At 68.9% G+C, this 57,671-nt stretch carries 52 protein-coding genes and 1 pseudogene (2 of these 53 running past the window's edge); 25 read left to right on the top strand and 28 right to left on the bottom strand.

Annotated elements, in window-relative coordinates; genetic code table 11:
- The 11 genes from OCQ_RS01095 to glf form a co-directional block, all read right to left on the bottom strand.
- Positions 1-1,550 carry the 5' portion of an acyl-CoA carboxylase subunit beta gene (locus OCQ_RS01095; protein ID WP_014378854.1) on the bottom strand. 16 nt of this gene lie to the left of the window's left edge, so the window shows 1,550 of its 1,566 coding nt (coding positions 1-1,550); its start codon is at positions 1,548-1,550; its stop codon lies off the left edge, out of view.
- An 8-nt stretch (positions 1,551-1,558) separates the two neighbouring features.
- On the bottom strand, positions 1,559-6,871 hold the full coding sequence (gene pks13, locus OCQ_RS01090; protein ID WP_009956781.1) for a polyketide synthase Pks13: 5,313 nt from the start codon (positions 6,869-6,871) through the stop codon (positions 1,559-1,561).
- Positions 6,872-6,882: 11 nt separating this feature from the next.
- Complete coding sequence (fadD32, locus tag OCQ_RS01085) at positions 6,883-8,781, bottom strand: long-chain-fatty-acid--AMP ligase FadD32 (protein WP_009956782.1); 1,899 nt, start codon at positions 8,779-8,781, stop codon at positions 6,883-6,885.
- Between the two features lie 307 nt (positions 8,782-9,088).
- Entirely contained in the window at positions 9,089-10,099 is a 1,011-nt protein-coding gene (culp6, locus tag OCQ_RS01080; protein ID WP_009956783.1) for a carboxylesterase Culp6, read from the bottom strand.
- A gap of 131 nt (positions 10,100-10,230) precedes the next feature.
- The gene (locus OCQ_RS01075) at positions 10,231-11,133 is read right to left on the bottom strand and encodes an esterase family protein (protein WP_008263024.1); all 903 of its coding nucleotides are present in this window, start codon (positions 11,131-11,133) and stop codon (positions 10,231-10,233) included.
- Positions 11,134-11,295: 162 nt separating this feature from the next.
- Positions 11,296-12,339: a diacylglycerol acyltransferase/mycolyltransferase Ag85A gene (ag85A, locus tag OCQ_RS01070; RefSeq protein WP_008263023.1), complete on the bottom strand. Its 1,044-nt coding sequence runs from the start codon at positions 12,337-12,339 to the stop codon at positions 11,296-11,298.
- Positions 12,340-12,730: 391 nt separating this feature from the next.
- Positions 12,731-14,701 (bottom strand): terminal beta-(1->2)-arabinofuranosyltransferase, encoded by a 1,971-nt coding sequence (gene aftB, locus OCQ_RS01065; RefSeq protein WP_269147568.1) that lies wholly within the window; start codon positions 14,699-14,701, stop codon positions 12,731-12,733.
- Positions 14,688-15,605, bottom strand: coding sequence for a decaprenyl-phosphate phosphoribosyltransferase (locus OCQ_RS01060; protein WP_008263021.1), 918 nt, complete (start codon positions 15,603-15,605; stop codon positions 14,688-14,690). Before OCQ_RS01060 ends, aftB begins: the two co-directional genes overlap by 14 nt.
- Entirely contained in the window at positions 15,602-16,150 is a 549-nt protein-coding gene (locus OCQ_RS01055) for a phosphatase PAP2 family protein (RefSeq protein ID WP_179960096.1), read from the bottom strand. The genes OCQ_RS01060 and OCQ_RS01055 overlap by 4 nt, the downstream gene beginning before the upstream one ends.
- The gene (locus OCQ_RS01050; RefSeq protein WP_008263006.1) at positions 16,143-18,029 is read right to left on the bottom strand and encodes a glycosyltransferase; all 1,887 of its coding nucleotides are present in this window, start codon (positions 18,027-18,029) and stop codon (positions 16,143-16,145) included. Before OCQ_RS01050 ends, OCQ_RS01055 begins: the two co-directional genes overlap by 8 nt.
- Positions 18,030-18,128: 99 nt before the next feature.
- The gene (gene glf / locus OCQ_RS01045; protein ID WP_008263005.1) at positions 18,129-19,319 is read right to left on the bottom strand and encodes a UDP-galactopyranose mutase; all 1,191 of its coding nucleotides are present in this window, start codon (positions 19,317-19,319) and stop codon (positions 18,129-18,131) included.
- Positions 19,320-19,594: 275 nt separating this feature from the next.
- Between glf and OCQ_RS01040 the strand changes: the two genes are divergently transcribed.
- Both OCQ_RS01040 and OCQ_RS01035 read left to right on the top strand, forming a co-directional pair.
- Entirely contained in the window at positions 19,595-20,626 is a 1,032-nt protein-coding gene (locus OCQ_RS01040; protein ID WP_179960095.1) for a PirG, read from the top strand.
- 132 nt (positions 20,627-20,758) lie between these two features.
- A complete protein-coding gene (locus OCQ_RS01035) occupies positions 20,759-22,405 on the top strand; it encodes an LGFP repeat-containing protein (protein ID WP_179293376.1) in 1,647 nt (548 codons plus the stop codon).
- Between the two features lie 6 nt (positions 22,406-22,411).
- On the opposite strand, the gene OCQ_RS01030 is transcribed toward OCQ_RS01035, so the two are convergent.
- From OCQ_RS01030 to OCQ_RS01015, 4 genes are read right to left on the bottom strand one after another with little or no spacing between them, the layout of a single operon-like run.
- Positions 22,412-23,224, bottom strand: a complete 813-nt coding sequence (locus OCQ_RS01030) for a Cof-type HAD-IIB family hydrolase (protein ID WP_008263000.1) — start codon at positions 23,222-23,224, stop codon at positions 22,412-22,414.
- Between the two features lie 19 nt (positions 23,225-23,243).
- Complete coding sequence (locus tag OCQ_RS01025; protein WP_014378849.1) at positions 23,244-24,029, bottom strand: lysophospholipid acyltransferase family protein; 786 nt, start codon at positions 24,027-24,029, stop codon at positions 23,244-23,246.
- A 14-nt stretch (positions 24,030-24,043) separates the two neighbouring features.
- Positions 24,044-24,811: a lysophospholipid acyltransferase family protein gene (locus OCQ_RS01020; protein ID WP_014378848.1), complete on the bottom strand. Its 768-nt coding sequence runs from the start codon at positions 24,809-24,811 to the stop codon at positions 24,044-24,046.
- 3 nt (positions 24,812-24,814) lie between these two features.
- The gene (locus OCQ_RS01015; RefSeq protein WP_026071075.1) at positions 24,815-25,585 is read right to left on the bottom strand and encodes a lysophospholipid acyltransferase family protein; all 771 of its coding nucleotides are present in this window, start codon (positions 25,583-25,585) and stop codon (positions 24,815-24,817) included.
- A gap of 131 nt (positions 25,586-25,716) precedes the next feature.
- Between OCQ_RS01015 and OCQ_RS01010 the strand changes: the two genes are divergently transcribed.
- On the top strand, positions 25,717-27,267 hold the full coding sequence (locus OCQ_RS01010) for an MBL fold metallo-hydrolase (protein ID WP_009956951.1): 1,551 nt from the start codon (positions 25,717-25,719) through the stop codon (positions 27,265-27,267).
- Entirely contained in the window at positions 27,264-27,614 is a 351-nt protein-coding gene (locus tag OCQ_RS01005; protein WP_009956952.1) for a hypothetical protein, read from the top strand. Before OCQ_RS01010 ends, OCQ_RS01005 begins: the two co-directional genes overlap by 4 nt.
- A gap of 98 nt (positions 27,615-27,712) precedes the next feature.
- On the opposite strand, the gene OCQ_RS01000 is transcribed toward OCQ_RS01005, so the two are convergent.
- Both OCQ_RS01000 and OCQ_RS00995 read right to left on the bottom strand, forming a co-directional pair.
- The gene (locus OCQ_RS01000) at positions 27,713-29,269 is read right to left on the bottom strand and encodes a phytoene desaturase family protein (RefSeq protein WP_014381612.1); all 1,557 of its coding nucleotides are present in this window, start codon (positions 29,267-29,269) and stop codon (positions 27,713-27,715) included.
- Positions 29,270-29,318: 49 nt separating this feature from the next.
- Complete coding sequence (locus tag OCQ_RS00995; protein ID WP_014381611.1) at positions 29,319-29,957, bottom strand: TetR/AcrR family transcriptional regulator; 639 nt, start codon at positions 29,955-29,957, stop codon at positions 29,319-29,321.
- Positions 29,958-30,045: 88 nt separating this feature from the next.
- On the opposite strand from OCQ_RS00995, the gene OCQ_RS00990 reads away from it, so the two are divergent.
- Complete coding sequence (locus OCQ_RS00990; RefSeq protein ID WP_008262978.1) at positions 30,046-30,543, top strand: DUF2834 domain-containing protein; 498 nt, start codon at positions 30,046-30,048, stop codon at positions 30,541-30,543.
- Here OCQ_RS00990 and OCQ_RS00985 read toward each other — a convergent pair.
- Entirely contained in the window at positions 30,540-31,109 is a 570-nt protein-coding gene (locus OCQ_RS00985; RefSeq protein ID WP_014941133.1) for a class I SAM-dependent methyltransferase, read from the bottom strand. The two genes, OCQ_RS00990 and OCQ_RS00985, sit on opposite strands and share 4 nt — an antisense overlap.
- A gap of 55 nt (positions 31,110-31,164) precedes the next feature.
- Between OCQ_RS00985 and OCQ_RS00980 the strand changes: the two genes are divergently transcribed.
- Positions 31,165-31,911, top strand: a complete 747-nt coding sequence (locus OCQ_RS00980; protein ID WP_014383635.1) for an AraC family transcriptional regulator — start codon at positions 31,165-31,167, stop codon at positions 31,909-31,911.
- On the opposite strand, the gene serS is transcribed toward OCQ_RS00980, so the two are convergent.
- Positions 31,912-33,171 carry a serine--tRNA ligase gene (gene serS / locus OCQ_RS00975; protein WP_008262975.1) on the bottom strand — a complete coding sequence of 420 codons (1,260 nt, stop codon included), beginning with the start codon at positions 33,169-33,171 and terminating at the stop codon, positions 31,912-31,914.
- A 112-nt stretch (positions 33,172-33,283) separates the two neighbouring features.
- Here serS and OCQ_RS00970 point away from each other — a divergent pair, with 112 nt between their 5' ends.
- From OCQ_RS00970 to OCQ_RS00960, 3 genes and pseudogenes are all read left to right on the top strand, one after another.
- Positions 33,284-34,657 carry a septum formation family protein gene (locus tag OCQ_RS00970; RefSeq protein WP_008262974.1) on the top strand — a complete coding sequence of 458 codons (1,374 nt, stop codon included), beginning with the start codon at positions 33,284-33,286 and terminating at the stop codon, positions 34,655-34,657.
- 4 nt (positions 34,658-34,661) lie between these two features.
- Positions 34,662-35,064, top strand: a pseudogene (locus OCQ_RS00965) (metallopeptidase family protein).
- A complete protein-coding gene (locus tag OCQ_RS00960) occupies positions 35,061-35,252 on the top strand; it encodes a hypothetical protein (RefSeq protein ID WP_008262971.1) in 192 nt (63 codons plus the stop codon). Before OCQ_RS00965 ends, OCQ_RS00960 begins: the two are co-directional and overlap by 4 nt.
- A gap of 8 nt (positions 35,253-35,260) precedes the next feature.
- Here the strand turns inward: OCQ_RS00960 and OCQ_RS00955 are convergent, their stop codons facing one another.
- Positions 35,261-35,947, bottom strand: coding sequence for a histidine phosphatase family protein (locus OCQ_RS00955; protein WP_008262970.1), 687 nt, complete (start codon positions 35,945-35,947; stop codon positions 35,261-35,263).
- Positions 35,944-36,894, bottom strand: a complete 951-nt coding sequence (pheA, locus tag OCQ_RS00950) for a prephenate dehydratase (RefSeq protein ID WP_014383632.1) — start codon at positions 36,892-36,894, stop codon at positions 35,944-35,946. The genes OCQ_RS00955 and pheA overlap by 4 nt, the downstream gene beginning before the upstream one ends.
- A gap of 90 nt (positions 36,895-36,984) precedes the next feature.
- Between pheA and OCQ_RS00945 the strand changes: the two genes are divergently transcribed.
- The gene (locus tag OCQ_RS00945; RefSeq protein WP_014381607.1) at positions 36,985-37,773 is read left to right on the top strand and encodes a DUF2470 domain-containing protein; all 789 of its coding nucleotides are present in this window, start codon (positions 36,985-36,987) and stop codon (positions 37,771-37,773) included.
- Between the two features lie 44 nt (positions 37,774-37,817).
- Positions 37,818-39,002 (top strand): LCP family protein, encoded by a 1,185-nt coding sequence (locus OCQ_RS00940; RefSeq protein WP_014383631.1) that lies wholly within the window; start codon positions 37,818-37,820, stop codon positions 39,000-39,002.
- A gap of 9 nt (positions 39,003-39,011) precedes the next feature.
- Here the strand turns inward: OCQ_RS00940 and OCQ_RS00935 are convergent, their stop codons facing one another.
- Together OCQ_RS00935 and OCQ_RS00930 are read right to left on the bottom strand one after the other, a co-directional pair.
- Positions 39,012-39,836, bottom strand: a complete 825-nt coding sequence (locus OCQ_RS00935; RefSeq protein ID WP_008262958.1) for a glycerophosphodiester phosphodiesterase — start codon at positions 39,834-39,836, stop codon at positions 39,012-39,014.
- A gap of 4 nt (positions 39,837-39,840) precedes the next feature.
- Positions 39,841-40,881: a DUF4328 domain-containing protein gene (locus OCQ_RS00930; RefSeq protein WP_041784746.1), complete on the bottom strand. Its 1,041-nt coding sequence runs from the start codon at positions 40,879-40,881 to the stop codon at positions 39,841-39,843.
- Between the two features lie 466 nt (positions 40,882-41,347).
- Here OCQ_RS00930 and OCQ_RS26760 point away from each other — a divergent pair, with 466 nt between their 5' ends.
- From OCQ_RS26760 to rraA, 9 genes are all read left to right on the top strand, one after another.
- Positions 41,348-41,503 (top strand): hypothetical protein, encoded by a 156-nt coding sequence (locus OCQ_RS26760; protein ID WP_008262955.1) that lies wholly within the window; start codon positions 41,348-41,350, stop codon positions 41,501-41,503.
- Between the two features lie 145 nt (positions 41,504-41,648).
- Entirely contained in the window at positions 41,649-42,272 is a 624-nt protein-coding gene (locus OCQ_RS00925; protein WP_007771867.1) for a superoxide dismutase, read from the top strand.
- Between the two features lie 196 nt (positions 42,273-42,468).
- Positions 42,469-43,002, top strand: a complete 534-nt coding sequence (locus tag OCQ_RS00920) for a hypothetical protein (RefSeq protein ID WP_008262953.1) — start codon at positions 42,469-42,471, stop codon at positions 43,000-43,002.
- A gap of 583 nt (positions 43,003-43,585) precedes the next feature.
- Positions 43,586-43,984 (top strand): secretion protein EspR, encoded by a 399-nt coding sequence (locus OCQ_RS00910; protein WP_008262950.1) that lies wholly within the window; start codon positions 43,586-43,588, stop codon positions 43,982-43,984.
- Between the two features lie 120 nt (positions 43,985-44,104).
- The gene (locus tag OCQ_RS00905; protein ID WP_014378840.1) at positions 44,105-44,761 is read left to right on the top strand and encodes a DUF6474 family protein; all 657 of its coding nucleotides are present in this window, start codon (positions 44,105-44,107) and stop codon (positions 44,759-44,761) included.
- A 28-nt stretch (positions 44,762-44,789) separates the two neighbouring features.
- Positions 44,790-45,458 (top strand): YcnI family copper-binding membrane protein, encoded by a 669-nt coding sequence (locus OCQ_RS00900; RefSeq protein WP_009955499.1) that lies wholly within the window; start codon positions 44,790-44,792, stop codon positions 45,456-45,458.
- Entirely contained in the window at positions 45,455-45,958 is a 504-nt protein-coding gene (locus OCQ_RS00895; protein ID WP_014383629.1) for a copper resistance CopC family protein, read from the top strand. Before OCQ_RS00900 ends, OCQ_RS00895 begins: the two co-directional genes overlap by 4 nt.
- 88 nt (positions 45,959-46,046) lie before the next feature.
- Positions 46,047-46,487, top strand: coding sequence for an Rv3852 family protein (locus tag OCQ_RS00890; protein WP_014383628.1), 441 nt, complete (start codon positions 46,047-46,049; stop codon positions 46,485-46,487).
- Positions 46,488-46,512: 25 nt separating this feature from the next.
- On the top strand, positions 46,513-46,998 hold the full coding sequence (gene rraA / locus OCQ_RS00885) for a ribonuclease E activity regulator RraA (protein WP_014383627.1): 486 nt from the start codon (positions 46,513-46,515) through the stop codon (positions 46,996-46,998).
- Here rraA and OCQ_RS00880 read toward each other — a convergent pair.
- Positions 46,995-48,464 (bottom strand): flavin-containing monooxygenase, encoded by a 1,470-nt coding sequence (locus OCQ_RS00880; RefSeq protein WP_008262936.1) that lies wholly within the window; start codon positions 48,462-48,464, stop codon positions 46,995-46,997. The two genes, rraA and OCQ_RS00880, sit on opposite strands and share 4 nt — an antisense overlap.
- Before the next feature lie 76 nt (positions 48,465-48,540).
- On the opposite strand from OCQ_RS00880, the gene OCQ_RS00875 reads away from it, so the two are divergent.
- From OCQ_RS00875 to OCQ_RS00860, 4 genes are all read left to right on the top strand, one after another.
- Positions 48,541-49,179 carry a TetR/AcrR family transcriptional regulator gene (locus OCQ_RS00875; protein ID WP_009955493.1) on the top strand — a complete coding sequence of 213 codons (639 nt, stop codon included), beginning with the start codon at positions 48,541-48,543 and terminating at the stop codon, positions 49,177-49,179.
- Between the two features lie 30 nt (positions 49,180-49,209).
- Positions 49,210-50,424 (top strand): DNA polymerase IV, encoded by a 1,215-nt coding sequence (gene dinB / locus OCQ_RS00870; RefSeq protein WP_014383626.1) that lies wholly within the window; start codon positions 49,210-49,212, stop codon positions 50,422-50,424.
- Positions 50,425-50,583: 159 nt separating this feature from the next.
- The gene (locus tag OCQ_RS00865; protein ID WP_041784742.1) at positions 50,584-51,339 is read left to right on the top strand and encodes a YoaK family protein; all 756 of its coding nucleotides are present in this window, start codon (positions 50,584-50,586) and stop codon (positions 51,337-51,339) included.
- A 147-nt stretch (positions 51,340-51,486) separates the two neighbouring features.
- Complete coding sequence (locus OCQ_RS00860; RefSeq protein ID WP_009956992.1) at positions 51,487-51,978, top strand: SpoIIAA family protein; 492 nt, start codon at positions 51,487-51,489, stop codon at positions 51,976-51,978.
- Between the two features lie 22 nt (positions 51,979-52,000).
- Here OCQ_RS00860 and OCQ_RS00855 read toward each other — a convergent pair whose 3' ends face one another.
- Complete coding sequence (locus tag OCQ_RS00855) at positions 52,001-53,008, bottom strand: PHP domain-containing protein (RefSeq protein ID WP_014383624.1); 1,008 nt, start codon at positions 53,006-53,008, stop codon at positions 52,001-52,003.
- Between the two features lie 31 nt (positions 53,009-53,039).
- Entirely contained in the window at positions 53,040-53,480 is a 441-nt protein-coding gene (locus tag OCQ_RS00850; protein WP_008262917.1) for a hypothetical protein, read from the bottom strand.
- A 51-nt stretch (positions 53,481-53,531) separates the two neighbouring features.
- Here OCQ_RS00850 and OCQ_RS00845 point away from each other — a divergent pair, with 51 nt between their 5' ends.
- Entirely contained in the window at positions 53,532-54,383 is an 852-nt protein-coding gene (locus tag OCQ_RS00845) for an LLM class F420-dependent oxidoreductase (protein ID WP_014383623.1), read from the top strand.
- Positions 54,384-54,777: 394 nt separating this feature from the next.
- On the opposite strand, the gene OCQ_RS00840 is transcribed toward OCQ_RS00845, so the two are convergent.
- Both OCQ_RS00840 and gltB read right to left on the bottom strand, forming a co-directional pair.
- On the bottom strand, positions 54,778-56,253 hold the full coding sequence (locus OCQ_RS00840) for a glutamate synthase subunit beta (protein ID WP_008262914.1): 1,476 nt from the start codon (positions 56,251-56,253) through the stop codon (positions 54,778-54,780).
- Positions 56,246-57,671 carry the final stretch of a glutamate synthase large subunit gene (gene gltB, locus OCQ_RS00835; RefSeq protein ID WP_008262912.1) on the bottom strand. The gene runs 3,158 nt beyond the window's last position, so 1,426 of the gene's 4,584 nt are visible here — the last part of the coding sequence; the start codon falls outside the window, past its right edge — the gene reads right to left on this strand; the stop codon is at positions 56,246-56,248. Before gltB ends, OCQ_RS00840 begins: the two co-directional genes overlap by 8 nt.

Raw genomic sequence — 57,671 nt, 5'->3', positions numbered from 1 at the left:
CCGTGCTTGCGGGCCGTGCGGAACCACAACTGCTTGTCCCGCAACAGCTTCATCGACTTGCGCAGCAGCAGCCTGGTCTGGTGCGGGTCGATGACCGCGTCGATGAAGCCGCGTTCGGCGGCGGTCCACGGGATCGCCATGTTGAGGTTGTAGCCCTCGATGAAGTCCTTCTTGATCTGCTGCGCCTCGGGGGTGGTCGGGTCGGGGAACCGCTTCATCAGCAGCTGCGCGGCCCCTTCGGCGCCGATCACCGCGATCCGCGCGGTGGGCCAGGCGAAGTTGAAGTCGGCGGTCAGCTGCCGCGAGCCCATCACCGCGTAGGCGCCGCCGTAGGACTTGCGCACGGTGATCGTCACCTTGGGCACGTCGGCCTCGACCACGGAGTAGAGGAATCGCCCGCCGCGCTTGATGATTCCCCGCTTCTCCTCCTCGGCGCCCGGGAGGAACCCGGGGGTGTCCACCACGAAAACCAGCGGGATGTTGAACGCGTCGCAGAACCGGATGAACCGCGCCGCCTTGTCGGAGGCCTCGTTGTCGATCGACCCGGACATGTACATGGGCTGGTTGGCGATCACGCCCACGGGGTGGCCGTCGACCCGGGCGTAGCCGGTGATGATGGCCGGCCCGTGCTGCGCGGCGACGTCGAGGAAGTCGCCGTCGTCGAAGATCCGCAGCAGGATCTCGTGCATGTCGTAGGCCATGTTGTCCGAGTCGGGCACGATCGAGTCGAGCTCGAGGTCGGTCGGGGTGATCTCCGGCTCCAGGCCGGGGTTGACCACCGGCGGCTTGCCGAAGGTGCTCGACGGCAGGAACGACAGGAAGTCGCGCACGTACTGAAACGCCTCGGCCTCGGAGTTCACCACCTGGTGGATGTTGCCGTAGCGGGCCTGCGCGTCGGAGCCACCCAGCTCGTCGAGGGTGACCTCCTCGCCGGTGACCTCGCGGATCACGTCGGGGCCGGTGACGAAGAAGTAGCCCTGGTCGCGCACCGAGACCAGCAGGTCGTCCTGGATCGGCGAATACACCGCTCCCCCAGCGCATTTGCCGAAGATCAGGGAGATCTGGGGCACCAGGCCGGACAGCGCCTCGTGCCGGCGGCCCAGCTCGGCGTACCACGCCAGCGAGGTGACCGCGTCCTGGATCCGGGCGCCACCGGAGTCCTGGATGCCGATGATCGGGCACCCGATCATCGCGCACCACTCCATCAACCGGGCGACCTTGCGGCCGAACATCTCGCCGACGGTGCCCTGGAAGACCGTCTGGTCGTGGGAGAACACCCCGACCGGGCGGCCGTCGATCATGGCGTGCCCGGTGACGCACCCGTCGCCGTAGAGCGCGTTCGGGTCGTTCGGCGTCTTGGCCAGCGCCCCGGTCTCCAGGAAGGTGCCCGGGTCGACCAGCGCGTGCACGCGGGCGCGGGCGCTGGGGATGCCCTTCTTGTCGCGCTTGGCGACGGCCTTCTCACCGCCGGGCTCCTGGGCCAGTTCCAGGCGGCGATGGAGCTCGGCCAGCTTCTCGGCGGTGGTGTGCTGGATGGGGGCCGGCGCCATCTCCGTCACTACTTGCCTACCTCACTTGTCTGGGTGCTTTCCGCGTCCACCTTATTCAGCACCTCGGTCAGGTGTGCGCCTACCTTGCCGATGATCGGCTCGTCGATGGCCTGGATGTGCTCGCCGCCGATGGGGACCACCTCCAGGTCCGCCACGTACTCACCCCAGCCGCCGTCGGGCTGGCGGATCGCATAGCGCGGCTCGAACTCGATGACGTCGTCGTGGTAGCGATCGGCCATGTAGAGGGTCACGTGGCCGTCGTAGGGCTCGATCACGACGGTCTCGAGCGCCCGGTTGTCCAGGTACGAGGTCCGCTGGTGCTCGACGATGCCGCCCGGGATCTGCACGCCGCTCTGCTGGACGATGTCGAGGACGAACTTGACCTGCCCCTCGTCGTCGAGCTCTTCGAGCTGCTCGTAGGGGATCGCGGGGATCTCGACGTTGAAGGTGCGCTCCGCGAATCTGGCGTAGCGGTCCCAGCGCTTGCGGGTCTCCTCCTTGGTCTGGGGGATCTCCTCGCCGGGGCGCACCGTGTCGATCATCCCGACGAACCGCACGTCGGCGCCGGCCCGCTTCAGCCCGATCGCGCACGCGTACGCCAGGGCGCCGCCGAGCGACCAGCCGGCCAGGATGAACGGCTTGCCGTCGTTCATCTCCAGCAGCTTGGGCACATACTGGGCGGCCCGCTCCTGGATGGTGCCCTCCACGCGCTCGAGCCCGTACATCGGGGTGCCCGCCGGCAGCCGGTTGAGCAGCGGCTCGTAGACCACGGTCGACCCGCCGGCCGGGTGGAACACGAACACCGGTATCTGCGAGTCGTTCTCCGGGGCCCGGATGGTGCGGACGAAGCCGTCGATCTGACCGGCCTCCAGGTACTGGCGGACCTTTTCGGCCAGCTCCTCAATGGTCTCCGACGTCAGCACGTCCTCGGCGGTGATCGTGCCGTCGGCACGCTCCGAGAGGCGCTGCGCCATCTTGGCCGCGGTGTCCTCGTCGAGCTTGGGCAGCGGGTTGAAGATGCCGCCCGGCGACTTGCCGGTGACGATCGCCCAGGTGGCGAAGGTGACCCGCTCGGCGGCGTCACGCGGGGGCACATCGGAATTGAGCGCCTTGGACACCGCTTCCTGGCTGAGCGCTCCCGCCAGGTTCGCCGTGGCGCCGTTGCCCGAAGGTCCCGACGGATCCGTCGGCGGCGGCGGAATCGGCGCGTCCGACGACGGCGGTGCCGGCTGGGTCTGCGGCTCGGCCTGCGGGTCGGGCGCCGGCGCGGTCACCGAGTCGACCGTCGCGCCGCTGAGCAACCGCGCCTGTTCCTGCGCGATCTCGTCGGCGGTCAGCGTCTTCTGGTGCTCGTGCAGCTGCTCGACCTCGTCGCGGTGCTCTACCGCGTACTGGATCAGCGTCTCGATGTTGTACAGGTTGGCGTCGCGCACCGCGGTCAACTGGATGGGCGGCAGGTCGAAGTCGTATTCGACGCGGTTCTTGATCCGCACCGCCATCAGCGAGTCCAGGCCGAGCTCGATCAGCGGCACCTCCCACGGCAGGTCCTCGGGCTCGTAGCCCATGGCCGCCGAGACGATCAGGCCCAGCCGCTCGCCGATGGTCTCGCCGGAGTCCGGCGACCACCTGCCGACGCTCGACGGCAGGTAGCGGTTGGTCAGGCTGTCCGACAGCGTCTCGGCGTCGGTCTCCTCGGCGGGGGCTTCCGCCACCGGCCCGTCGGTCACCGGGGCCGCAATCGCCGCGCCGGCGCCCACCGCGGTCGGCAGCGCGGCCACGCTCTGGCCGGCCCGCGACACCAGCGCGTCGTAGACCAGGGTGAAGGACTCGTCGATGCGGGCGTGCACCTGAACCGAGGCGCCACCCGGGTGCCGGGTCATGGTCGTCACCAACCGGGCGCCGGCGCCGGGCACCGCACGCTGCTCGGACGCCACCAACTGGGCATCCGAAAGCACCTGTGTCGCGGCCGATCTCACCAACGCGGCCAGGTCGGTCTCGCCGTTGCGCGGCGCGTACTCCCAGACGTGCCGGCCGTCCGGCAGTGCGACGTGGGTGCCGGGCATGATCACCGAGCCGTCGCCGGAGAAGTGCACGTCCAGCCAGTGCTCTTTGCGCTTGAACCTCGTCGGCGGGATGTTCGCGTAGTCCTCGGGGCCTTGCGCGCGGGTGAACAGCGTCCGGATGTCCAGCTCGTGGCCGTGCACGTAGAGCTGGGCCATCGCCGAGATCATCGACTCGACGTCGTCCTGCTTTTTGGCCAGCGTCGGAATCAGTTGGGCGTCATGCAAACCCGCGGCCGCGGTGGTCAAACCGATCTGCATCAGCGCCACCGGGTTGGGCGCCAGCTCCAGGAACGTGGTGTGGCCGCTGTCGACGGCGTTGCGCACGCCGTGGGTGAAGTAGACCGAATGCCGCATTCCCTTGACCCAGTAAGCGACGTCGTGGATCGGCTCGCCGCCGGGCTTGATGTAGCTGCCCTCGTGCACCGTCGAGAAGATCCCGACGGTGGGGCTCATCGGCTTGATGCCCTGCAGTTCCGCGGAGAACTCACCGAGCAGCGGATCCATCTGCGAGGTGTGGCCGGCGCCCTTGGTCTGCAGCTTTCGAGCGAAGCGACCCTCGGACTCGGCGCGGGCGACGATGGCGTCGATCTGCTCGGGCGGACCGCCGATCACGGTCTGGCTGGGCGCGGCGTAGACGCACACCTCCAGGCCGGGGAAGTCGGCGAACACCGTCTTGAGCTCGTCGGCGGAGTACTCGACGAGCGCCATGAACCGGATGTACTCGCCGAACAGCATGGCCTCGCCCTCACCCATCAGGTGCGAGCGCGAGGCGATCACGCGGGCGGCGTCGCGCAGCGACAGCCCGCCGGCGAAGTACGCCGACGCGGGCTCACCCAGCGACTGACCCACCACCGCAGCGGGTTTCGCGCCGTGATGCTTGAGCAGCTCGCCCAGCGCGATCTGGATGGCGAAGATGACGACGTTGGAGGTTTCGATGCCGTACTCGTGGGAGTCGTCGAGGATCAGCTCGAGCACCGAGTAGCCGCGCTCGTCCTGAATCAGCGCGTCGACCTTCTCGATCCACTCGGCGAAGACCGCGTTGCGCAGGTACAGGTTTTTGCCCATCTTGCGGTGCTGCGCACCGAAACCGGCCATCGCCCAGACCGGGCCGCTGGTCACCGGGCCGTCGACGCTGAACACGTTCGGCCGCTGCTTGCCCTCGGCGACCGCCCGCAGGCCCTTGACGGCCTCCTCGTGATCGTGGGCCAGCACCACCGCGCGCGAGCGGCCGTGGTTGCGCCGCGACAGCGCCCGGCCGATCGATTCCAGCGACGACGCCTGCCCCTCCGGGCTTTCCATCCAGTCCGCGAGCTCGGCGGCCGCGGCCTTCTTGCGCGAGGTCAAAAAGCCCGACACCGCGAGCGGGATCAGCGGCCTGGTCGGCTCCGCCTCCTCTTGCGCGGCAAGCTCTTCCAGCGCGATCGCCTTGAGGCGCAGCGCCTCTTCGGTCACGCCCGGCAGCTCGTAGTCTTCCTCTTCGTCCGGCGCCTCGGCGTCGGGGATGATGTTGCCGAAGTCATCGAACCGCAGCGAGTGGGCCTCGAGCGTGGGGGCCTCGGCGGCTGCGGCGGCCTCTGCTTGGGGGGCGGGCTCGGGCTCGCGCTCCACCACGTCGCGCGGCAAGACCTCGCGCACCACCAGGTGCGCGTTGGCCCCGCCGAAGCCAAAGCTGGACACCCCGGCCAGCGCGTAACCGCCGTAGCGCGGCCAATCAGTCGCGCTGTCAACGACTTTCAGGCGCATGCCGTCGAAGTCGATGTAGGGGCTGGGGCCGGCGAAGTTGATCGACGGCGGCAGCTTGTCGTGCTGCAGCGCCAGCACCACCTTGGCCAGGCTCGCCGCGCCGGCGGCCGACTCCAGGTGTCCCACATTGGTTTTCACCGCACCCAGCAGCGCAGGGCGGTCGGCGGGGCGGCCGCGGCCGACGATGCGGCCCAGCGCCTCGGCCTCGATCGGGTCACCCAGGACGGTGCCGGTGCCGTGCGCCTCGATGTAGTCCACGGTGCGCGGGTCGATCCCGGCGTCCTTGTAGGCCCGTCGCAACACCTCGGCCTGGGCGTCCTGGTTGGGGGCGATCAAGCCGTTGGAGCGGCCGTCGTGGTTGACCGCGCTGCCGGCGATCACGGCCAGGATCTGGTCGCCGTCGCGGCGGGCATCGTCGACCCGCTTGAGCACGAACATGCCGCCACCCTCGGAGCGGGTGTAGCCGTCGGCGTCCGACGAGAACGACTTGATCCGGCCGTCGGGGGAAAGCACCTGACCGATCTCGTCGAAACCGAGTGTGACCAACGGCGTCAGCAGCGCGTTGACGCCACCGGCGACCGCGACGTCGCACTCGCCGTTGCGCAGCGCCTGCACCGCCTGGTGCGTCGCCACCAGCGAGCTCGAGCAGGCGGTGTCCAGCGCGACCGACGGGCCGCGGAAGTCGTAGAAGTAGGACACCCGGTTGGCGATGATCGAGCTGGCGGTGCCGGTGATCGCGTACGGGTGGGCGACGGTCGGGTCGGAGACCGCCAGGAATTGGTAGTCGTTGTTGGAGAAGCCGACGTACACGCCGACGGCCTCGCCGCGCAGGCTCGACGCCGGGATGCGAGCGTGCTCGAGCGCCTCCCAGGTCAGCTCCAGCGCCATCCGCTGCTGCGGGTCGATGTTGTCGGCCTCGGTCTTGGCGACCGCGAAGAACTCCGAGTCGAAGCCCTTGATGTCCTTCAGGTAGCCGCCGCGGGTGCGGGCGGCGCCGACGCGCGCCGCGATGCGCGGTTCGTCGAGGAACTCCGACCAGCGGCCCTCGGGCAGGTCGGTGATGGCGTCGCGGCCCTCCATGAGCGCTTGCCAGGTTTCGTCGGGGCTGTTCATGTCGCCGGGTAGCCGGGTGGACAGCCCCACGATCGCGATGTCGACGCGCTCGGCCGGGCCGGTGCGGGTCCAGTCCATAGCGTCGTCGGCGGCGGTGTCTATTTCGGGCTCGCCCTCGACGATGCGGGTGGCCAGCGACTCGATCGTCGGATGCTGGAAGGCCACCGCGACCGACAGCGTGACTCCGGTCATGTCCTCGATGTCGGCGGCCATCGCCACCGCGTCGCGCGACGACAGGCCCAGCTCGACCATCGGCACCGACTCGTCGATGTCGTCCGGTGACCGGCCGACCGCCTTGCCCACCCAATTGCGCAGCCACTGGCGCATCTCGGGGACGGTCATGTCGGTCCCCTTGGCGGCGGGCGGGTGATCGGTGCTTTCGGGGTGCTCGGTGTCAGCCATGGTCCTGTAGCTCAGTCGGTGGAATTGGCGAACGCGGTCGGGGATCCGACGCCGCTTCGCAGACTGCCGTCGAGGTAGGCGGCGCGGCACGCGCGGTGCCCGATCTTGCCGCTGGAGGTCCGCGGGATCGTGCCCGACTGCACCAGCAGCAGGTCGCGGACCGTGACGCCGTGGCGCACGGCGATCGCCGCCCGGATGTCGTCGGCGATGGGCTGGTAGTCCAGCTTGTGCGAGCCCGCGGCCCGCTCGGCGACGATCACCAGCTGCTCGGAGCTGTCATCCGGGTCGTACTTGAGGCCGGTGTGCGGGTTGTCGAACACTTCCTTCGGCAGCTGGTTCGCCGGCACCGAGAAGGCGGCGACGTAGCCGGTGCGCAGCGCCTTGCTGGCTTCCTGCGCCGAGTACTCGAGGTCCTGCGGGTAGTGGTTGCGGCCGTCGATGATGACCAGGTCCTTGATGCGGCCCGCGATATAGAGGTGGCCCTTGTAGTAGGTGCCGTAGTCGCCGGTCTTGACCCACATGCCGTCGTCGGGGGCGCCCTCGGCGTGCGACTGGCTGATCCGCGACTTGAGGATGTTGCGGAAGATGTCGTTGGTCTCCTGCTCGCGGCCCCAGTAGCCGGTGCCCAGGTTGTTGCCGTGCAGCCAGATCTCGCCGATCTGACCGTCCGGCAGCTCGCTCGCCGTCTCGGGATCGACGATGACGGCCCACTCGTCGACACCGATGGTGCCGGCCGAGACCTGCGGAACGGCCTTCGGCGAATCGGCGGGCACCTCGACGAAGCGCTGCTTGTTCAGCTCGTCACGGTCGACGTGGATGACCGTGGGCGCCTGGTCCATCGGCGTGGTGGAGACGAACAGCGTCGCCTCGGCCAGGCCGTAGGACGGCTTGATCGCGGTCTCCCGCAGACCGTAGGGCGAAAACGCCTCGTAGAACTTGCGCATCGACGCCGGGGACACCGGTTCGCTGCCGTTGAGGATCGCCTTGACGTTGCTCAGGTCCAGCGGCGGCTCACCCTCCTTGGGCACCCCGCGTACCGCCGCGTGCTCGAAGGCGAAGTTCGGGGCGACGGTGAAGACCTCGCTGTCGGGAGCGTCCTCGGGCTTGCGCGCCATCTCGCGGATCCACCGGCCCGGCCGGCGTACGAAGGCGGCCGGCGTCATGAAGGTGAAGTTGTGGCCGAGCACCGGCGACAGCAGCGCCGTGATCAGCCCCATGTCGTGGAAGAACGGCAACCAGCTCAGCCCGCGGTCGCCCTCCTTGCCCTCCAGGCCGTTGAGCACCTGCAGCACGTTGGTGGGCAGGTTGAGGTGGGTGATCTGCACGCCCGTCGGGGTCCGGGTGGAGCCGGACGTGTACTGCAGGTAGGCGATGGTGTTCTCGTCGGCCTCGGGCGGCTCCCAGGTGGACGCGACCTCGTTGGGGACCGCGTCGACGGCGATGACGCGGGGCCGCTCCTTGGCCGAACGGGCGCGGATGAACTTGCGGACGCCTTCGGCGGCGTCGGTGGTGGTCAGGATCGTCGAGGGGGAGCAGTCGTCGAGGACGGCGTGCAGGCGGCCGACGTGACCCGGCTCGGCCGGGTCGAACAGCGGCACCGCGATCCGGCCGGCGTACAGCGCGCCGAAGAACGCGATGAGGTAGTCGAGGTTCTGCGGGCACAGCACGGCGATGCGGTCGCCCGGCTGGGTGACCTGCTGCAGGCGGGCGCCCACGGCCCGGTTGCGGGCGCTGAAGTCGCTCCACACGATGTCGCGGTACTCGCCGTCGCGTTCGGTGGAGAAGTCGACAAACCGGTAGGCGAGCTTGTCGCCACGCACCCGCGCCCACTTCTCAACGTGCTTGACCAAGTTCGTGTTGTCGGGGAACTTGATCTTTCCATTCACGATGAACGGGTTGTGGTACGCCATGCCGCTCTCCTGTCACACCTGTATCTAGGTCGGCTCCGCCGACGTTTGTTATCTCGGTCGGCTCCGCCGACGTCTCGGTCCTAGCTCTGGCCGGCTACCGCCGACCGTTACATGTCTACGCGCGGGCCAGAACGGCGGTCACGTGCCAGTCCCAGCCGGCATCGACCCCGACCCGGGTCCGCGACAAAGTCTGGTAGCTCTTAAATTCCTCTTAATGTTACGGGCCTGCCCACGGCAGACCAAATCACAAGGTACCGCTGATAGCCACCGGCAACCGCTACCTAAAGCCTGTGTCCCACCGCCCCGGTCATCCGTGTTTCGGTTGTGGCGCATTTGCAATCAGCCCGTGAGCCCAGTTCAACGTCCAGTCGGTCGCCGGGGCCCCGTCGACGCTCCAGCACTGGGTCGTCGCGTACAACGCGTGGACCGGTTGGGCGGCCCCGCCGGCCAACGTGTTCAGCGTGCTCGGCAGGTTGGCGATGCTGAAGGCCTCTTCCGGTGCGGCGCAGATGAGGTCGCCCGGGGCGCAGATCTCGTTGGTCCTGCCGTTGAGGTCACCGAAGCCGCCCGGGCGGGCGCCGGTCATGGTGAGACCCAGCCCGGACAAGATCGGCACCTCGTGCAGCGTGACCTCGGCGCCCTGGCCCGGCGGGTTGGGCCCGATGTCATTACCCACCCCGAGCTGACGACGCCCGTCGGCGATCAACGTCACACCCAGCACCAGGTCTTCGTCGACGGGCCCGCGGCCGTTGCCGATATCGCTGGCGATGTCGCCCATGATCACCGCGCCCTGCGAAAAGCCCATCAGCACATAGCTGGTCAGCGGGCACTTGGTGTTCATGTCGGTCATCGCCGCCACGGTGGCGCGGGTGCCTTCGGCGCGGCTGGCGTTGTAGGACATCTGCGTGTCGCCGCTCAGCGGATTGTGGAACTGAGCGGTGTACGGGGTGGTGTACGCCTGCACCCGCGACGCGGGGAAGTCCTGGGTGAGGCTCGCGGTCACCTTGTGCAGCAACGCGTTCGGGAACTGCAGCGGGTTGGCGGGGTCGTCCTGGGGGGCGGACTCCCACGTGCCGGGAACGTTGACCAGCAGCACGTCGGGACACGAGGCGTCCTGGGATGCGGGTCGCGGCTTGTGCGGGTGCGATGTCGTCGACGACGGCGGCAAGACCCCGGGCGGCACCGCGCTGGGCTGCGACTCGCGCCCGCGCAGCACGGTGACGACGGCCACGATGACCAACAGGACGACACCGGCGACCGAAAGGGCGGCAACCCAGGCGAGGGTGCGGCGACGCTTACGCCGGGCGCTGTTAGCCATGTTCTCCTGCCAGCAGAGTCGGTGGATTCGCAGCTCGGATCCGGGCAAGCGGCCCTCGCGACCCCTGCTGCACTCCTACACGGTACCGGCTCTGCGGCTAGGCGAATCCGGGCCGCGACCCGCCGCGGCTGCTAGCGGATGGCGCCGACGATGTCGCCCGACATGGCCCCCAGTTGCCCCGACCACGAGCCCCAGCCGTTGTCGCCGCCGCCCGGGAAGTCGAAGTGGCCGTTGTGCCCGCCGTTGCTGCGGTACTGCTGGTAGAACTCCCGGGAACTGCCCATCGCCGCGGACGCCTGGCCGATCATGGCCGCGTCGTCGCCGCCCATATTGGTCGGGCTGTAGACCCAGACCCGCGTGTTGTTCTGCGCCAGCAGCGCCGAGTGCACGTACGGGTCGTGCCACTTCCACCGGCCCAGCTGCGGCGCACCCCACATGCCGTTGCCGTCCACGCCGCCGAACTGCTGCAGCCCGGCCAGGATCGCGCCGTTGTAGTTGGTGCTCGACGGGTACAGGAAGCCCGACAGCGAGCCGGCGAAGCCGAAGCGGTCGGGGTGGAAGGCGGCCAGCGCCATCGCGCCGTAGCCGCCCTGGGAGGCGCCGACGGCGGCGTGGCCACCGGGCGCGAGGCCCTTGTTGGCGGCCAGCCAATCGGGCAGCTCGCTGGACAGGAACGTGTCCCACTGCTTGCTGCCGTCCTGCTCCCAGTTGGTGTACATGCTCCACGCGCCGCCGGCCGGGGCCACCACCGAGATGCCCTTGCCGCTCAGCGTGTTCATCGCGTTGCCGGCGGTGACCCAGTTGCTCACGTCGGGCGCCGCGTTGAAGGCGTCCAACAGGTACACCGCGTGCGGGCCGCCGGCGAGGAAGGCCACCGGGATGTCCCGGCCCATGGCCGCCGACGGAACCATCAGGCTTTCGTAGCCCGCGGCCCTGGCCTTGCCGACGGCCCCGACCGCCGGTGAGACAAAGGCCAGCCCGACCGCTAGCGCGGCCAGGCAGAACGCCCGAAGAAGCGCTGGCACACCCCGCACGACCGTCATGTCCACCCTCCATCGTCTAGTCGCTGAATGCACATTAGCCAGCGGGCCGGCCCCCGCGCTCGCCGGGTAGTGAAACACGTCACACGTGCCGCGAACGACTAACGGCGGAAACCCCGAAGGGTTCCCGCCGCGAGTCGTGGTGCTTGGCGTGTTTTAGGTGCCCTGGCCGGTTCCGTTACCGGCAGCCGAGGCCGTGGCCGGGCCCGCGCCCGGGGTGGCGCCCAGAACCGACTGCATGTCAGGCTTCATCGCCTGCAGCTGCGCGCCCCAGTAGGGCCAGTCGTGGGTGCCGTTGGCGTCGAAGTTCCAGAACGCGTTGTGGCCACCGGCGGCGTTGTAGGCGTCTTGGAACTTCAGGTTGCTGGTCCGCACGAAGCCCTCGAGGAACTTCGCGGGCAGGTTGTCGCCACCGAGGTCGGACGGCTTGCCGTTACCGCAGTACACCCAGATGCGGGTGTTGTTGGCGACGAGCTTGCCCACCTGAAGCGACGGGTCGTTGCGCGCCCAGGCCGGGTCTTCCTTCGGGCCCCACATGTCGGCGGCCTTGTAGCCACCGGCGTCACCCATGGCCAGACCGATCAGCGACGGGCCCATGCCCTGAGACGGGTCCAGCAGCGCCGACAGCGATCCGGCGTAGACGAACTGCTCGGGGTGGTAGGCGGCCAGGATCAGCGCCGACGATCCGGCCATCGACAGGCCGACGACGGCGCTGCCGGTCGGCTTGACCTGCCTCTGGCTCTGCAGGTACGCGGGGAGCTCGCTGGTCAGGAAGGTCTCCCACTTGTAGGTGGTGCAGCCGGCCTTGCCGCAGGCGGGCTTGTACCAGTCGGAGTAGAAGCTGGACTGGCCACCCACCGGCATGGCGACCGAGATGCCCGACTGGTTGTACCACTCGAACGCCGGGGTATTGATGTCCCAGCCGTTGAAGTCGTCCTGCGCACGCATGCCGTCGAGCAGGTACAGAGCCGGCGAGTTCGCGCCGCCGCTTTGGAACTGAACCTTGATGTCGCGGCCCATCCCGGCGGACGGAACCTGCAGGTACTCCACCGGCAGACCCGGGCGCGAGAAGGCACCGGCGGTCGCCGAGCCCCCGACGGCGCCAATCAGGCCCGTCAGCAGCGCCGCACTGGCGGCCCCCACCACGAGCCGGCGCGGCATACTCGCCACGGCGCCGCGCAATCTGTCGACAAGCGTCATCCTTGCTTCCTCATCCTTCTTGCGGCCTCCCGGCGCATTCGTCCGTTTGGGCGCTTTCCTGATTGGGTCGAACTGCCTGCGCGTACCCACTTGCACGGCTCCTCGTCGAACCGGTCGGCCCGCATCGTCACCGCGCGAAGCGCAGGAGTGCCCGTGTAGTCAACCACACCTTGCCCCATTCGTTCGCATCGAGGCGGGCCCCCGAACCGGCGAGCGGCCCACCTACCCAGCGGTTTTCATGTCAAACACGTGTAGAAAAGGCGAGTATTGCGCATGTGCTTGACCGCCATTGCCAGCTGGTGAGAGGCCAAATGTGATGTTGCTGCCATTTTTTCGTGACGGGCCGGCCGTAATCGTGGTGAAATCTGCCGAAATTTCTTCTGCGCAGCGCTTACTCGCGAGGCGGCGGGGGCGATTGTTCGGGTATCGGAAGCCCGCACCGCGCCAGCTCGTAGAGCGGGACCCGGTCGATGCGGTACTTGGTGAACTGGAAGGAGTGCAGCACGTTGGACAGGAACCGATGCGGGTTCATCGGCGCGCGCACCGAGCCGAGCACCGCCTGGGTGTCGGGGCATTTCAGCGCCGCGACCGCGTCGGCGACCCACTGCGCGTCCAGGTAGCCCGGGATTCCCGGGTACACCTTCACCCAGGGGCCGTCGGCGATCACCCAGTCCGGGAAGAGGTTCTTGTCATGCCCGATGCGGCCGTGCTTGAGCCGCTCGGTGTGTTGCGCCAGTGGATTCGCCAGCCCGATCTGGTCGATGACCCGGACGTCGAGCCCGACGTTCATGCCGACCATGCCGAGGTTGGTGAAAAACACCGCGTGCTGCGGCTTTTGCGGTTTGTCGCCCGGCGCGGGCTGGGCCTGCGGCACCAGGTCCCATTGGATGTAGTTGCCCGACGGCAGCAGCAGCGCGCCGTCGGGGGTGTCGTTCAGGGCCGTCAGGATGGCGGCCATCCGCGGGTAGCCCAGGTAGTCCGCGGCGGTCAGCGGATGTGCGTGACCGGTGGCCTGGGCGTAGAAGCGCCGTTCGTCGACGATGCCGGAGTACGTGACGTGGGTGGCGTCGTCGCCCATGCCGGGTGAATTCGCGGCCCACAGCGACCAGCCGGCCACCCCCAGCCACAGCGCGGCGGCCGCGCCGGCCACCCAGTTACCGGTCTCGCGCGAATAGTCCTGGCCGTCGGGGATGGCGACCGGGACGACGGCCACGGGGGCCAGCAGGCAGAACACGGGCGCCAGCAGCACCCGCGCGTGCATGAAGTCGCCGCCCTGCCGAATCCAGTACAGGGCCTGCAGCAGGCCGCTGATCAGGACCCACGCGACCACCGCCGGCGGGCTGTGCACGGCCCGGGCCACCCGCCCGTAGTCGGGCGCCAGCGCGGGCCGCAGGAACGAGGGCCGGCGCCGGGCTGCGAACAGCAGCACGCCCAGCGGCACGAGCAGGACCACGGGTATCCACACCGCGTACGGGGCGTCGAAGTTCGAGAGGTAGATCATGCCCTGGGACCACTTGTCCCCGGCCGCATCCTTGGCCAGGGCGGTGCCCGGCACCAGCAGGCCGTAGTAGCCCATCCGGAAGATCTCGTAGCCGACCGGCAGGAGACCGCCGGCCGCCACGATCAGCGCGCGGCGCCGCCAGGTCCGGGCGGCGATCATCATCATGATCAGCGCCAGCCCACCCATGAGCGCCAGCTCGGGCCGGACCAGGACGCTGAACCCGGCGACGAACGCCAGCGCGCCGACGAACACGTTCTTGTCCGGGCGGTTGCGAACGGGCTGCGCCCAGCAGACCATCATCCACCACAGCAGCCCGAGGTAGGCCAGCGCCAAACCGCTTTCCAGGCCCGAGGTGGCGAAGTCGCGCGCCGGCGGCAGCGCGATGTACACCAGTGCGCCGGCGGGCAACATGATCGCTTTGCGCCCGCGCAGGCTGGGCGCGTACAGCCGCGCGGCGCCCAGCATCAGCAGCGCCACACCGAGCACCGAAAGCACCAGCGCCAGAGCCAAAGCCACGTACTCCATGCGCAGCGGGCCGCCGACCCAGCTGCCGGCGTACATCAGGTACGTCCAGGCGGTGGAGGTGTTGGCCTCCACCCGCTCGCCCTGGTTGAAGACCGGCCCGTTGCCGGCGAGCAGGTTGCGCACGGTGCGCAACACGATGAGCCCGTCGTCGGCGATCCACCGCCGCTGCCAGGCGCCCCAACCGAACAGGACGGCGACGACCGCGACGCCGATCCACAGGCTGGTCCGCACCATGGTCGTGTATGGGAACACCGGCCAGCCGGGCCGCCTGATCACCGGCCGGCTGCGCATCATGCGCGCCTTGAGCGCCTGCAGCTCGGGGCTAACCGAAGGCAACGGCGGCTCCAATGGTCGCGATCCACGCCACCGCCAGCAGCTGCAACACCCGGTCCCGCAACGCGATGTCTTCGGGCTCCCCGGCCAGACCGCCGTCCACGTCGACCGCGTAGCGCAGGATCGCGATGGTGAACGGGACCATGGAGACCGCGAACCAGGACCCCGAATGGTGGTCGCGCTCGAACGCCCACAAGCCGTAACAGACCACCACCGCGGTGGCGGACATGGTCCAGACGAACCTCAGGTACGTGCTGGTGTAGCTCTCCAGCGACTTGCGGATCTTGGCGCCGGTGCGTTCGGCCAATTGCAGTTCGGCGTAACGCTTGCCGGCCACCATGAACAGCGACGCGAACGCCGCCGAGAGCAAAAACCATTGTGACAGCGGGATTTCGGTGGCCACGCCGCCGGCGATGGCGCGCAGCAGGTACGCCGATGACACGATGCAGATGTCAAGCACCGCTTGGTGTTTGAGTCCGAAGCAGTACGCCAGCTGCATGCCGAGGTAGACGGCCATCACCAAGGCCAGGTTCGGCGTCACCATCCAGGCGATGCCCAGCGAGGCCGCACCCAGCAGCACCGCCAGGGCGTAGGCCAGCCACTCGGGCACGACGCCCGCCGCGATCGGGCGGAACCTCTTGGTGGGGTGTTCGCGGTCGGCCTCGACGTCGCGCACGTCGTTGACCAGATAGATCGACGACGCCGCCAGGCTGAACACCACGAACGCCAACCCGACCTGAGTGAGCATCTGCCCGTAGTCGTATCGAATCCCGCTGCCCAGCCCGGCCACCGGCGCGGCCAGCACCAAGACGTTCTTCACCCACTGGCGCGGGCGGAGCGCCTTGATCACCCCGGCGACCAGGTTGCTGGGCGGCCCGGCCACCACTTCCTCGGTTTCCTCGGTCATGCGTTACCTCTTACAACCTCTTGCACCTGTCCGGCGCGGCGCGCGATCGCCGCGATGACGGCACCCAGGGCGATGCCGCAGGCCACGTCGCTGGGGTAGTGCACGCCCAGCAACATTCGCGACAACGCCATCGGCGGCACCAGGACCGCGGGTAGCGGCAGGCCGGTGGTCCGGCCCATCAGGATGGCGGCGGCGGTGGTGGAAGTGGCATGCGCGGAGGGAAAACTCAACTGGCTGGGCGTGCCGACGTTCACCACGACGGCGGGATCGTGCGGCCGCTTGCGCCGCACGATCCGCTTGACGACCACGGCGGCGGCGTGGGCGACGAAGGCGCCGGCCCCGGCGATCAGCCAGTCCCCGCGCCGCTTCGGCGACAGGACCGCGCCGAGCAGGGCGACGGCCACCCACCCGACGCTGTGCTCGCCGAAGTGGGACAGCGCGCGCGCCACCGATAGCACCCCGGGCCGACCGCCCAGCGCCGCCTGGACGGCGACCAGCGCGGCCACCTCACCGCGCGGGGCCTGCGCAGCAGAGGCCTCAGGCATGTTCCGCAGCTGGCAGCAACGCCGTCTCCCACTTCTGCTTGCTGGACAACACCGGCAGTGCGTCGCGATAGACCCTGCGCATCTCGTCGAACCGGCTGAGCAGCTGACGCTGCCGGCGCAACGATTTGAACAACAGCGAGAACATCTTTCGGCGGTCCCGCTGTCGGTAGACCACGCCGCATCCGTCGGCCGTCGTGACCGTCACGCCGTCGACGGTGCACAAGCGGAACCAGCGCGCGTCCTGGGTCGGCACGTTGTACTCCGGGGTCCGGTGCGCCTCGGTGTCGGCCTTGGTCGCGTTGTGCAGGATCCCGCGGGCCAGCCGGTAACCGATCGACACCGGGTTGACCGGCGGGTTCATCACCCTGCTCTGGTAGCGCGGTTGCGGTAGCTCGCTGGCCGCCGGCAGCACCACCGCGTCCGGGTATTCCTTGCGCAGGCGATGCACCTCCGGCAGCGCGGATTCCAGGATCGAGAAGATGTGCTCGGGCCCGGCGAGGAAGTCGTCGATGGCCCTGTTCTGGATCGCCACCGTCGAATACTCAAGGCAGGCAAGGTGTTTCAGCGTCGCCTTGAGGTGGCTGCGGACCAGCCCGGTGATGTCACCGTCCCAGTGCAGCGCCGCGACCACCAGCCGGTTGCGCAGGTGGAAGTAGGCCTGCCAGTCGATGGCGTCGTCCTTGTCGCTCCAGGCCATGTGCCAGATGGCGGCGCCGGGCAGGGTGACGGTCGGATAGCCGTGCTCGCCGGCGCGCAGGCCGTATTCGGCGTCGTCCCATTTGATGAACAGCGGCAGCGGCTGGCCCAGTTCCTCGGCGACCTGCCGGGGGATCATGCACGTCCACCAGCCGTTGAAGTCGACGTCGATGCGCCGGTGCAGCAGTGCGCTGCGAGGGTTCTTGTCGTTCAACGGAAATTGCGCGAAGTCGTGGTCGTATTCGGCGTGCGGCGCGGCGGTCCACATGAAGTTCGACTGGTCGACGACCTCGCCCATGATGTGCAGGTGGGACGGCTCCTGCAGGTTCAGCATCTGGCCGCCGATGAGCATCGGTGTCTTGGCGAAGCGGTGCAGAGCCAGCACCCGCAGGATCGTGTCCGGCTCGATGCGGATGTCGTCGTCCATGAACAGGATCTGTTGGCAGTCGGTGTTTTTCAGCGCCTCGTACATCACCCGGCTGTAGCCGCCGGAGCCGCCGAGGTTGGGCTGGTCGTGGATGGACAACCGATCGCCCAGGCCGGCGGCCGCCGCCGGGAAGTCCGGGTGTTCGCGCACCTTGCGGGTGCCCTGGTCCGGAACGATCACCGCGCCGATCACCTTGTCCACCAACGGGTCTGCGGTGAGGTCGGCCAGCGCGTTGACGCAGTCGGCGGGGCGGTTGAAGGTGGGGATGCCGACGGCGATGTTGGCCGTGCCCGGGGCCGGCTCGGTCGCATACCAGCCGCCGCTGATCAGGTTGACCTCGGTGTCGGTGGTGATGTCGAACCAGATCCAGCCGCCGTCCTCGAACGGCCGCAGGGCCACCTCGATCTCGACGACGGCCGGCTGCTCGTCGGTGCCGACGAATTGGCGGCCCTCCACCGAGATTCGCACCCCGGTGGCCTTGGTCCGGTAGACGTCGACGCGTCCGGTCCCGGTCAGCTCGACGCGCAACACGACCGAACTGCAGATCGACCAGCGCCGCCAGTAGCTCGCGGGGAACGCGTTGAAGTAGGTGGCGAACGACACCTCGGACTCTTTGCCGATCTCCAGCGAGGTGCGGCTGGTGGCATGCGCACGCCGGGCGTTGGTCGTCGACTCCTCCAGGTACAGCTTGCGCACGTCGAGCGGCTCGCCGGGACGCGGCAGGATGATTCGGGACAACAGGCTTACGGCAGTCATCAGGCGCCACTCCTCCTCATCGCTTCGCTCTGCATCGTCGTAGCACGCATCAGGCGCCACTCCTCCTCATCGCTTCGCTCTGCATCGTCGTGGCACGCATCAGTCGCTCTCCCCCACTAGAGCTTTGCCGTCGCGCAGGTGCGGCGCGAGGACGTTGTCGTACATGTTCAGTGCGCTGGCGATGGCCATGTGCATGTCCAGATACTGGTAGGTGCCCAACCGCCCGCCGAAAAGCACCTTCGCCGAAGCGGTTTCGGACTTCGCCCTGGCCCGGTAGGCGGCCAGCACGGCGCGGTCGGCCTCGGTGTTGATCGGGTAGTAGGGCTCGTCGTCGTCCTCGGCGAACCGCGAATATTCGCGCATGATCACGGTCTTGTCGGCCGGATAGTCGCGCTCGGTGTGGAAGTGCCGGAACTCGTGGATGCGGGTGTAGGGCACGTCGGCGTCGTTGTAGTTCATCACCGGTGTGCCCTGGAAATCCCCGATCGGAAGCACTTCCAGCTCGAAGTCCAGCGTGCGCCAGCCCAGCCGGCCCTCGGCGTAGTCGAAGTAGCGGTCCAGCGGGCCGGTGTAGACGACCGGCGCGTCGGGGCTGTCCGCGCGCAGTTGGTCGCGCACGTCGAACCAGTCGGTGTCCAGCCGGACCTCGATTCGGTCGTCGGCGGCCATGTTCTGCAGCCACGCCGTGTACCCGTCGACCGGCAGGCCCTCGTAGGTGTCGGAAAAGTAGCGGTTGTCGAACGTGTAGCGCACCGGCAGCCGGGTGATGTTCGACGCCGGCAGCTCCTTGGGGTCGGTCTGCCACTGCTTGGCGGTGTAGTTCTTGAGGAAGGCCTCATAGAGCGGCCGGCCGACCAGGGAGATGGCCTTCTCCTCGAAGTTCTGCGCGTCCTCGGTTTTGATCTCGGCGGCCTGCTCGGCGATGAGCTTGCGCGCCTCGTCGGGGGTGAAGTACTTGCCGAAGAACTGCGACACCAGGCCCAGCCCCATCGGGAACTGGTAGGCCTGCCCGTTGTGCATGGCGAAGACCCGGTGCCGGTAGTCGGTGAACTCGGTGAACTGCCGCACGTAGTCCCAGACCCTCTTGTTAGAGGTGTGGAACAGGTGGGCGCCGTACTTGTGCACCTCGATGCCGGTGTGCGGCTCGGCTTCCGAATAGGCGTTGCCACCGATGTGCGGACGGCGGTCCACCACGAGTACACGCTTCTGAAGCTGGGTAGCCACGCGCTCGGCAATGGTCAGTCCGAAGAATCCAGAGCCGACGACGAAAAGATCGAAACGAGCTGTCATCGGTTGCTTAGGGTATCCGACCGCGGGGCCCTAACCCATTTGGCGAGGCCACGGAGAGGGCCGGCCGTTTGACGGGCGCCGCCGCGGGGGCCTTCGCGGCGGCCGGTGGGAGGTCCCGGGCTCGCGATCACAGTCCTGGTCGCAATTGCCTCACGATTCAATATCACCACTCTAGTAACAGGGTCCCCACTCGTACCATCGACTGTGTGTGATTCCAGCCAGATAGGACCGGCGGGACCGCCAACACAACACATAGTCAGATAGAGGAGACTTCCGTGCCGAACCGACGCCGACGCAAGCTCTCGACAGCCATGAGCGCGGTTGCCGCCCTGGCAGTGGCGAGTCCGTGCGCATACTTCCTTGTTTACGAATCGACGGCCGACCACAAGGCGCCCGAGCATCACGAGTTCAAGCAGGCCGCGGTGATGAGCGACCTGCCCGGCGAGCTGATGGGCGCGCTGTCCCAGGGGCTGTCGCAATTCGGGATCAACATGCCTCCGGTTCCCGCCCTGAGCGGGGGCGCGACCACACCCGGTCTCGCCAGTCCCGGCCTGGGCACTCCGGGCCTCGGGACCCCCGGGCTGGGGACGCCGGGCCTGACCAATCCCGGCCTGACGAGCCCCGGTTTGACCAGCCCCGGCCTGACGAGCCCCGGTTTGACCAGCCCCGGGCTGGCGAGCCCGGGCCTCACGAACCCCGGCGCGGCTCCTACGACGCCCGGGCTCACCGCGCCCGGTGCGCTGCCGGCCACCCCGGGCGCGGGGATCGCGACCCCGGGCGCCGGGCTCAACCCCGCGCTGTCCAACCCCGGGCTGACCAGCCCGGCCGGGGTGGCGCCGGGGCTCGGCAGCCCGACCCTGTCGCCGAGCGAGGTACCCATCGACTCCGGGGCCGGCCTGGACCCGGGCGTCGGCGGCACCTACCCGATCCTCGGCGACCCGTCGACGTTCGGTAACGCTTCGCCCATCGGTGGCGGCACCGGCCTGGGCGGTGGCTCCGGATCCGGCGCCAGCGGCGGCCTGGTCAACGACGTCATGCAGGCGGCCAACCAGTTGGGCGCCGGTCAGGCGATCGACCTGCTCAAGGGCTTGGTGATGCCGGCCATCACGCAGGGCATGCAGGGCGGCGGGGCCGCGGGCGCCCTCCCGGGTGCCGCCGCGGGCGCTCTGCCGGGCGCCGTGGGTGCCTTGCCGGGCGCCGCGGGCGCCCTGCCCGGTGCCGCGGCGGGAGCACTCCCGGCCGCCGCGGGTGCCGCCGGTGCGCTTCCGGCGGCCGCGGGCGCGGTGCCGGCACTGCCCCCGGTCTGACCTTTACCCGAACCCTCCACCAGACGGCACCGCAGAATCATCTGCGGTGCCGTCGATTTTGGTCGAGATTCGGCCACGCCCAACCTCGTGTCGTCTCATAGATAACATTAGAAACACACGTAACATCGGCTGGTGTCTCGCAGTCGCGCGCCGACGATGATGCTCACCGCCATCGCGGCGACCGTCGTCATCGTCTCGTGGGTGGGGGACGCGACGCGCGGTCGCGTTGCCGCCGGCCCAGCGCCGGCGCGCGGCACCCAACTCGTCGAGCAACCGCTCATCGGACTGGGCGCCGGAGTCACGGTTCGCGAAATCGGTCAGGACACTCCGTTCTCGTTGGTGGCGCTGACCGGCGACCTGGCCGGCACGTCGACCCGGGTGCGCGCCAGACACCCCGACGGCTCGTGGGGCCCCTGGTATCAGACGGAGTACGAAACCGCGGCGCCCGACCCCGCGGGGGCCGCCCATCCGGCCGGCGTTGCGGAGGGGCCGCGCGGCACGGACCCGGTCTTCGTCGGCACCACGACCACCGTCCAGATCGCGGTGACCCGGCCGCTCGACGCGAAGGCGACCCAGCCGCCCCCGGCGTCCCCGACTGAAGCGAAGGATCTGGGGTACAAACCGGCGTCGAGGGAACAGCCCTTCGGGCAGAACATCTCCGCCGTCCTCATCTCCCCGCCCCAAGCGCCGACCCAAACCCAGTGGACACCTCCGTCCGGGGTGGTGATGCCCGGGCAGGCGCCCCCCATCATCAGCCGCGCGGAATGGGGTGCCGACGAATCGCTGCGATGCGGTAGCCCGCAGTACGACAACGGGATTCGCGCCGCGGTCATCCACCACACCGCGGGCAGTAACGACTATTCGCCGCTGGAATCGGCCGGGATCGTCAAGGCCATTTACACCTACCACAGCAAGACGCTGGGCTGGTGCGACATCGCCTACAACGCGCTGGTCGACAAGTACGGACAGGTGTTCGAGGGCAGCGCAGGCGGGCTCACCAAGGCGGTCGAGGCCTTCCACACCGGCGGGTTCAACCGCAACACCTGGGGCGTGTCGATGATCGGCAACTTCGACGACGTGCCCCCGACACCGATCCAACTGCGCACCGTCGGCCGCCTGCTCGGTTGGCGGCTGGGCATCGACGGCGTCGACCCCAAGGGCACGGTGCAACTGGAGTCGGCCGGCAGCCACTACACCACCTTCCCGGCGGGTTCGGTCGCGACGCTGCCGACCATCTTCACCCACCGTGACGTCGGCAACACCGACTGCCCGGGCAACGCCGCCTACGCGCTGATGGACGAGATACGGGACATCGCAGCGCATTTCAACGACCCACCGGAGGAACTTATCAAGGCGCTGCAGGGCGGCGCGATCTACGATCACTGGCAGGCGATCGGCGGGATGAACAGCGTGCTGGGTGCGCCGACCGCGCCCGAGGACAGCGCGGCCGGTGACGCCCGCTTTGTCACCTTCGCCCGGGGCGCCATGTATTGGTCACCCGAGACCGGCCCCCAGCCGGTCACCGGCGCCATCTACGACGCCTGGGGATCGCAGAGCTACGAGCGCGGCCCACTCGGGTTGCCGACCAGCGCGGAAATACAAGAGCCGCTGCAGATTACGCAGAACTTCCAGCACGGGACGCTGAACTTCGAGCGGCTGACCGGAAACGTCACCGAGGTGGTGGACGGCATCACGACGCCGCTGGCCACCCAATTGCCAAGCGGCCCAACGGTGCCCGCCGAACACTTCTCGCTACCGGCGCACCCCGGCGCCACCTGAGGCGCGTTAAAGCCACCAACGTTCCAGCACCCGCCCCACGCCGTCGTCGTTGTTGGCGGCGGTCACCTCGTCGGCGGCGGCCTGCACGTCGGGATGGGCGTTGCCCATCGCCACGCCATGGCCCGCCCAGCGCAGGATCGGCAGGTCGTTGGGCATGTCGCCGAACGCCACCACCTCCTCACGGGCGATCTGCAGCGGCCTGGCGATCTCGTCCACCCCGGTGGCCTTGCTGATCCCCAGCGGCACGATCTCGACCAGGCCGTTGTCGGTGGAGTAGGTGATGTCGCCCTCGATGCCGACGTGCTTGGCCAGCTCGGCGGCCATGTCGGAGCTACGGGCCCCGGCCCGGCGAATGAGCAGCTTGATCGCCGGGGCGCTGAGCAGGTCCTCGATCGACACCTCGGTGTTGTCGGGGTTGAGCCAGGCATGCTCGTAGCCCGGCGAGCTGATGAACTGCGGGGTCGCCGTGTCGTGGGCGCGTTCGCCGATCCGCTCGACGGCCAGACCCGCGCCGGGTATGACGCGAGTCGCCAGCTCCGCCAACTCGGCCAGGGTGTCGACGGACAGCGTGCGCGTCGACATCACCCGGTCGGTGGCGGAGTCATAGATCACGGCGCCGTTGGCGCACACCGCAATTGGGGCGAAGCCCAGCGCGTCGACGACGGGACGTATCCACCGGGGCGGGCGCCCGGTCGCCACGACGAACTGCGCACCGGAGTCCACCGCGGCGCGAATGGCGTCGCGGGTGCGCGGGGTGATCTTTTCGTCGTCGTCGAACAGGGTGCCGTCGACGTCGCAGGCGATGAGCGTCGGCTTCATCGTCCTCGGGCCCGACCGCTCAATGCAATCCGCTTTGCGTCTGCCCCGGGCGCGTGACGCCGTCGGTCCCGTACTTCTGCATCCGCTCCTGCAATTCCGACAACCGGATGGCCCGGGAATCCTCCTGGGTGGGCGCGCCGCCCCCCAATCGGCGCGGCACCCAGAATTCGTCCTTCGGGTGCGGATATTCCTCCTGCACCCGATACAGCAGGGCATTCATCGCCTCACGCAACACCGCGTTGAGCTGCTCGGGCGTGCCCCGCGGTGGCAGCGGGCGCCCGGCGACCACGGTGATCGGAACCTTGTTGCGCAGCACCTTTTTCGGATGGTCCTTGGGCCAGATCCGGTGGGCGCCCCACACGATCACCGGGACGATCGGCACCTGCGCTTCCAGCGCCATGCGCGCGGCCCCGGTCTTGAATTCCCGCAGCTCGAAACTGCGGCTGATGGTGGCCTCGGGGTGCGTCCCGATCAGCTCGCCCTCGCGCATGCGTTGCACCGCCGCGTCGAAGGCGTCGTGACCCGACCTGCGATCCACCGGGATCAGCCGGGCGTGCTTGATGACGTAGTTGACCGCCTTCACGTCGGCCATCTCGGCCTTGATCATGAAATACGCGCGCCGCCGGCGCTCCCGGACGGCCATCAGCGTGGGAAGCCAGTCCAAGTAACTGGTGTGGTTTTGGGCCAGCAGGGCGCCGCCGCGCTCGGGGATGTTCTCGAGGCCCTCATAGGTGAACTTGGTTCCCTGCATGGCGACCATCGGCGGGACGATCCACTCCGCCAGCCGGTAGAACCCCTCGGGCATGTTGTCTCCTTCGCCTACTGCGACGGGCGGTCGGCCCGGTTGGCCGCCTTCTTGGCCGATCGGGCCGCCGCCTCGTCGGCCTCGATGCGCGCGGCCTCCGCGCGGGTCGGGGCCGTCCCGCCCAGCCGGTGCGGCACCCAGTACGCCCCGGGCTCGTGCGGATAGTCCCGTTGCGCCTCGTGCAGCAACGTCGTCATCGAGTCGCGCAGGGCAGCGTCGGTCTGCGCAATGTCTTCGCGCACCTGCAACGGCGCGCCCACCTGCACGGTGACAGGAATTTTGGCCCGACCCAGTTTACGCGGGTGGTCCTTGGTCCAGATGCGCTGCGCCCCCCACACGATCACCGGGACGATCGGGACGTTCGCCTCCAGCGCCATCCGCGCGGCGCCCGTCTTGAACTCCTTGAGCTCGAAGCTGCGACTGATCGTCGCTTCGGGGTACACGCCCACCAGCTCACCCTCACGGAGCCGCTGCACGGCCACCGCGTAGGCGCCCGCGCCGGCGCCCCGGTCCACCGGGATCGTGCGGGTGTGCTTGATCAGGAAGTTGACCACCCTGACCTGCTGCATCTCCGCCTTGATCATGAACCGCAGGCGCCGCCCCCGGCGGTACACGGCCAGGCCAGCGGGCAAAAAGTCGACGTAGCTGGTGTGGTTGATCGCCACCACGGCCCCACCCCGCTCAGGGATGTGCTGCTCGCCGCGATAGGTGATTTTGGTGCCGGTGGCCGCCACCGCCAGTTGGGCCAGGAGCTCCAGCGCGCGGAAGGTCGGCTCCACCATCGATCACTGCTCCGGCGCCCCTGCGGGGCGCGCCCGGCGCGCCGCCCGGGCGGCCGCCTCCTCGGCTTCCAGCCGGGCCGCTTCCGCCAGCGACGGGGCGCCCCCGCCCAACCGGTGCGGCACCCAGAACTCCCCGGCGGGATGGGCGCCGTAGAGTTCCTGCGCGCGTTCGAGCAGGTGCTGCATCCGGGAATGCAGGAGGCCCTTCAATTCCTCGATGCCCAGCGTCGGCTCGATCGGTTCCCCGACCACGACGACGATCGGCACCTTCGGCCGCCAGAGCTTCTTCGGGTGGTCCTTGGTCCAGATGCGCTGGGCGCCCCAGACGATGTGCGGGACGATCGGCACCCCGGCCTCGACCGCCATGCGGGCCGCGCCCGATTTGAACTCCTTGATCTCGAAGCTGCGGCTGATGGTGGCCTCGGGGTAAACCCCGACCAGCTCACCGTCTTTCAGGTGCCGGACGGCGGCCTCGTAGGAGGCGGCGCCGTCCTGCCGATTCACCGAGATGTGGCGCAGGCTGCGCATGATGGGCCCGGTGACCTTGTGGTCGAAGACCTCCTGCTTGGCCATGAACCGCACCTTGCGGCCCAGGCCCTGCTTGTAGGCGGGCAACCCCGCGAACGTGAAGTCCAAATAGCCGGTGTGGTTGATCGCGATGACCGCACCGCCGCTCGTCGGGAGGTTCTCCACACCCGTGACCGTGATCTTCAGCCCCTGCGCGCGCCATACCAAGCGGGCTAGCTGGATGACAGTCCCGTAAACCGGTTCCACAGCTCATCAGCCTAGTGCTCCGGGCTGCGCGGCGCCCCCGGATGGCGCCTCGCGCTAAGCTCGGGGGCGCAAAAACCGTCACCGCCGGCCGACCCCGACTCGGTCCCCCAGCGCCCCCCGGAAAGGTATTAGTGCAGGTCACCAGCGTAGGCCACGCCGGATTTCTGATCGAGACCCAAGCGGGCAGCATCCTTTGCGACCCCTGGGTCAATCCGGCCTACTTCGCCTCCTGGTTCCCGTTCCCGGACAACAGCACGCTGGACTGGGACAAGCTGGGCGCCTGCGACTACCTGTACGTGTCGCACCTGCACAAGGACCACTTCGACGCGAAGAACCTGGCCGAGCACGTCAACAAGGACGCGACGGTCCTGCTGCCGGACTTTCCCGTGCCTGACCTGCGAAACGCGTTGCAGGAGTTGGGCTTTCACCGATTCTTCGAGACCAGCGATTCGGTGAAGCATCGGATCGACGGTCCCCGTGGCGGTCTGGACGTCATGATCATCGCCCTGCGGGCGCCCGCCGACGGCCCGATCGGCGATTCGGCGCTGCTGGTCTCCGACGGCGCCACAACGGTTTTCAACATGAACGACGCCCGGCCCGTCGACCTGGACGTGCTGGCCGCCGAGTTCGGGCACATCGATGTGCACCTGCTGCAGTACTCCGGGGCGATCTGGTACCCGATGGTCTACGACATGCCGGCGCGCGCCAAGGAGTCCTTCGGCGTCCAGAAGCGGCAACGGCAGATGGACCGCGCCCGCCAGTACCTCGCCCAGGTCGGGGCTACGTGGGTGGTCCCGTCCGCGGGGCCGCCGTGCTTCCTGGATCCCGAGCTGCGCCACCTCAACGACGACCACGCGGATCCGGCCAACATCTTTCCGGACCAGATGGTGTTCCTGGACCAGATGCGCACGCACGGCCACGACGGCGGCCTGCTGATGATGCCCGGGTCGACCGCCGACTTCACCGGGTCCACCCTGAATTCGCTGCGCCACCCGCTGCCCACCGACGAGGTCGAGGCCATCTTCACCACGGGCAAGGCCGACTACATCGCCGCGTACGCCGAGCGGATGGCGCCCGTCGTCGCCGCCGAGCGGGCGAGCTGGGCCCCCGCGGCCGGGGAACCCCTCCTGGAATCGCTGCGCGCGTTGTTCGAGCCGATCATGTCCCAAAGCGACGAGATCTGCGACGGGATCGGCTACCCCGTCGAACTGGTGCTCGGTCCCGAGACGGTGATCCTGGACTTCCCGAAACGCGCCGTGCGGGAACGGATTCCGGACGAGAAAGTCCGCTACGGATTCGAGATCGCACCGGAGCTGGTGCGCACCGTGCTGCGCGACCGCGAACCCGACTGGGTCAACACCATCTTCTTGTCCACCCGCTTTCGGGCGTGGCGGGTCGGCGGCTACAACGAGTACCTCTACACCTTCTTCAAGTGCCTGACCGACGAACGCATCGCCTACGCCGACGGCTGGTTCGCCGAAACCCACGACGACTCGGCGTCGGTCACGCTGGACGGCTGGGAGATCCAGCGCCGCTGTCCCCACCTCAAGGCCGATCTGTCGAAATTCGGTGTGGTAGAAGGGAACACGTTGACCTGCAACCTGCACGGGTGGCAGTGGCGATTGGACGACGGGCGGTGCCTGACCGCGCGGGGCCACCAGCTGCGGAGTCGCCGCGCGTGAACGACTCCCACCGCTCCTACGACTCCTACGACGATGGGCTGGTTCAGCTGGATCGCGCGGCGATCACGTTGCGCCGCTACCACTTTCCGTCGGGCACATCGAAGGTCATCGCGCTCGGCTCGATCCGCGGTTACAAAGCCGAAAGCCTGGGCCTGTTCACGCAGCGGCTCCGAATCTGGGGCAGCTCCGATTTCCGCCGCTGGCTTCCCCTGGACATCCGACGGCCGCTGCGGTCGACGCTGATCACCCTGGACGTACCAGGCACCTGGCCCAGCCCCGCGTTCACGCCGGCGCGTCCCGACGAGTTCACCGCGCTGCTCGACGAACTGCTGGCCGCCCGCGGCTAGCGTCCCCGGCCGGCGAGCGCCCGGCGTCGGGCCGCTGAACGTGCACTGATGGCGAATTCCGGCGTGATTTCTCGCACTGGTTACACGCTGGGTGAGGGTCAGCGCGCATCCAATGCCGCACGCGCCGCGTTGTAGCCGGGGATGAACGTGATGCCGGGTCCGCCGTGGCATCCCGCGCTGCCCAGGTACAGCCCCTCGATCGGGATCGGCTGGCCCAGAAACCCCCTGGGGCCCGGCCGGTTGGGGCCGACCTGATTCGCGTTCAACAGACCGTGGCAGTAGTCGCCGCCCGGGGCGCCGAACATCACCCCCATGTGCTTGGGCGTGAAGGTGGTGTGCCGGATGATGCTGCGTTCGAAATTCGGCGCGAGCCGGGTGATCTTGTCGATCACCCGCTGACCCATTTCGACCTTCGCCTGCCCATAATCCACGTCCCCCTCGATCGGGAAGAACAACGCGAACGCCGACGCGGCGTGCTTGCCCGCCGGGGCGAGGTCCGGGTCGTTCTGCGAGGGGATCTGCAGCACCACCGTGGGATCGGCCGGAACGACCCCGCGCCGCGCGTCCTCCCACTGCTGCTGGACCTCTTCCGGCGTGCAGAACAGGCCGATGGAGGCCTGCATGGCCGGTGCGTTGAGGGCCTCATACGGCGCGGCGAAGGCGGGGGCCTCGTCCAGCGCGAAGTGCATCTGCAGGTAGCTGCCGCGGTGGTCGATGCGCGCGTAGCGCGCCCGGATGTCGGCGGGCAGCGCGGCGGGATCGATCAGGTCGTTGAGCGTGGTGTCCGGGGCGATGCCCGAAACGACGATCGGGGCGTGCAGCGTCTCCCCCGCCTCGGTGCGCACGCCGGTCACCCGCCCGTCCGCGACGAGGATCTCGGTCACCTTGGTGCGCAGCCGAACCTCGCCGCCGTGGCTTTCCAGCACGTCGCACAGGTGCGAGGTGAGCGCGCCGATGCCGCCGCGCAGCTTCTTCATCTGCATCGTGTCGCCCTCGGGAACGCCGAGGCCGAAGGCGAGCGCGGCCGCGCTGCCGGGGGTGGCCGGGCCCCGGTACAGCGTGTTGACGGCCAGCACGGTCATCGAACCGCGCAGCGCGCCGTGTTTCTCGCGGTCGGGCAGGTAGCGGTCCAGCACGTCGGTGACCGAGCCGAACAGCATGTCGTCGATGGCCGCGCGCTCGAATTCGTTTGTGGCGCAGGCATACATCTCGTCGATGCTCTTGGGCGGGGTGCCGGCTTCGAAGCGGCCCAGCGCGCGGGTCGGGCCCTGGCTCCACGCCATCAGCCCCGCCATCCCGTTGACGGCGTCGGCCCCGTGCACCTCGTTGAGGTGGGTGAACAGCTTGACCGGGTCGCTGTATTGAACCAGCGGATCGTCGCCGACCCCGCGCACCGCCACCGACATCACGTCCAGGTCGATCGTCGGCAGGGTGTCCAGGCCCAGCTCGTCGACCACCACCTGTGATGTCGGGAACTGCACCGAGCCGGCGATCTCGAACTGATACCCGTCGAAAAGCTCGACGGTGGAAGCCATCCCGCCGGCGTAGAGCTTGGGATCCAGGCACACCGTCCGCAGCCCGGCCTTGGCCAGCAGCACCGCCGCGGTCAGACCGTTGTGCCCCGCACCGATGACGATCGCGTCATATCCAGTCATGTTCTTGCCCTCCGCAAAGGAGGCTCGCACGGCCCCAAAGTTTTGTCAATTATGACGAAACTTGCCCGGAGGTCGCGGTGAGCCAGGAGTCGGTGATCCCCGCCCGCAGCGACTCCAACGCCGCGTGGCACAGCCGCGCGAGTTCGCCCAAAGACCGCTCGTCGCCGACCATCCAGACCTCCATCGCGCCGAAGACGGCCGCCGCGATGCACCGCGCGGTCACCGCGGTGCGCACCCGCTGGTCGGCCGTCGGCTCCGCGTTACCGCGGCCACGCCGTTGCAGCTGTGCCGCAATGGCGTCGGCGAAGTCGGCCTGGACCTCCCGGATGTGGCGGACGATGCGGCCGGGGTCGAGCTCGTCCTGGCGCAGCGCGGCGATCTTGGTGACGGCGTCGACGTCGTACGGGAACGAGAAGATGGCCGACTGCACCGAGTCGATGATCGGTTCGTCGGCCGGCCTGGCGTCCAGGGCCGCGCGAAACCAGTGCAGCCCCGTGTAATCGGCGAACAACAGGTCGTGCTTCGAGCTGAAGTGGCGATAGAACGTCCTCAGCGACACCCCGGCGTCGGCGGCGATCTGTTCGGCCGACGTGTCCTCGACACCCTGGGCGAGGAAGCGCACCAGGGCGGCCTGGCGCAACGCTTCGCGGGTGCGCTCGCTGCGCGCCGTCTGAGCGGGCCTGACCATTGCAGCAAGATACCAACACTTCGGTTTGGCCATTCGGTTTGTTGTGTCAATATTGACAAAACTTTGCGGCGCGGGTGAGACTGCGCCCATGGTCTCGCTACTCACTCACGCGGTGCTCGGACTGGCGGTCATCGGTTGGATCGTCACGTCGAACTCGAAGGTCTTCGCCCGGCCGGCCAACGGCCCACTGTTTTCGCCGATGGAAATCGTCTACTACGTCGTCGGCATCGCGTCCGTGGCGCTCGGCTGGTATTTCAACATCACGTTCGTGCACGAGTACTCGCAGGGCTCCACCAATCCCCTGTGGGGCGAACACGGGAGCTGGGCCGAATACATCAAGCTGATGTTCACCAACCCCGCCGCGAGCTCGGCCAGCCAGGACTACACGATCGCGAATGTGATTCTGCTGCCGATCTTTACGATCGTGGACGGCTACCGGCGCGGGCTGCGCCACCCCTGGCTGTACTTCGTGTCCAGCCTGTTCACCAGCTTCGCGTTCGCGTTCGCCTTCTACTTCGCGACGATGGAACGGCAGCGCCGGCACGCGCAGGTCACCGGCGAGGCCGCGCCGAAGATCAGCGCCTAGCCCGGTTTGGTGGCCCGCCATCGCTGCCGGCCACGCTTGACCTCGGTGTCGATGTCGGTGAATCCCGCGGCGCGAAGCCGGCCGGGCAGGTCCTTCGGCGCGATGGGGTTGTAGGTGTCGGCAACGTGGATCAGTCGGAACGCCAGCGACGGGACGCCGTCGCTACCGGCGAACACCCCGCCGGGCCGCAGCAGCCTGAACGCCTCGGCGAAGAGCTGATCCTGCAACGCGGCGGTGGGAACGTGGTGCAGCATCGTGAAGCACACCACCGACGTGAAATCGGCTGCGGGCAGGCCGGTTTCGGTGCCGCTCGCCTGGATGATCCGGGCCCGCTCGCCGTAGCGGCGCTGCAGGCGATCGGCCATCGCGCCGTCGAGTTCAACGGCCGTGAGTGATTCCGTGCGATCGAGCAGGGCGCGCAGCGTCGCGCCGTATCCGGGGCCGATTTCCACAGTGCGCGTGCCCAGTTCGACGCCGTGGAGCGCCCACGGCAGCAGCTGATCGGCCACCGCCCTTTCCCATGACGGGGAGCTGCAGCGCCGTCGGTGGATCAGATTCATCGCCATACCGCCCACGCTAGGCCGCGACGGCGGGTGCGTGCTTCCGATATCCTGCCGAGATATGTCGGAAATCAGCCACCACGGACTGGTCACGTCGGCGCAGACGCTGCCGCCGGGCGCGCGGATCGAACGGCACCGCCATCCGCAACACCAGATCGTGTACCCGTCCTCGGGCGCGGTGTCGGTGACCACCCCGGCCGGAACGTGGATCACGCCGGCCAATCGCGCCATCTGGATACCGGCCGGATGCTGGCACGAGCACAAGTTCCACGGCACGACGCAATTTCACGGCGTCGCACTGGATCCCGGCCGCTACCGCCGCGGCCCGCGGGCGCCGGCCGTGCTGGCGGTCAGCCCGCTGATGCGCGAACTGATCATCGCGTGTTCGCAGGCCGACGGCACCGAGACCGCCGAGCATCACCGGATGCTGGCCGTCCTGCACGACCAGGTGCGGGCGACCGGCGTCGCGGAGCCGCTGTGGATCCCCACGCCCGTCGACCCCCGGCTGCGCCGGGCGTGCGCACTGATCGCCGACAACCTGCGCGAGCCGTTGACGCTGCAGCAGATCGGCGATCGGGTCGGCGTCGGACAACGCACGCTGAGCCGATTGTTCAGCGACGAGCTGGCCATGACGTTCCCGCAATGGCGCACCCAGGTCCGGCTGCAGCATGCCCTCGTGTTGCTCGCCGATCGGCGCGATGTCACGTCGGTGGCGGCCGAATGTGGTTGGGCCACGGCGAGTGCGTTCATCGACACCTACCGGCGGGCGTTCGGCCACACCCCGGGGCAGCTGGCCGGCGGGCGCTAGCTACCCACCCGGCTCGAGCACCTCGGCGCCGACGAACGGCACCAGCGCCTCGGGAACCCGCACACTGCCATCGGGCCGCTGGTGGTTCTCCAGGATCGCCACCAGCCAGCGGGTGGTGCCCAGCGTGCCGTTGAGCGTGGCCGCGGTCTGGGGCTTGCCGTTCTCGTCGCGGTAGCGGGTCGACAGCCGGCGCGCCTGGAACGTGGTGCAGTTCGACGTCGACGTCAGCTCGCGATAGGTGCCCTGCGTGGGAACCCACGCCTCGCAGTCGAACTTGCGGGCGGCCGACGAGCCGAGATCGCCTGCGGCCACGTCGATCACCCGATACGGCACCTCGATGCGGGCCAGCATCTCGCGCTGCCAACCCAGCAGCCGCTGGTGTTCGGCCTCGGCGTCGGCGGGCGTGCAGTAGACGAAGCCTTCGACCTTGTCGAACTGATGCACCCGGATGATGCCGCGGGTGTCCTTGCCGTGGCTGCCGGCCTCGCGCCGGAAGCACGACGACCAGCCCGCATAGCGCAGCGGTCCGCCGGACAGGTCGAGGATCTCGTTGGCGTGGTAGCCGGCAAGCGGCACCTCGGACGTGCCGACGAGGTAAAGATCATCGGCGTCGAGGTGATACACCTCTTCTGCGTGGGCGCCGAGGAATCCGGTGCCCGACATCACTTCTGGGCGCACCAGCACCGGCGGGATGATCAGGGTGAAACCGTTGCTGACTGCCAGCTGCGCCGCCAGCTGCAGCAGGCCGAGCTGCAGCAGCGCGCCCTGGCCGGTCAAAAAGTAGAACCGCGAGCCGGACACCTTGGCGCCGCGCTGCATGTCGATCAGGCCCAGCGACTCGCCCAGCTCGAGGTGGTCCTTGGGGTCGTCGAGCGCGGGGGGTTCGCCGACGGTGTCGAGGACGGCGAAGTCGTCCTCCCCGCCGGCCGGGACGCCGTCGATGACGACGTTCGAGATGGCCATGTGCGCCGCGGTGAACGCCGCCTCCGCCTCGGCCTGGGCGGCCTCGGCGGCCTTCACCTGCTCGGCCAGTTCCTTGGCACGCGCGAGCAACGCGGGCCGCTCGTCGGGCGACGCGGCGCCGACGCTCTTGCTCGCGGACTTCTGGTCTGCGCGCAGCGCGTCGGCGGAGGAGATGGCGGCCCGGCGTGCGGCGTCGGCCGACAGCAGCGTGTCCACCAGCGTCGGGTCTTCACCGCGGCTGAGCTGGGAGCGGCGCACGGCGTCGGGGTCTTCCCGGAGCAGCTTCAGGTCGATCACGGCCCTGACACTACTTTCACCGGCACCGCCCGACCGGCACAGCGTCCCCGCCGGCCCGGCTCAGGACTCACATCAGTAACTTTTGTCACGCGCCTCAGGTCGTCCTGTCAGAATGGACCCGATGTCGCAAGCGCCCGAGAAGCAACGTTCGGAAGGCCCCGCCGTCGAGACGCCCGCCGCCTCGACCGGTGAGCCGTCCGGACAGCAGCCGTCGGCCTTCTTGTGGCCGCGCAGCCTGCAGGCCCGGGCCACCCGGCGGGCGCTGCTGCTGACCGCGCTCGGCGGCCTCTTGATCGCCGGGCTGGTGACCGCGATCCCGGTCAGCACCGAATCCGGGCGACTCCTCGACAGCAGCCCCGTGCGCAGCACCGGGGCCAAGAGCGACGCCGCCCTCAACCGCGCCTCTCGCGGCGAATGCCTGATGTGGCCCGACGCCACGCCGGAGTCGGCGAAGATCGTCAACTGCGGCGACGACCACAAGTTCGAAGTGGCCGAATCCATTGACATGCGGACGTTCCCGGGCTCGGAGTACGGCCCCAACGCCGCGCCCCCGACGCCCGCCCGCATCCAGCAGATCACCCAGGAGCAGTGCGAGGCGTCCGTCCGTAACTACCTCGGACTCAAGTTCGATCCGAACAGCAAGTTCACCGTCAGCCTGCTGTGGCCCGGCGACCGCGCGTGGCGTCAGTCCGGCGATCGCCGCATGCTGTGCGGCCTGCAACTGCCCGCCACGAACAACCAGCAGCAGGCGTTCAAGGGCAAGGTCGCCGACGTCGACCAGTCCAAGATCTGGCCGGCCGGCACCTGCCTGGGCATCGATCCGGCGACCAACCAGCCGACCGATGTGCCGGTGGACTGCACGGCCCCGCACGCGATGGAGGTCACCGGCACGGTCAACCTGGCCGAGAGGTTCCCCGACGCCCTGCCCGCCGAGCCGGACCAGGACAGCTTCATCAAGGATTCGTGCACCAAGATGACCGACGCCTACCTGGCGCCGGTCAAGCTGCGCACCACCACGCTGACCCTGATCTACCCCACGGTGCCGCTGGCGAGCTGGACGGCCGGCAGCCGCGAGGTGGCCTGCAGCATCGGCGCGACGCTGGGCAACGGGGGCTGGGCCACCCTGCTGAACAGCGCCAAGGGTCAGCTGCTGATCAACGGCCAGCCCCCGGTGCCGCCGCCCGACATCCCCGAAGAGCGCCTGACCATGCCGCCGATTCCGCTGCAGGTCCCGGCGCAGGCGCCGTCCAACCAGTCCACCACGGCGCCGGAGATGCCGCCGAACAATCAGCACCTGCCCGGCCAGCAACCCGTGGTGACACAGCCCCAGCAGCCACCGCAACCCCAGCAGGCCCCCCAGCAGCAGCCTCCCGCGCCGCAAGCACCGCCCCCGCCGGCGGACAACGGCGCACCGCCCGCGAACCCGGCACCCGAGGCGCCCCCGCCGCCGCCGGCCCCGCCCGCCGAGCCCCCACCGGGGGGCTAGCCGGGTGCCCGTGCGGATGGACCCGCGGCGCTTCGACGAACTGGTCTCCGACGCGCTCGATCTGATACCGCCCGAGCTGGCCGCCGCGATGGACAACGTCGTCGTGCTGGTCGAGGACCGCCATCCCGAGGACGACGAACTGCTCGGGCTGTACGAAGGAGTGGCGCTGACCGAGCGCGACTCCGACTACGCCGGCGCGCTGCCCGACGCCATCACCATCTACCGCGAGGCGCTGCTGGACGTGTGCGAGTCCGAGGCCGAGGTCGTCGAGGAGGTGGCCATCACGGTGATCCACGAAATCGCGCACCACTTCGGCATCGACGACGACCGGCTGCACGAACTGGGCTGGGCCTGACTGGCGCGGCGTCCCGGATTTGTCCCCCGCGGGTGCTATGAACGCGTTATGAGCACTGACTGCCGCGACTGCCGGGCAGGCTTAGATCACTGTCACGGCACCATCATTCACCACGCGCTGCACCGGTCGGAGTGCACCGAGCCGGACTGCTTCAGCCCGGAACTGTTGCCGCACGCCTTCGTCATCGACTGCGACGCCGTGGGCTGTGCCTGCACCGAAGTGATCGCGCTGGCCGTCTGATCGACGTCTCAACCCATCGGGTCGGTGCTTGACCGCACCGCGTCCGCGACCGGGGTGGCCTCGGCCTCCGGATAAAACGGCGGGGTCAACGTCCCCCAGCGCACGCAACTCCACCGGCCGTCGGTGATCGGGGTCAGGGCCACCGATTGGGCGTTCTCGAGATGGTTGTCGAGCGCGAAGTCGGCCTCCACGCCGGCCAGGACCGCGGCGGCCAGCCGGATCGCGGCGCCGTGGCTGACGACCACGATGTCGCCGTGGAAGTCGTGGTTGTCGAGGTAGCGCAGGCGCAGGTCGGTGAGCACCGGCACGTAGCGGTCCAGCACGTCGTTGCCGGTCTCGCCGCCGGGCAGCGGCACGTCGAGCTCGCCGCGATGCCAGCGGTCGTAGATGGCGTTGAACTCCGCGACCGCCTCGTCGTCGTTGCGGTCTTCGAGCCGGCCGACCTGCACCTCGTGGATGCCGGGCACCTCGATGGCCGACATGGCGAGCTGGTCCGCGATCACCGCCGCGGTCTGCGATGCCCGGGTGGCGACCGAGTGCGCGAGCATCGCCGGGCGGCCCGAGCCGCGGGCGAACGCCCGGGCCTGGTCGCGGCCCAAGGGCGTCAGCTCCGCCCCGGGCGGGCGGGTGTCGAGCCGGCGCTCGACGTTGCCGTAGGACTGGCCGTGGCGCACCAGGATCAAGCGACCGCTCACCGCTGCGACCCCCCGGCAGGGTCTTCGGGCTTTCCGTCGCGGACCCGCGCCAGCCAGCGCAACGCCTCGTCGGCGGACGGCGGCAGGGCCCCGGCGGGCGAACCGGTGGGCCAAGATCCGAGATATCGCACATCGGCACAACGACGGTGCAGCGCCTTGAGTGCCTCGGCCACGGCGTCGTCGTCGATGTGTCCGACGCAATCGGCGAAAAACCGGTAGGTGCCGAGTCCGGTTCTGGTCGGCCGGGATTCGATCCGGGTCAGATCGATGCCGCGGACGGCGAACTCGGCGAGCGCCGCCAGCAGGGCGCCCGGCGCGTTGTCGATGCGCAGCACCACCGAGGTCCGATCGGCTCCGGTGCGGGCCGGCGGGCGGCCCGGCAGTCCGACCAAAACGAAGCGGGTGCGGGCGTTGGGCTCGTCGACCACGCCGTCGGCCAGGGTGTCCAGGCCCCAGTGGGTGGCCGCCAGCGGCGAGGTCACCGCGGCGTCGACCCGCCCCTCGGCGACCTGCTGGGCGGCGTCGGCGTTGGAGTACGCCGGCCGCAGTTCGGCATCGGCCAGGTTCGCGGCCACCCACTGCCGCACCTGTGCCGCGGCCACCCCGAAGGCGGCCAACGTGCGCACGTCGGCGGGGCGGCATCCCCGTTTGACGACGATGCTGAACGCGACGTCCAGCGTCGTCTCGGCGAAGACCTGCAGCGGTGAGCCCATGGCCAAGCTGTCCAGGGTCGGCGTCACCGAACCGTCGATCGAGTTCTCGATCGGGACGCACGCGTAGTCCGCGGCGCCGTCGCGCACCGCGGCCAACGCCGCGGAGGTGCTGTCGAACGGCACCGACTGCACCCCGTCGGAGTGCGGGGCGGGAACCATGCCGGCGGCCGTGATCTGCCGCAGCGCCGCCTCGGTGAAGGTCCCTTCCGGACCGAGGTAAGCGATGCGGGCCACGTCCCAACCCTAGCGGCGCGCCGCACAGAAAACCCTTGCGACGCCAACCCCCGTAAGTTAACTTAGGCTTACCTAAGCATAAGGATGAGAATGGTATTACCGCTGAGCTGCCACGCCCCGACCACCGCCGAACGGATCCGCAGCGCGTGCGTGCGCGCCGGCGGCGCGCTCCTGGCGATCGAGCACGACGACCCGGTCCCCACGCCCGTGCACCACCTGATGGACGACGGCTCCTTCGCGCTGGCGCTGCCCGTCGAACAGCAACGCGGGCGGCCCATCGCGGGATCGCAAGCGCTGCTGGAGCTGACCGACTACGCGCCGCTTCCCCTGCGCGAACCGGTCCGTTCGCTGGTGTGGGTGCGCGGGCGCCTGCAGCAGGTGCCCCCGGCGGAGATCCTCTCCACGCTCGACGTGATCGCCGCCGAATGCCCGGATCCGGCGTTGCTGGGCGTCGACACGCCGAGGTGTGCGCCCCCCGGCGGGCAGGAGCAGCGGTACACGTTGCTGCGGCTCGAGATCGCCTCGGTCGTGGTCACCGACGCGACCGGCGCGGAGCCGGTGGCCGTCGACGACCTTCTCGCCGCCCGGCCCGACCCGTTCTGCGCGCTCGAGTCGAGCCTGCTGCGGCACCTGGACGCCGCCCACGGCGACGTCCTGGCGCGGCTGGTGTCCCGGCTGCCGGCTCCCCTGCGCCGCGGGCACGTGCGACCGCTGGGGCTCGACCGCTACGGCGTGCGGTTCCGCGTCGAGGGCACCGACCAGGACCACGACGTCCGGCTTCCGTTCCACAAACCGGTGGACGACATGACCGGCCTGCGCCAGGCCATTCGGGTGCTGATGGGGTGCCCGTTCATCAATGGGCTGCGGGCGCGCGGCTAGCCAGTCCTGATCGCGGCGCGCCGCCGGGCACGTACGTTAGCCAGGTGAACCGCGACCGCGCACCGCAGCGTCGGCGGCCCGCTCCGCCGGGCCCGCCGGTCCCGCCGCGCCCCGAGCCGCCGCAGGTGATCCGCCGCGAGGGCGCCCCGCCGCCGTCGCCGACCGCGGAGACCCAACCCTTGCACCGCCCGGCGCCACCGGCTCCGGCGGCCGTCGCCCCGGCGCAGCGACCGCGCCCGCCCCGACCACGCGCGCCCCGCAAGCGGCGCCGCTGGATCCGAACCATGGTGTCGTTCTTGGTGGTGGCCGTGCTGCTGATCGGCGCGGGCCTGGTCGCCGGCGCCGTCTGGTTCGACACCAAACTGCACCGCGAGCAGGTGCTCGCCGACTATCCCGAACGCCCCGCGCCCGGCCGCGGCACCAACTGGCTCATCGTCGGCTCGGACAGCCGCCAGAGCCTGAGCGCCGCGCAGCAACAGGACTTGGCCACCGGCGGCGACATCGGGGACGGCCGCACCGACACGATCCTGCTGGTTCACGTGCCGGGCGTCGGGTCCAGCGTTCCCACGGCGCTGGTGTCGATACCCCGCGATTCTTTGGTGCCGATCCCGGATCACGGGAAGGACAAGGTCAACGCGGCGTTCTCGATGGGTGGCGCGCGGTTGTTGGTCCGCACCCTGGAACAGGCGACCGGATTGCGCATCGATCACTACGCCGAGATCGGATTCGGCGGGTTCGCCGCGCTGGTCGACGCGCTCGGCGGGGTGACGGTGTGCCCGACGACCCCGATCGATGACCCGCTGGCCGGCATCGACCTGCCGGCCGGCTGCCAGAGGCTCGACGGCCGGCAGGCGCTCGGATACGTCCGGACGCGGGACACGCCGCGGGCCGATCTGGACCGGATGGTCAATCAGCGTCAGTTCGTGGCCGAACTGCTGCATCGCGCCGGCAGCCCGGCGGTGTGGCTCGATCCCCGGCGCTGGTATTCGGTGCCGCGCGCGGCCGCCGACGCCCTGACCGTCGACCAGGACGACCACGCCTGGGATCTGGCCCGGCTGGGCTGGGCGTTGCACGGGCCCACCGCCACCATGACCGTCCCGATCGGGGAGTTCACCAGCGGTGACGCCGGCGCGGTGGTGGTGTGGAATCACGACGCGGCCGGCCGGTTGTTCGACGCGTTGGCCGCCGACGCGCCGCTGCCGCCCACCACGGCGGAGGGCCAGCAGTAGCGGACCGACCTAGATGCTGACCTGGCCGGCGGGATTGCCGCGGAGCCACGCCTTGGTGCGGCCCGGGTGGTGGGTGGCCAGCCACGCCACGCCGACGTCGCGGCAGAAGTCGATGTCGTCGTACTCGTCGACGTTCCAGCAGTAGACCGCCCTGCCCTGGGCGATGGCGCGGTCCGCCAGTTGGGGATATTCCTTCAACGTCAACAGGGAGGGCCCGACGGCGGTGGCGCCGACGGCGGTGGGCGCGCCGCTGGTCAGGTAGCGCGCTGTTTTGCCCAGCAGCACGGTGGGCAGCAGCGGCGCCGCCCGCCGGATCCGCCAGATCGCGGACGCCGAGAACGACATCACCACGGCGCGGGACCGATCGGCCGAGGCGGGCGCGGCGATGCCGAAACGGTGCAGCAACGCCAGGAGCTTGGTCTCCACCAGCGAGCCGTACCGGACGGGGTGCTTGGTTTCGATGAAGAGCTTTACCGGCCGATGCCAATCCAGCACCAGCGAAACCAGCGCGTCCAGGGTCAGCAGACTGGTGTCGCCGTGCGTGCCGTCCTCGCGCCAGCTGTCGTGCCACGCGCCGTACTCGAGCTCGCGCAGCTGAGCCAGCGTCATCGTGCTGACCAGGCCGGCTCCGGTCGAGGTGCGGTCCAGCCGGCGGTCGTGCACGCACACGAGATGGCCGTCGCGGGTCAACCGCACATCACATTCCACGCCGTCGGCGCCCTCTTTGAGCGCGAGATCGTAGGCGGCCAGCGTGTGTTCGGGACGTGCCGCCGAAGCACCGCGGTGGGCGACGACATACGGATGCCCGGCGAGCACCTCGTCGGCCCACGTCATATCCCTATGCTGCCGGTTCCTGCCCCTCTAACTCAACTGGGCCGGCCGAAGCCGGTGTGGGGGCGCCGTCGTCGGGAACCATGACCCAGCGGTGCGCGGGACGCGCGACGGGTTTGCGATGGAAGCCCTCGAAAATGCGGGTCGCGGCGGCCAGGGTGGCGGCCGCGAGCAGGTAGGCGACGACCATCAGGACGGTGTTGTTGGCGATGCCCTGCGCGTCGGTGGCGAAGCTGGTCACGATGGCAGCGATGGAGACGGCGTAGCTGCAGACCCACGCGATCCACCACTGCAGGACGGGTCCGCGTAGCCGCGCCCAATGGTCTTCGAGCAGGGCCAGCTCGATCACGTAGACCGGGGCCCACAAGAGATTGGCCAGCGGCACGACGCAGCCGGCCCACAGTGCCCGCGGCGAGCGCGGCTCCGGCAGCCCGTGATGGGCGAACGCGGCGGCGCGCCGCGCGATCAGCCAACGGATCAGGAGCACGCCCGACGCGATCACCGCCGCGCCCGCGCCCACGCTGGCGAGCACGCCCAGCCAGTCGGCCGCGAGGGCCACCCACGAATTCAGCAGGGTGTTCCGGTTGATGACCAGCAGCACATAGCGGACGACGTAAACCAGGGCGGCGATGCTGAGGACCAGCACGCTCACGAATGAGGTGGTGCGGATGACCTGCCCCGTCGGCCCCGCCGCCGCGGGCGCTGCGCCGGTGGCGGGCGCCTGCTCGACGCGGTCCGCCAAACTCCAACGCGGTATCACCGTGTAGCGCGGCGTGGGCCCGAGGGGGCGCCGGGCGTGTCGGGCCGGCGGCGCGGCGCCGGGACGCACCGCGATCCAGCGATAGCCGGGCGGCAGCCGTGGCGGGGTGCGCTGCCACCCCGGAGACCGCTGGGGTCCGGCCGGGGGCGGGGCGCCCGCGGAGGCCCACCGCGGGTCGGCGGGCGGCGACTGGGGCGCCATGAGGGCGCCGCGGCAGCGGGGACACCACTCGCGTTGCCGGTCGCGCACGTTCCAGCGGGTGCCGCACTGGGAGCACACCTGGATCACCGGACCAGACTAGCGCCGCGACGATGCGCGCAGCGGAACGCGGGGCGCTGAGGAGCGGCGCTCGAGGGGGCATGGGCAACGTAATCGGCCGCCGCGGACTATCCACAGTTTCCACAGGTTTATCCACATAGGCCCCCGGGGTATAGAGAACCATCGCTACTGCCTCTGGCGCCGAACTGTGGTGTAACTGTGGATAACATCGCGGTGTTGCACGCATGTCTTAAACAGTCCAAGCCGCCCGTGTGAGCGAAATGGATTGCCCCACTAAGCATCGGCGCGGCGGCGCCCGCGCCGCCCCGGCTCCCGTCCCGACGTCTTGTAACCACCCACGTCCCGGTCCTCGCTAACCCGCAGCTCAGGGCGCTATTTTTTCAACTTCGCCGCAAAGCGCTATGATCGCGTTCTCGTAAGTGTTTGTGACTCACCTCACTCACCGTGAGGTGAACCGGGGGGTGGAAGGCGATTGATGGCCACGCATTCGTTCGGTCCGGGTTCACCGGCCGCGTCGAAGTCGTATTGCGGCTCGCCCGCGTGGAATCACAGCTACACCATCGCGGCGCTGCGCGCCGGACTGATCGCACTGGCCTTACTGGCCGTGCTCGCGGTCATCGTCTTGTTCTGAACTGACCCCGAGCGGGTATCCGCCCTGCGGCTCAGAGGGGTCATTCTTGCGGTGCGCGCGCTCATGGAGCAGGGTTGATAACGGTCGGCCGCCGCAAGGCGCCCCGTGACTGAGCGTCAAGACGATAATCGAAGAAAGGAACGCCGTGGCTGAATACACCCTGCCCGACTTGGACTGGGACTACGCAGCGTTGGAACCGCACATCTCAGGTCAGATCAACGAGATCCACCACAGTAAGCACCACGCCACCTACGTCAAAGGCGTGAACGACGCTCTGTCCAAGCTCGAAGAGGCCCGTGCCAACGAAGATCACGCTGCGATCTTCCTGAACGAAAAGAACCTGGCCTTTCACCTGGGCGGCCACGTCAACCACTCCATCTGGTGGAAGAACCTGTCGCCGGACGGCGGCGACAAGCCGACCGGCGAATTGGCCGCCGCGATCGACGACGCCTTCGGATCCTTCGACCGGTTCCGCGCGCAGTTCAGCGCGGCCGCCAACGGCCTGCAGGGGTCGGGCTGGGCGGTGCTGGGCTACGACACCCTCGGCAACCGGCTGCTGACCTTCCAGCTCTACGACCAGCAGGCCAACGTGCCGCTGGGCATCATTCCGCTGCTGCAGGTCGACATGTGGGAGCACGCTTTCTACCTGCAGTACAAGAACGTCAAGGCGGACTACGTCAAGGCGTTCTGGAACGTCGTCAACTGGGCCGACGTGCAGAAGCGTTACGCCGCGGCGACCTCGAAAACCCAGGGCCTGATTTTCGGCTGACTTTTATTTCGATCGGCGGGGGCGTCGCGCGGATTGCGCGGCGCCCCAGTCGTTTGTGTGGCCCCGCAGCGGGTCGATCTGAAGATCCGCGACGCTGACCGTGTCGTGTTGCACGGCGCCTAATCCGCAGGCATTCTTAATTATTCGGACTACCAGTGTGGTTATTCCCAACGGAGGCGTCGCGCGGAGGTCGGAGATGGAAACTGGGTCGGATCGACCGATCGGGGTCTCCCCGTTCCATTCTCGTGGGTCCCTGAAGGGGTTCCTGATCTCTGGCCGTTGGCCCGATTCGACGAAAGAATGGGCCCAGCTGCTCATGGTCGCGGTCCGGATCGCGTCGTTGCCCGGGTTGCTCTCCACCACAACGGTGTTCGGCGCCCGCGAAGAACTGCCCGACGAACCCGAACCGGACACGGTCGGCCTGGTGCTGGCCGAGGGCACGGTCTTTGGTGAATCGGCAATCCAGCCAGGCTATTTCGCCGACCATCAGCCCCCCGCGCTACTCATGCTGCATCCGCCGTCGGAAACCACGCCGTCGCTGCCCGAATGCACGGGGGCGGCATCGGGATGCGTCTTGCTGCCCGGGTTGCCCTATCTCGGCCTGGAACACCGGGCGGCCTGGGTGGAGGCAGAAGCCGACGGCACCATCACGTCGATGGTGAGCCGGGTCGGTGTCGATCCGATCAGCCATCCCGACACGGCGATTTTGGCGATGCTGCTCGCCGCCTAGCGAGAACACGGCGGCGCGAATGGCGATTCGCCTTCCCGGCCGCGAGGAGGCGCTTCGCGCCCGCGGGGATCACGCGACCGGACCGCTCTGGCGACCGTCACGTCGGGCGGCGGTCAGCGGTGGACCGGTCGTGGATGAGCGCGACCCCGACGGCGCCCACTAAGTTAACGGCCCCTCGACCATCGGTGTCCACCATGCGGCCGGCGGGTTGCGGCGCGCCCTCGATGGCCAGGTTTCGGGCCCGGCAGCAAATGGCGTACCGGATCGGGCCAGCTTGCCGGTCCGTTGCGGTGCAATCGCCCAGCACGGCGCGGGCCCTCGCAACGGCCCCCACGAGGCGCCCGGCCCGCCACTTCGGGACGGGTGTCCGATTCTGCGGATAACCTGTGAGTTCCATGGATTTTGTGGACACCTCAGCGAATCAGTTAGACGCTCGTCAAGTGGGGAGTTGGTGGGCGTCGGCTGTGCCGCTCGGGAATCCTTCGGGGTTTGCACCTGGTTACCCTTACCAAGCCTCGCTACCATGATCAGCAAATACACCTAGGTAATAGTTCGCTTCTACAGCCCAGTGGAGGTCATATCAATGAGCACGACGTTCGCTGCTCGCCTGAACCGCCTGTTCGACACGGTGTATCCGCCTGGACGCGGTGCGCACACCTCCGCGGAAGTGATCGCGGCGCTCAAGGCGGAGGGCATAACGATGTCGGCTCCCTACTTGTCGCAGTTGCGTTCCGGCAACCGCACCAACCCGTCCTCGGCGACGATGGCCGCCCTGGCCAACTTCTTCCGCATCAAGCCGGCTTACTTCACCGACGACGAGTACTACGAGAAGCTCGACAAGGAATTGTCGTGGCTGGCCACGGCGCGCGACGACAACGTGCGCCGCATCGCGATGCGCACGGCCGAGCTCTCCCCCGAGGCCCAGCGCGAGGTCATGGAGCGCGTCAACGAGCTGCGCCGCGCGGAGCACCTGGACGCCTAGCGGCCTCGGCCAGCCCTGGGGGGCTGGCGCCCGCCCATTCCGATTAGGGTTGGCAAACGGATCGCGAACGCGAGAGCGTTAGACGACGATTGCCAGCGAGATACCGGGAGGCGGCCGGGAATGGCCCTGTTCGGCAAGCGAAAGAGCCGCGCGACGCGTCGCGCTGAAGCCCGCGCCATCAAGGCCCGCGCGAAGCTCGAGGCCAAGCTGGCCGCGAAAAACGAGGTGCGGCGCGCCAAGTCCGCCCAACGGGCGGAGAACAAGGCGCTCAGGGCCCAGATCAAGGCGCAGCGCGACAGTGACCGCAACGCGCTCAAAGTCGCTGAGGCCCAACTCAAGGCGGCGCGGGAGGGCAAGATCTTCTCCCCGACCCGGATCCGCCGCGTGCTGACGGTCTCGCGGCTGCTCGCACCGATCCTCACCCCGGTGATCTACCGGTTGGCCGTCTCGGCGCGCGCGCTGATCGATCAGCGCCGCGCGGACCGGCTCGGAATCCCGCTGGCTCAGATCGGCCAGTTCTCCGGCCCCGGCGCCCAGCTGTCGGCCCGCATCGCGGGGGCCGAGAGGTCGTTGCGGTCGGTGCAGGACAAGAAGCCCAAGGACGCCGAGACGAAGGCGTTCGTGGTCGCCATCACCGAGCGGCTCACCGATCTGTCGGCGGCCGTCACCGCCGCGGAGAATCTGCCCGCCGCGCGTCGCCGGGCCGCCCACGCCGCGATCTCGTCGCAGCTCGAAGGCATCGAGGCCGATCTGATGGCCCGCCTCGGGTTGAGCTGACCGACCCCACGAAAGGCAATCTCCTCCCATGTCAATCCACGGCAGGTGGATCCCGCGCATCCTGTTCGCGGCCGGCGCGGTCGTCGTCCTGGCCCTCGGGTCGGCGCTGCAGTCGCCGACGGCGTCGGCGCACGTCCACGCCAGCAGCGACAATCCGGTGCGCGGCGCCATGGCCCTGGTCACCTTCCAGGTGCCCAACGAATCGAACGTCGGGGCCGCCACCACCGCCTTGACCGTCGCCCTGCCCGGCGTCGCCTCGGCGCGCACCGAAAGCATGCCGGGCTGGACGGCCAGGCTCGACCGCGACGCGGCGTCCGGTGCCGTCCGCTCGGTGACATGGACGGCCGCCCCCGGCGGGGGGATCGCCGCTGACCAATTCGCGCTGTTCCGGTTGTCCGTGAAGTTGCCCGACACCGACACCGTCAGCTTCCCGGCCACGCAGTCCTACGCCGACGGGACCGTCGTGAAGTGGGATCAGGCGCCGCTGCCCGACGGCGGCGAGCCCGAACACCCGGCGCCCATGCTCACCCTTGCCACCGGGCCGGCGGGGTCACACCACCACCATGGGACGCCCGACCAAGCGACCGAACCGGCGCGGCCCCACGCGGCCGACAACACCGCGCGATTGTTGGGCGGCGCCGCTCTGGTGGTCGCCGCGCTGGGCGTCGCGATCGCGTTGATCCGCCGCCGCCCGTGAAACGGCTGGCGTTCGGCGCGTGCGTGAGCGCCATGTTCGCGATGGCCACGCTCACCGCGCCGGTGTCGTCGGCGCACGCCACGCGGATCGCCACCGACCCCGCGGCCAACGCGGTGCTGGCCTCCGGCCCGCAGCGGGTCAGCGCGACCTTCAACGAGCAGTTGCAGACCACGTTCGCCGCGATGACGGTGGTCGGCCCGGACGGCAACGTGTGGTCCGCCGGCGAGCCCACCGTGGCCGGCGCGATGGTCAGCATCGCCCTGCGTCGACTGGGACCGTCCGGCACGTACACGGTGAACTACCGGGTGACCTCCGCGGACGGCCACGTGGTGTCCGGGTCCTGGTCGTTCCAGCTCACGGTGTCCGGCACCGGCACGCCCGGGCCGCCGGTTGCCGGCGGCGGGGGCGGCGGCGGTGACGTCCCCGTCTGGCCGTTCGTGGCGGCCGCGTTGGCGCTCGTCGCCGGCGGCGCCTGGTGGGCGGTGCGGCACAGGCGGTGATCGAGGCGCCGTCACGCGTGCTGGCATGATGGGGTCGAGATCCCTGAGCTAGGGAAACGACGACAGAGGAAGCTCAAGGAGCGGCCGCATGGCAGACCCGCAGGACCCCACCAACAGCGCGCCCGACGGCGCCGGCACTCCGCCGGAGAAGAAACCGCCCGCCAAGGCGGCGAAAAAGACCGCGAAGGCGCCCGCCAAGAAGGCACCTGCGAAAAAGGCGCCCGCCAAAAAGGCGCCCGCCAAGAAAGCGCCCGCGAAGAAGGCGCCGGCCAAGAACGCCGAACCCGCACCCCCGCGGCCGCCCGAGCCGCCGGCCGGCGTGCAGCAGCGGGCCGAAACCAATGGCGACCTCACGGCCGCCGCCAAAGACGCTGCCGCACAGGCGAAGTCCACCGTGGAAGCCGCCAACAACCCGGTCTCTCCCGCCGTCCCGGGCCCCGCGGTGGGCCAATCCCCGGTGCCGCTGATCGTCGCCGTGGCCGTCAGCCTGCTGGCCATCCTGCTCATCCGCCAGCTGCGCCGTCGCTGAGGGCGCGGGCGTTTACATGTCAGAAGTGACGGTGCCATTCCGGCCGACCGCCGACCTGGTCGACAGCATCGGCCCCGACGTGCGCAGCTGCGACACCCAATTCCGCCAGCTCGGCGGGCGCGCCGAGTTCGCCGGCCCGATCAGTACCGTGCGCTGCTTTCAGGACAACGCGCTGCTGAAGTCGGTGCTCTCGGAGCCCGGTGACGGCGGGATATTGGTGATCGACGGCGCCGGCTCGCTGCACACCGCGCTGGTGGGCGACGTCATCGCCGAGCTCGCGCGGTCCAACGGCTGGGCCGGGCTCATCATCAACGGCGCGGTGCGGGACTCCGCCGCGTTGCGGGGCATGGACATCGGCATCAAGGCGCTGGGCACCAATCCGCGCAAGAGCACCAAGACCGGCGCCGGCGAACGCGATGTCGAAATCACCCTGGGCGGTGTGACGTTCGTGCCCGGCGAGATCGCCTACAGCGACGACGACGGGATCGTCGTCGTCGCCACAGACTCCTAAACCGCCACCGGCGCAGGCTTTTTCGCGAACTTCAAGCCCTCGTCGTCGACCTTGCCGCGCCGGATCGTGCGCATGTCGAAGAAGTAGTTCTGCTTGAGCCGCCACGGCGCCCGCGATCCCGACTTGGGCAGCAGGTGCATCGACCGCCGGAAGTAGCCGGGAGTGAAGTCCATGAACGGCAACTCGTCCACGTCGTTGCCCGGATGCTGCGGCTCCACGAAGTCAAAACCCTTGGCGTCCATGTAGTTCAGCAGTCGGCAGACGAATTCGGAGACCAGGTCGGCCTTCAGCGTCCAGGACGCGTTGGTGTAGCCGAAGGTGATGGCGAAGTTCGGCACGCCGGAGAACATCAGGCCCTTGTAGGTCATCAGCGAGGTCAGGTCGATGTCCTCGCCGTTGCGGGTCGGCTTCACCCCGCCCAGCAACTGCATGTTCAATCCCGTTGCGGTGATGATGATGTCGGCCGCCAACTCCTCACCCGAGGTGAGCTTGATGCCGGTCTTGGTGAACCGGTCGATCGTGTCGGTGACGACGTCGGCCTTGCCGTGCCGGATGGTCCGGAAGAAGTCGCCGTCCGGCGCCAGGCACAGCCGCTCGTCCCAGACGTTATAGCGCGGCCCGAAGTGCTTCTCGACGTCGTAGCCCTGCGGCAGCCGTCGCTGCGCCATCGTCATCAAGGTCTTGCGCATGTAGGCCGGGGCCTTGCGGGACAGCTGGTACTGGAAAGTGCTGAACGCGATGGCTTTCCAGCGGTTGGCCATGTGCGCGAGGCGCTCGGGCAGCAGCCGGTTGGCCTTCTCGGCGAAGGGGTCGACGCCGGGCAGCGACCCGATGTAGGTCGGCGAGCGCTGCAGCATCGTGACGTGACCGGCACCGGAGTTCACCAGGGCGGGGATCAGGGTGATCGCGGTCGCGCCGGATCCGATGACGACGATCCGCTTGCCCGCGTAGTCCAGGTCCTCCGGCCAGTGCTGCGGATGCACGATGGTGCCCCCGAAGTCGTCGGAGCCTTCGAAGGTGGGCGAGAACCCCTCGTCGTAGTTGTAGTAACCGGTGCAGGCGAATAGGAACGAACAGGTCATCTCGCTGGTGCGGCCGTCGTCCTCGACCGTCAGCGTCCAGCGGTTGTCGACGTCGGACCAGTCGGCGGCCACCACCCGGTGGTTGTAGCGGATGTGCGGCTCGATCCGGTTCTCGACCGCGGCCTCCCTGATGTAGGCCTTGATCGACGCGCCGTCGGCGATCGACTTCGCCGAACGCCAGGGCTTGAACCGGAAGCCGAGGGTGAACATGTCCGAGTCCGATCGGATGCCCGGGTACTTGAAGAGGTCCCAGGTGCCGCCGAGGTCGGCGCGGCGCTCGAGGATGGCGTAGCTCTTGGTCGGGCAGCGTTCCTGCAGGTGCCAGGCCGCGCTCACACCGGAGATGCCGGCGCCCACGATGAGGACGTCAAGGTGCTCAGTCATACGGCCACGCTATCAACACGGTGTTGAATCGGTCAACACCGTGTCGAAAATCTCGACGCCGTGTAAAGTAGCGGCCGTGACTACCGTCGGTTCCGCCCGCACCCACCGGGGCAGGCGCTCGGCGCGCCCGTCCGGCGACGACCGCGAACTGGCCATTTTGACCACCGCCGAACGGTTGCTGCAGGAACGCCCGCTCGCCGACATCTCCGTCGACGACCTCGCCAAGGGGGCCGGGCTGTCCCGGCCGACGTTCTACTTCTATTTCCCGTCCAAGGACGCGGTGCTGTTCACCCTGTTCGAGCGGGTGATCATGGAGGCAGACTCCGCGCTGGAGTCGCTGGTCGCCAGCCCGCCCGCCGACCTGAAAGCGTTGTGGCGCATCGGGATCAACGTGTTTGTCGAGACCTTCGGCACGCATCGCGCGGTGTCGCTGGCCGCCGATGCCGCGCGCACCAACAAAGACGTCGGCGAGCTGTGGTCACGCTTCATGCAGAAATGGGTCGACCACATCACCACCGTGATCGAAGCCGAGCGCGCGCGCGGCGCCGCGCCGGTGACACTGCCGGCGCGCAACCTGTCCGCGGCACTGAACCTGCTCAACGAAAAGGTCATGCTCAGCGCGTTCGCCGGCGGGCGACCGTCGGTGCCCAGCGAGCAACTGCTCGACACGCTGGTGCACATCTGGGTCAGCAGCGTGTACGGCGAGGCCTGCTGAAACGGGTTTGTCGGCGCCCCGTGCGAACATATGTTCGTGCGGTGTGACCCGTCCATTCTGCACGCGGACCTGGACTCCTTCTACGCGTCCGTCGAACAGCGCGATGACCCGGCCCTGCGCGGGCGCCCGCTGATCGTCGGCGGCGGCGTGGTGCTGGCCGCGAGCTACGAGGCCAAGGCCTACGGCGTGCGCACGGCCATGGGCGGGGCGCAGGCGCGGCGGTTGTGCCCGGCCGCCGTGGTGGTGCCGCCGCGGATGAGCGCCTACAGCCGCGCCAGCGACGCCGTCTTCGAGGTGTTCCGTGATTGCACCCCGATCGTGGAAGCGCTGTCGGTCGACGAGGCCTTCCTCGACGTCGGTGGGCTGCGCCGGGTCAGCGGCACGCCGGTGGCGATCGCCGAGCGGTTGCGCGCGGACGTGCGCGAGCGGGTCGGGCTGCCGATCACCGTCGGGATCGCCCGGACCAAGTTCCTTGCCAAGGTCGCCAGCCAGGAGGCCAAGCCCGACGGGCTGCTGCTGGTGCCCCCCGATCAGGAGTTGACGTTTTTGCGGCCGCTGCCGGTGCGCCGGCTGTGGGGCGTGGGCGCGGTGACCGCCGAGAAGCTGCATGCGCACGGCATCGTCACCGTGGCCGACGTCGCCGAGCTCAGCGAGTCGGCGCTGGGCTCGATGGTCGGTGGCGCGATGGGTCGTCAGCTCTATGCGCTGTCGCGCAACATCGACCGCCGGCGGGTCACCGCCGGCGTTCGTCGCCGCTCCGTCGGGGCGCAGCGAGCGCTGGGCCGCTCCGGTAATGCCATGTCGCCTAACGAGATCGACGCCGTGGTGGTGAACTTGATCGACCGCATCACCGGCCGCATGCGCGCCGCCGGGCGCACCGGCCGCACGGTGGTGCTGCGGCTGCGCTTCGACGACTTCACCAGGGCCACGCGCTCGCACACCCTGCCGTGGGCCACGTCGGCCACGGCGCCCATCCTGGCCGCCGCGCGGCGCCTGGTCGCGGGCGCGGCGCCGCTGATCGCGCAGCGCGGCCTGACGCTGGTCGGGTTCGCGGTGTCGGGCATCGACCGCAGCGGCGCCCAGCAGCTGATGCTGCCGTTCGGCGAATCGAGCCGGCGCGCTGCCGGCGACGACATCGACGCCGCCATCGACCGGGTGCGCCGGCGCTATGGCAAGTCGGCGCTCACCCCCGCGGTGCTATTGGGGCGCGATCCGGGCTTCGAGATGCCGCACCTGCCCGACTGACGGGTCGTCGGTCTTTTCACTAATTATTCAATTACTCTTTGCCACATGCCTTTTCGATGATTTGAGGTTGATTTGAATCAGCCTCGCGACCCCGCTTGTGCGGCGGCCCGCTTGTTAGGTTGGCGTAAACCCGACCTCGAAAGTGAGCAACTGAATCCGATGCCGCCGCACCAATCCCGCGACACCGGCCTGCCCCGCGAAGGTCTCCTGCTCGGTTACAGCGCGTTACTCGCCTTATCCGCGGGCTTCGTCAATGCCGTGGCGCTGCTGATCTTGGCGGTGCCCGTCGGCAATCTGACCGGGATCACCACCCAGCTGGGCATGCACACGGCCAACCCGTGGCTGTACGAAGGCCACGTGCTCGGCGCAATCTTTCTGGGCTTCCTGATGGGAGCGGCCATAGCCGGGGCGATCCTCGCACCCACCGATGCCCTTGCGGGCCCACGCCACGCCGCCGTGCTGTACCTCGAGGCAGGCTTGCTCGTGCTCGCCGCGGCCGGGGGAGCGGAGACCGTCGTCAGGGCACAGATCAATGCCCTGGGCGTCGAGCAGACCGCGGTGCAGGCGCTGTTCGCCGCCGCGGCGCTCGGCCTGCAAAACGGGATGACATCGAGCTTTCGCGGGATGGCGATCCGCACCACGCACTTCACCGGAACCATCACCGACCTCGGGCTGATCCTCGGCCGCAGCCGGATACACGGCATCAAGAACTGGAAAACGGCGATACTGGCCGCCACCCTGGTGTTATTCCTCGGCGGCGGCGTGGCCGGGATCATGTTCGGGGCTCAGTTGGGGGGTTACGCGCTGCTCATCCCGGCCGCGATCTGCGCGACCGTCGGCGCCGCAAACCTGCTGCAGGGCGCCGTCCGCAGCGCCGCACCGGTTCCCGAGCGCGCCGAACGGGTGCGGGTCTGAGCGGCCGCGAACAACTGGCCGCCGCCGTGAGGCCGGCCCGTCCCGCACCGACAATACGACTTTCATGCGCGTGCCTAACCCAGTCGCGGAGCAGGGCCTATCCTAGCACTAGGCAATAATTGCACTAGGCAAATTAATGGGGGTCTCGTGCTGAAAGAACTGGCGAGCGTGCCCGCGGGAATTCAGGCCCTGGAGGCGGTTGGGACGGTGACGACGCAGGATTACGACCGGGTGTTTGCGCCGCTGGTCGATCGGGTGCGCCGAACGAAGGGACGGATGCGGCTGCTCTACCAATTCGGCCCGGGCTTCGAGCGGATCACGCCGGGCGCATTGTGGGCGGACACCCGACTTGGGGTGGGCTACCTGGCCGCGCTCGATGGGTGTGCTGTCGTGAGCGACATCGAGTGGATTCGGGCGCCCGCGCGCGGCATCGGTGCGTGGATGCCGTGCCCGCTGCGGGTGTATGGCAACGCCGAGCGCGACGACGCGGTCGCCTGGCTGGCCTCGCTGCCCCGCGGCGCCGAGGTGTCGAAGCGGGGCATGGCCAAGGCCTTCATCGGTGGCACCCTCGCTGCGGTGGGAAGCCTTGCGGGACTGGTCATTTCCGCGGGCACCAACGGCGGTCACGGGAGTCGTTGATCGCGGGACATCCGGCTCGCGGTCAGTTCGACCCGGTCCACTCCAGCAGCCGGTCGGCCGGCCAGGTGTTCACGATCCGGTCGGGGGGAACGCCCGCGTCCAGGGCGCGCTGCGCGCCGTAACCGAGGAAGTCCAGCTGGCCGGGGGCGTGGGCGTCGGTGTCGATGCTGAACACGCAACCGATCTCCAGCGCCAGGTTGAGCAGGCGGGTCGGCGGGTCGCGCCGCTCCGGCCGGGAGTTGATCTCCACCGCGGTGCCGGACTCGCGGCACGCCGTGAACACCGCCTCGGCGTCGAACTTGGATTCCGGCCGGATGCCGCGGTTGCCGGACACCAGCCGGCCGGTGCAGTGGCCGAGCACGTCGGCGTGCGGGTTTTGGACCGCGCGCAGCATGCGCCGGGTCATCGCGGCGGAATCCATCGACAACTTGGAGTGCACGCTGGCCACCACGACGTCGAGGCGTTCCAGCAGTTCGGGTTCCTGGTCCAGGCTGCCGTCGTCGAGGATGTCGACCTCGATCCCGGTGAGGATGCGCATGGGCGCGAACGTCTCCTGCAGCCGGTCGATCACGTCGAGCTGCTTGCGTAACCGCTCCGGCGACAGGCCGTTGGCGATGGTCAGCCGCGGCGAATGGTCGGTCAGCGCGCAGTATTCGTGGCCCAGCGCCGCCGCCGCGGCCATCATCTCCTCGATCGGAGCGGAGCCGTCCGACCAGTTGGAGTGCAGGTGCAGGTCGCCGCGCAGCGCGGCACGAATGTCACCGCCACCGAGATCTTCTGCGGTGGAACGCAATTCGACCAGCAGGTCGGGTTCTCGGCCGGACCACGCCTGGTCGATGACCTTGGCGGTTTTGGGGCCGATTCCCGGCAGCGACTGCCAGCTGTTGGCCTGGCCGTGGCGTTCGCGCGCCGCGTCGTCGAGGCCCTCGATGATGTCGGCAGCGTTGCGGTAGGCCATCACGCGTCTCGGGTCGTGACGGCTCCGGTCCTTGTAGTAGGCGATCTGCCGCAGGGCCGCTACCGGATCCATGACTCCAGTGTGCCCGCCAGACCTCGGCGAGTTACAGCAGTTGGCCGACCACGAACCCGGCGAGCAGCACGCCGAACCCGCCGATTTCCCCGACGATCAGCGCGGCCATCGCCAATTCGGTGCTGCGGTCGGCGTTTTCGAATTGGTTGACGGTGTCGCGCCGTGCCCCGTGGGTGATGTAGGCGGCGATGGCCGCCACGAAGAAGAAGACGACGACGCCGGCGGCCGTCAGGTTCACCCACACCGGCCAGGCGCTCAGTTGTACGAAAACCGCGAGCAGCAGCGTCGCGAACGAATACAGCAGCGCCGCGCGATGCGCGATGTCGACGTAGGGATGCGCGAGATGATTCTCGGAGGTCATCATCCCGCGGTATTTCCAGATCCCGAGAACGAGCGCGAGCAGGAAGATCAGGCCCGCCGCCAGCAGCGTGAGCTTGGTGTCGATTCCCAGGGAGCAACAAGGGCAAGTCATAGCGCGGTCGAGTTTAGTTGCCCTTCATAAACGCCGACTAACGTCGTTGACATGCGATTCGCCTTCAAGACTTCTCCGCAGAACACCACCTGGGCCCAGATGCTGGCCGTCTGGCAGGCCGCAGACGACATCGACGTCTACGAATCCGGGTGGACCTTCGACCACTTCTACCCGATCTTCTCCGACAGCAGCGGGCCCTGTCTGGAGGGGTGGACGACGCTGACGGCGCTGGCACAGGCCACCACGCGATTGCGGCTGGGCACCCTGGTCACCGGGATCCACTACCGCCACCCCGCGGTGCTGGCCAACATGGCGGCCGCCCTCGACATCATCTCCAACGGGCGCCTCGAGCTGGGGATCGGCGCCGGCTGGAACGAGGAGGAATCCGGCGCCTACGGCATCGAGCTGGGCAGCATCAAGGAACGCTTCGACCGCTTCGAGGAAGCCTGCGAGGTGTTGACCAGCCTTTTGACCACGGACTGCTCCGATTTTCAAGGCAGGTTCTATCAGCTCAAGGGTGCCCGCAACGAGCCCAAGGGGCCGCAGCGTCCGCACCCCCCGATCTGCATCGGCGGCAGCGGCGAGAAGCGCACGCTGCGGATCACCGCCCGCTACGCCCAGCACTGGAACTTCGTCGGCGGCCCGCCCGACGTTTTCGCCCACAAGCGTGACGTCCTCGCCGCACACTGCGCGGACATCGGCCGCGATCCGAAGGAGATCACCCTCTCGGCGCACCTGCGCCTCGAGCCGGACCTCGACTACGGGAAGGTCGTCGCGGACGCCGCCGGACTCGCCGCCGAAGGGCTCGACCTCGGGATCGTCTACCTACCCCCGCCACACGACCCCGCCGTGCTGGAACCGCTCGCCGAGGCGATCCGCGATTCGGGATTACTCGACGGATAGCACCGATTTTCGGGCCCCGCCCCTGGCGCTCAGGCGAAAATCCCGCCCGCCGGCCGCGGAGCAAACCCGCCGGGCGCCCGCAGGCGCGGCGGCAGAGTGGTCACGCGCCGAAGAGCAGTAGATCCTGGGCGGTGACCAACCGCTCGTGCTTGGCGGGGAACTCGCGACTTTTTACCGGGTGACGCAACCATGACCAGGCCATTCGCCCCATCCGCGTCCGGGGTACTGGGTGGATATGCACAAAAACCACTCCTGCAATCGGTCCGTCCATCCGGGAAACAGTGTGACCCCCCTGTGAGCGGGCTCACAGGGGATTATTAGACACCCACCGTCTGGCAAACTGCGGAAGACGCGCCGAACGAACCAGCGCGTGTTTCTGGTGTGACTGGTGTTACTACTGAAGCGGTACCGCGGTGGGCTTGATCGGCGCCGGCAGCGCGGTGGAACCCATCATGAACCGGTCCGCCGCCGCGGCGGCCGCCCGGCCCTCAGCAATCGCCCAAACGATCAATGACTGGCCGCGACCCATGTCCCCGGCTACGAAGACGCCCGGAACCGACGTCTCGAAGTCGGCGCCGCGCGCGACGTTGCCGCGCTCGGTGAGCTTGACTCCGAGCTCGGTGAGCAGGCCCTCCTTCTCGGGCCCGACGAATCCCATCGCCAGCAACACCAGGTCGGCCTCGAGTTCGAAATCGGAGCCGTCGACCTTGACGAACTTGCCGCCCTCCATGGTGACCTCGTGCGCCTTGAGCGCCGTGACGCGACCGTCCCGGCCGACGAACTGCTCGGTGTTGACGGAGAACACCCGCTCGCCGCCCTCTTCGTGCGCCGCGGAGACCCGGTACATCAGCGGGTAGGTCGGCCACGGGGTGGACGGGGCGCGCGTCTCCGGTGGGCGCGGCATGATCTCGAACTGGTGCACCTCGGTGGCGCCCTGCCGGTGCACGGTGCCCAGGCAGTCGGCGCCGGTGTCACCGCCGCCGATGATGATGACCTTCTTGCCTTTGGCGGTGAGCGGCGGTTGCCCGTCGGCGTCCACCTCGCCTTCGCCCAGATCACCCAACGCTTGCCGGTTGCCCCAGGGCAGGAATTCCATCGCCTGATGGATGCCGTCCAATTCCCGGCCGGGAACGGGCAGATCGCGCCAGGCGGTCGCACCGCCGGCCAGCACCACCGCGTCGAAGTCGGAGCGCAGCTGCTCGGCGCTGATGTCGACCCCGACGTTGACGCCCGCCCGGAACTCGGTTCCCTCGGCGCGCATCTGGTCCAACCGGCGGTCGAGCACGCGCTTTTCCATCTTGAATTCCGGGATGCCGTAGCGCAGCAAGCCGCCGATGCGGTCGGCCCGCTCGAAGACGGTGACGCTGTGGCCGGCGCGGGTCAGCTGCTGAGCGGCGGCCAGGCCCGCGGGTCCGGAACCGACCACGGCGACCTTTTTCCCGGTCAGCTTCTCCGGCGGAAGCGGCCGCACCCAGCCCTCGTCGAAGGCCTTGTCGATGATCTCCAGCTCGATCTGCTTGATCGTCACCGGATCCTGGTTGATGCCGAGCACACAGGCCGGCTCACACGGCGCCGGGCACAGCCGGCCGGTGAAGTCCGGGAAGTTGTTGGTGGCGTGCAGCCGTTCGATCGCGGCCTGCCACTGGTCCCTGCGGACCAGGTCATTCCACTCCGGAATCAGGTTGCCCAGCGGACAACCGTTGTGACAGAACGGAATACCGCAGTCCATGCAGCGGGTCGCCTGCTCGCGCAGGGTCTCGTTGTCGAAATCCTCGTAGACCTCGCGCCAGTCGCGCAACCGCAGCGGGACCGGCCGGCGCTTCGGCAATTCCCGGTGCGTGTATTTCAGGAAGCCGCTCGGATCAGCCATGGGCGGCCGCCATGATCGCCTTGTCGACATCGGCGCCGTCGCGTTCCGCATCGGCGATGGCCTGCAGCACCCGCTTGAAGTCGCGCGGCATCACCTTGGCGAAATGCCGGCGCTCCTCCGGCCAGTCACCCAGAATGCGCTGACCCACAGCGGAATCGGTGGCATCAACGTGTGCCTGGATCATGCCGTGCAACCACTCGTCGTCATCCTCATCCAAGCTCTCGAGCTCGACCATCTCCGTGTTGAGATTTCCTGGCAATTCGCCGTGCGGGTCGTAGATGTACGCCACCCCGCCGGACATGCCGGCCGCGAAGTTGCGGCCGGTGCGACCGAGGACGACGACCTTGCCGCCGGTCATGTATTCACACCCGTGGTCCCCGACACCCTCGACGACGGCGTGCGCCCCGGAGTTGCGGACCGCGAACCGCTCGCCGACGACACCGCGCAGGTACGCCTCACCGCTGGTCGCGCCGAACAGGATCACGTTGCCGCCGATGATGTTGTCCTCGGCCACGTAGTCCTGCGGGGCGTCGTCCGACGGCCGAACCACGATCCGGCCACCGGACAGACCCTTGCCGACGTAGTCGTTGGCGTCGCCGTAGACGCGCAGGGTGATGCCGCGCGGCACGAACGCGCCGAAGCTGTTGCCCGCCGAGCCGTCGAAGGTGATGTCGATGGTCCCGTCCGGCAACCCTTGACCGCCATAGGCTTTGGTGACCTCGTGGCCGAGCATGGTGCCCACCGTGCGGTTGACGTTGCTGATCGTGGTCGAGAAACGCACCGGCGTACCGGAATCCAGTGCCTCGCGGCTCATCACGATCAACTGCTGGTCGAGCGCCTTGTCCAGGCCGTGGTCCTGACGCGAGGTGCAGTACAGGTCCTGGTTCATAAACGCCGATTCCGGCTCGTGCAGGACCGGGTCCAGGTCGAGCCGGTGCGCCTTCCAGTGGGCGCGCGCCAACGTGGTGTCGAGCGCCTTGACCTGCCCGATCGCCTCGTTGAGGGTGCGGAATCCCAACTGCGCCATGTATTCGCGGACCTCTTCGGCGATGAACATGAAGAAGTTCTCGACGAACTCGGGCTTGCCGGTGAAACGTTCGCGCAGCACCGGGTTCTGGGTGGCCACCCCGACGGGGCAGGTGTCGAGGTGGCAGACCCGCATCATGATGCAGCCGGACACCACCAGCGGCGCGGTGGCGAAGCCAAATTCCTCGGCGCCGAGCAGCGCCGCGATCATCACGTCGCGACCCGTCTTGAGCTGGCCGTCGACCTGGACCACGATCCGGTCGCGTAACCCGTTGAGCAGCAACGTCTGCTGCGTCTCGGCCAGCCCCAGCTCCCACGGCGCCCCGGCGTGCTTCATCGAGGTCATCGGCGTCGCGCCGGTGCCGCCGTCGTGCCCGGAGATCAGGACCACG

The organism is Mycobacterium paraintracellulare (assembly GCF_000276825.1).
GTDB classification, from domain to species: Bacteria; Actinomycetota; Actinomycetes; order Mycobacteriales; family Mycobacteriaceae; genus Mycobacterium; species Mycobacterium intracellulare.
Note: the sequence above shows the minus strand (reverse complement) of the source record. Positions and strands in the feature narration are given on the sequence as shown.

Coding starts and splice junctions, on each gene's coding strand:
- pks13 (WP_009956781.1), bottom strand. CDS start 6,871: ATGGCTGACACCGAGCACCCCGAAAGCACCGATCACCCGCCCGCCGCC.
- fadD32 (WP_009956782.1), bottom strand. CDS start 8,781: ATGGCGTACCACAACCCGTTCATCGTGAATGGAAAGATCAAGTTCCCC.
- culp6 (WP_009956783.1), bottom strand. CDS start 10,099: ATGGCTAACAGCGCCCGGCGTAAGCGTCGCCGCACCCTCGCCTGGGTT.
- ag85A (WP_008263023.1), bottom strand. CDS start 12,339: ATGACGCTTGTCGACAGATTGCGCGGCGCCGTGGCGAGTATGCCGCGC.
- OCQ_RS01060 (WP_008263021.1), bottom strand. CDS start 15,605: ATGACCGAGGAAACCGAGGAAGTGGTGGCCGGGCCGCCCAGCAACCTG.
- OCQ_RS01055 (WP_179960096.1), bottom strand. CDS start 16,150: ATGCCTGAGGCCTCTGCTGCGCAGGCCCCGCGCGGTGAGGTGGCCGCG.
- OCQ_RS01050 (WP_008263006.1), bottom strand. CDS start 18,029: ATGACTGCCGTAAGCCTGTTGTCCCGAATCATCCTGCCGCGTCCCGGC.
- glf (WP_008263005.1), bottom strand. CDS start 19,319: ATGACAGCTCGTTTCGATCTTTTCGTCGTCGGCTCTGGATTCTTCGGA.
- OCQ_RS01030 (WP_008263000.1), bottom strand. CDS start 23,224: ATGAAGCCGACGCTCATCGCCTGCGACGTCGACGGCACCCTGTTCGAC.
- OCQ_RS01025 (WP_014378849.1), bottom strand. CDS start 24,029: ATGCCCGAGGGGTTCTACCGGCTGGCGGAGTGGATCGTCCCGCCGATG.
- OCQ_RS01020 (WP_014378848.1), bottom strand. CDS start 24,811: ATGGTGGAGCCGACCTTCCGCGCGCTGGAGCTCCTGGCCCAACTGGCG.
- OCQ_RS01000 (WP_014381612.1), bottom strand. CDS start 29,269: ATGACTGGATATGACGCGATCGTCATCGGTGCGGGGCACAACGGTCTG.
- OCQ_RS00995 (WP_014381611.1), bottom strand. CDS start 29,957: ATGGTCAGGCCCGCTCAGACGGCGCGCAGCGAGCGCACCCGCGAAGCG.
- OCQ_RS00990 (WP_008262978.1), top strand. CDS start 30,046: ATGGTCTCGCTACTCACTCACGCGGTGCTCGGACTGGCGGTCATCGGT.
- OCQ_RS00985 (WP_014941133.1), bottom strand. CDS start 31,109: ATGGCGATGAATCTGATCCACCGACGGCGCTGCAGCTCCCCGTCATGG.
- OCQ_RS00980 (WP_014383635.1), top strand. CDS start 31,165: ATGTCGGAAATCAGCCACCACGGACTGGTCACGTCGGCGCAGACGCTG.
- OCQ_RS00970 (WP_008262974.1), top strand. CDS start 33,284: ATGGACCCGATGTCGCAAGCGCCCGAGAAGCAACGTTCGGAAGGCCCC.
- OCQ_RS00960 (WP_008262971.1), top strand. CDS start 35,061: ATGAGCACTGACTGCCGCGACTGCCGGGCAGGCTTAGATCACTGTCAC.
- OCQ_RS00945 (WP_014381607.1), top strand. CDS start 36,985: ATGGTATTACCGCTGAGCTGCCACGCCCCGACCACCGCCGAACGGATC.
- OCQ_RS00935 (WP_008262958.1), bottom strand. CDS start 39,836: ATGACGTGGGCCGACGAGGTGCTCGCCGGGCATCCGTATGTCGTCGCC.
- OCQ_RS26760 (WP_008262955.1), top strand. CDS start 41,348: ATGGCCACGCATTCGTTCGGTCCGGGTTCACCGGCCGCGTCGAAGTCG.
- OCQ_RS00920 (WP_008262953.1), top strand. CDS start 42,469: ATGGAAACTGGGTCGGATCGACCGATCGGGGTCTCCCCGTTCCATTCT.
- OCQ_RS00910 (WP_008262950.1), top strand. CDS start 43,586: ATGAGCACGACGTTCGCTGCTCGCCTGAACCGCCTGTTCGACACGGTG.
- OCQ_RS00905 (WP_014378840.1), top strand. CDS start 44,105: ATGGCCCTGTTCGGCAAGCGAAAGAGCCGCGCGACGCGTCGCGCTGAA.
- OCQ_RS00900 (WP_009955499.1), top strand. CDS start 44,790: ATGTCAATCCACGGCAGGTGGATCCCGCGCATCCTGTTCGCGGCCGGC.
- OCQ_RS00890 (WP_014383628.1), top strand. CDS start 46,047: ATGGCAGACCCGCAGGACCCCACCAACAGCGCGCCCGACGGCGCCGGC.
- OCQ_RS00880 (WP_008262936.1), bottom strand. CDS start 48,464: ATGACTGAGCACCTTGACGTCCTCATCGTGGGCGCCGGCATCTCCGGT.
- dinB (WP_014383626.1), top strand. CDS start 49,210: ATGTTCGTGCGGTGTGACCCGTCCATTCTGCACGCGGACCTGGACTCC.
- OCQ_RS00865 (WP_041784742.1), top strand. CDS start 50,584: ATGCCGCCGCACCAATCCCGCGACACCGGCCTGCCCCGCGAAGGTCTC.
- OCQ_RS00855 (WP_014383624.1), bottom strand. CDS start 53,008: ATGGATCCGGTAGCGGCCCTGCGGCAGATCGCCTACTACAAGGACCGG.
- OCQ_RS00850 (WP_008262917.1), bottom strand. CDS start 53,480: ATGACTTGCCCTTGTTGCTCCCTGGGAATCGACACCAAGCTCACGCTG.
- OCQ_RS00845 (WP_014383623.1), top strand. CDS start 53,532: ATGCGATTCGCCTTCAAGACTTCTCCGCAGAACACCACCTGGGCCCAG.
- OCQ_RS00840 (WP_008262914.1), bottom strand. CDS start 56,253: ATGGCTGATCCGAGCGGCTTCCTGAAATACACGCACCGGGAATTGCCG.